General features: G+C 73.4%; 48 protein-coding genes and 3 tRNA genes (1 of these 51 cut by a window edge). 40 read left to right on the top strand and 11 right to left on the bottom strand.

All coding sequences use genetic code 11. The annotated features are described in order from the left end of the window. Positions 1–808 carry the 5' portion of a potassium/proton antiporter gene (locus tag AB0O91_RS23745; RefSeq protein ID WP_363436319.1) on the bottom strand. It extends 677 nt beyond the left edge of the window, so only the first 808 of its 1485 coding nucleotides appear in the window; it begins with the start codon at positions 806–808; its stop codon lies off the left edge, out of view. A 284-nt stretch (positions 809–1092) separates the two neighbouring features. On the opposite strand from AB0O91_RS23745, the gene AB0O91_RS23740 reads away from it, so the two are divergent. After that, on the top strand, positions 1093–3813 hold the full coding sequence (locus AB0O91_RS23740; RefSeq protein ID WP_363436316.1) for a penicillin acylase family protein: 2721 nt from the start codon (positions 1093–1095) through the stop codon (positions 3811–3813). A 136-nt stretch (positions 3814–3949) separates the two neighbouring features. Here AB0O91_RS23740 and AB0O91_RS23735 read toward each other — a convergent pair whose 3' ends face one another. After that, entirely contained in the window at positions 3950–4525 is a 576-nt protein-coding gene (locus tag AB0O91_RS23735; RefSeq protein WP_363436314.1) for a 5-formyltetrahydrofolate cyclo-ligase, read from the bottom strand. A 97-nt stretch (positions 4526–4622) separates the two neighbouring features. Here AB0O91_RS23735 and AB0O91_RS23730 point away from each other — a divergent pair, with 97 nt between their 5' ends. The 10 genes from AB0O91_RS23730 (at position 4623) to AB0O91_RS23685 (ending at position 14105) form a co-directional block, all read left to right on the top strand. After that, entirely contained in the window at positions 4623–5531 is a 909-nt protein-coding gene (locus tag AB0O91_RS23730) for a GGDEF domain-containing protein (RefSeq protein ID WP_363436311.1), read from the top strand. Between the two features lie 51 nt (positions 5532–5582). Beyond that, a complete protein-coding gene (gene galU / locus AB0O91_RS23725; RefSeq protein WP_363436308.1) occupies positions 5583–6503 on the top strand; it encodes a UTP--glucose-1-phosphate uridylyltransferase GalU in 921 nt (306 codons plus the stop codon). A 26-nt stretch (positions 6504–6529) separates the two neighbouring features. Then, positions 6530–7867: a gephyrin-like molybdotransferase Glp gene (gene glp / locus AB0O91_RS23720; protein WP_363436305.1), complete on the top strand. Its 1338-nt coding sequence runs from the start codon at positions 6530–6532 to the stop codon at positions 7865–7867. Between the two features lie 148 nt (positions 7868–8015). After that, positions 8016–8456, top strand: a complete 441-nt coding sequence (moaC, locus tag AB0O91_RS23715; RefSeq protein ID WP_363436470.1) for a cyclic pyranopterin monophosphate synthase MoaC — start codon at positions 8016–8018, stop codon at positions 8454–8456. A gap of 11 nt (positions 8457–8467) precedes the next feature. Next, the gene (locus AB0O91_RS23710) at positions 8468–8971 is read left to right on the top strand and encodes a MogA/MoaB family molybdenum cofactor biosynthesis protein (RefSeq protein WP_363436468.1); all 504 of its coding nucleotides are present in this window, start codon (positions 8468–8470) and stop codon (positions 8969–8971) included. Beyond that, entirely contained in the window at positions 8968–9594 is a 627-nt protein-coding gene (locus tag AB0O91_RS23705; RefSeq protein WP_363436465.1) for a GNAT family protein, read from the top strand. The genes AB0O91_RS23710 and AB0O91_RS23705 overlap by 4 nt, the downstream gene beginning before the upstream one ends. A 150-nt stretch (positions 9595–9744) precedes the next feature. Further along, positions 9745–10746, top strand: coding sequence for a hypothetical protein (locus tag AB0O91_RS23700; RefSeq protein ID WP_363436302.1), 1002 nt, complete (start codon positions 9745–9747; stop codon positions 10744–10746). A gap of 72 nt (positions 10747–10818) precedes the next feature. After that, positions 10819–10892 (top strand) — tRNA-Ala (locus tag AB0O91_RS23695). Between the two features lie 368 nt (positions 10893–11260). Continuing rightward, entirely contained in the window at positions 11261–12460 is a 1200-nt protein-coding gene (locus AB0O91_RS23690; protein ID WP_363436300.1) for a glycosyltransferase 87 family protein, read from the top strand. A gap of 25 nt (positions 12461–12485) precedes the next feature. Beyond that, a complete protein-coding gene (locus AB0O91_RS23685; protein ID WP_363436297.1) occupies positions 12486–14105 on the top strand; it encodes a DUF2079 domain-containing protein in 1620 nt (539 codons plus the stop codon). A 67-nt stretch (positions 14106–14172) separates the two neighbouring features. Here AB0O91_RS23685 and AB0O91_RS23680 read toward each other — a convergent pair whose 3' ends face one another. Continuing rightward, the gene (locus AB0O91_RS23680) at positions 14173–15039 is read right to left on the bottom strand and encodes a peptidase (RefSeq protein WP_363436294.1); all 867 of its coding nucleotides are present in this window, start codon (positions 15037–15039) and stop codon (positions 14173–14175) included. 2 nt (positions 15040–15041) lie between these two features. Next, positions 15042–16364, bottom strand: coding sequence for a VWA domain-containing protein (locus tag AB0O91_RS23675; protein WP_363436291.1), 1323 nt, complete (start codon positions 16362–16364; stop codon positions 15042–15044). A 175-nt stretch (positions 16365–16539) separates the two neighbouring features. Here AB0O91_RS23675 and AB0O91_RS23670 point away from each other — a divergent pair, with 175 nt between their 5' ends. The 6 genes from AB0O91_RS23670 (at position 16540) to AB0O91_RS23645 (ending at position 24383) form a co-directional block, all read left to right on the top strand. Continuing rightward, positions 16540–17388 carry an ATP-binding cassette domain-containing protein gene (locus AB0O91_RS23670; protein ID WP_363436290.1) on the top strand — a complete coding sequence of 283 codons (849 nt, stop codon included), beginning with the start codon at positions 16540–16542 and terminating at the stop codon, positions 17386–17388. Then, a complete protein-coding gene (locus AB0O91_RS23665) occupies positions 17385–18068 on the top strand; it encodes an ABC transporter (RefSeq protein ID WP_363436287.1) in 684 nt (227 codons plus the stop codon). The genes AB0O91_RS23670 and AB0O91_RS23665 overlap by 4 nt, the downstream gene beginning before the upstream one ends. A 177-nt stretch (positions 18069–18245) precedes the next feature. Next, positions 18246–19580, top strand: a complete 1335-nt coding sequence (locus AB0O91_RS23660) for an FtsW/RodA/SpoVE family cell cycle protein (RefSeq protein ID WP_363436285.1) — start codon at positions 18246–18248, stop codon at positions 19578–19580. Beyond that, positions 19580–21103 (top strand): penicillin-binding transpeptidase domain-containing protein, encoded by a 1524-nt coding sequence (locus AB0O91_RS23655; protein WP_363436282.1) that lies wholly within the window; start codon positions 19580–19582, stop codon positions 21101–21103. Before AB0O91_RS23660 ends, AB0O91_RS23655 begins: the two co-directional genes overlap by 1 nt. Positions 21104–21351: 248 nt before the next feature. Beyond that, positions 21352–22839 carry an amino acid permease gene (locus tag AB0O91_RS23650; RefSeq protein WP_363436279.1) on the top strand — a complete coding sequence of 496 codons (1488 nt, stop codon included), beginning with the start codon at positions 21352–21354 and terminating at the stop codon, positions 22837–22839. 128 nt (positions 22840–22967) lie between these two features. Then, positions 22968–24383 carry a glycosyltransferase 87 family protein gene (locus AB0O91_RS23645; protein WP_363436277.1) on the top strand — a complete coding sequence of 472 codons (1416 nt, stop codon included), beginning with the start codon at positions 22968–22970 and terminating at the stop codon, positions 24381–24383. Positions 24384–24462: 79 nt separating this feature from the next. On the opposite strand, the gene AB0O91_RS23640 is transcribed toward AB0O91_RS23645, so the two are convergent. After that, entirely contained in the window at positions 24463–26235 is a 1773-nt protein-coding gene (locus AB0O91_RS23640; protein ID WP_363436274.1) for a penicillin-binding transpeptidase domain-containing protein, read from the bottom strand. 199 nt (positions 26236–26434) lie between these two features. Beyond that, complete coding sequence (locus tag AB0O91_RS23635) at positions 26435–28231, bottom strand: phospholipid carrier-dependent glycosyltransferase (RefSeq protein WP_363436271.1); 1797 nt, start codon at positions 28229–28231, stop codon at positions 26435–26437. Positions 28232–28336: 105 nt separating this feature from the next. Here AB0O91_RS23635 and rsmI point away from each other — a divergent pair, with 105 nt between their 5' ends. The 7 genes from rsmI to AB0O91_RS23600 all read left to right on the top strand — a co-directional run bounded on the left by rsmI (position 28337) and on the right by AB0O91_RS23600 (position 36366). Continuing rightward, on the top strand, positions 28337–29206 hold the full coding sequence (gene rsmI, locus AB0O91_RS23630) for a 16S rRNA (cytidine(1402)-2'-O)-methyltransferase (protein ID WP_363436269.1): 870 nt from the start codon (positions 28337–28339) through the stop codon (positions 29204–29206). Between the two features lie 236 nt (positions 29207–29442). Beyond that, positions 29443–29910 (top strand): hypothetical protein, encoded by a 468-nt coding sequence (locus tag AB0O91_RS23625; protein ID WP_363436267.1) that lies wholly within the window; start codon positions 29443–29445, stop codon positions 29908–29910. 118 nt (positions 29911–30028) lie between these two features. Continuing rightward, complete coding sequence (gene metG, locus AB0O91_RS23620; protein WP_363436266.1) at positions 30029–31648, top strand: methionine--tRNA ligase; 1620 nt, start codon at positions 30029–30031, stop codon at positions 31646–31648. Beyond that, positions 31648–32526 carry a TatD family hydrolase gene (locus tag AB0O91_RS23615; RefSeq protein WP_363436264.1) on the top strand — a complete coding sequence of 293 codons (879 nt, stop codon included), beginning with the start codon at positions 31648–31650 and terminating at the stop codon, positions 32524–32526. The genes metG and AB0O91_RS23615 overlap by 1 nt, the downstream gene beginning before the upstream one ends. Positions 32527–32632: 106 nt before the next feature. Further along, a complete protein-coding gene (rsmA, locus tag AB0O91_RS23610; protein WP_363436262.1) occupies positions 32633–33514 on the top strand; it encodes a 16S rRNA (adenine(1518)-N(6)/adenine(1519)-N(6))-dimethyltransferase RsmA in 882 nt (293 codons plus the stop codon). Continuing rightward, a complete protein-coding gene (locus AB0O91_RS23605) occupies positions 33511–34425 on the top strand; it encodes a 4-(cytidine 5'-diphospho)-2-C-methyl-D-erythritol kinase (RefSeq protein ID WP_363436260.1) in 915 nt (304 codons plus the stop codon). Before rsmA ends, AB0O91_RS23605 begins: the two co-directional genes overlap by 4 nt. Before the next feature lie 111 nt (positions 34426–34536). Further along, positions 34537–36366, top strand: a complete 1830-nt coding sequence (locus AB0O91_RS23600) for an ABC-F family ATP-binding cassette domain-containing protein (protein WP_363436259.1) — start codon at positions 34537–34539, stop codon at positions 36364–36366. 99 nt (positions 36367–36465) lie between these two features. On the opposite strand, the gene AB0O91_RS23595 is transcribed toward AB0O91_RS23600, so the two are convergent. Further along, positions 36466–38379: an FUSC family protein gene (locus AB0O91_RS23595; RefSeq protein WP_363436258.1), complete on the bottom strand. Its 1914-nt coding sequence runs from the start codon at positions 38377–38379 to the stop codon at positions 36466–36468. Positions 38380–38554: 175 nt separating this feature from the next. Between AB0O91_RS23595 and AB0O91_RS23590 the strand changes: the two genes are divergently transcribed. The 4 genes from AB0O91_RS23590 (at position 38555) to AB0O91_RS23575 (ending at position 43857) form a co-directional block, all read left to right on the top strand. Then, positions 38555–39280 (top strand): hypothetical protein, encoded by a 726-nt coding sequence (locus tag AB0O91_RS23590; protein WP_363436256.1) that lies wholly within the window; start codon positions 38555–38557, stop codon positions 39278–39280. Then, complete coding sequence (locus AB0O91_RS23585) at positions 39240–40967, top strand: WXG100 family type VII secretion target (RefSeq protein WP_363436254.1); 1728 nt, start codon at positions 39240–39242, stop codon at positions 40965–40967. The genes AB0O91_RS23590 and AB0O91_RS23585 overlap by 41 nt, the downstream gene beginning before the upstream one ends. Positions 40968–41099: 132 nt before the next feature. After that, complete coding sequence (locus AB0O91_RS23580; protein ID WP_363436252.1) at positions 41100–42368, top strand: S8 family serine peptidase; 1269 nt, start codon at positions 41100–41102, stop codon at positions 42366–42368. Positions 42369–42522: 154 nt separating this feature from the next. Next, a complete protein-coding gene (locus AB0O91_RS23575) occupies positions 42523–43857 on the top strand; it encodes an MFS transporter (protein WP_363436250.1) in 1335 nt (444 codons plus the stop codon). A 17-nt stretch (positions 43858–43874) separates the two neighbouring features. Here the strand turns inward: AB0O91_RS23575 and AB0O91_RS23570 are convergent, their stop codons facing one another. Further along, entirely contained in the window at positions 43875–44480 is a 606-nt protein-coding gene (locus AB0O91_RS23570) for a flavodoxin family protein (RefSeq protein WP_363436249.1), read from the bottom strand. Positions 44481–44707: 227 nt separating this feature from the next. On the opposite strand from AB0O91_RS23570, the gene AB0O91_RS23565 reads away from it, so the two are divergent. From AB0O91_RS23565 to AB0O91_RS23545, 5 genes are all read left to right on the top strand, one after another. Next, positions 44708–45172, top strand: a complete 465-nt coding sequence (locus tag AB0O91_RS23565; RefSeq protein WP_363436247.1) for a helix-turn-helix domain-containing protein — start codon at positions 44708–44710, stop codon at positions 45170–45172. Positions 45173–45387: 215 nt separating this feature from the next. After that, positions 45388–45460, top strand: a tRNA-Thr gene (locus tag AB0O91_RS23560). A gap of 181 nt (positions 45461–45641) precedes the next feature. Then, the gene (locus AB0O91_RS23555) at positions 45642–46310 is read left to right on the top strand and encodes a LuxR C-terminal-related transcriptional regulator (RefSeq protein WP_363436245.1); all 669 of its coding nucleotides are present in this window, start codon (positions 45642–45644) and stop codon (positions 46308–46310) included. A gap of 157 nt (positions 46311–46467) precedes the next feature. Next, positions 46468–47430: a UDP-glucose 4-epimerase GalE gene (galE, locus tag AB0O91_RS23550; RefSeq protein WP_363436243.1), complete on the top strand. Its 963-nt coding sequence runs from the start codon at positions 46468–46470 to the stop codon at positions 47428–47430. Positions 47431–47728: 298 nt separating this feature from the next. Then, positions 47729–48661: a response regulator transcription factor gene (locus AB0O91_RS23545; protein WP_363436242.1), complete on the top strand. Its 933-nt coding sequence runs from the start codon at positions 47729–47731 to the stop codon at positions 48659–48661. Between the two features lie 79 nt (positions 48662–48740). Here the strand turns inward: AB0O91_RS23545 and AB0O91_RS23540 are convergent, their stop codons facing one another. Then, positions 48741–49238, bottom strand: a complete 498-nt coding sequence (locus AB0O91_RS23540) for a MarR family transcriptional regulator (protein WP_363436240.1) — start codon at positions 49236–49238, stop codon at positions 48741–48743. A 111-nt stretch (positions 49239–49349) separates the two neighbouring features. Between AB0O91_RS23540 and AB0O91_RS23535 the strand changes: the two genes are divergently transcribed. After that, on the top strand, positions 49350–50141 hold the full coding sequence (locus AB0O91_RS23535) for a methyltransferase domain-containing protein (RefSeq protein WP_363436238.1): 792 nt from the start codon (positions 49350–49352) through the stop codon (positions 50139–50141). Positions 50142–50247: 106 nt separating this feature from the next. On the opposite strand, the gene AB0O91_RS23530 is transcribed toward AB0O91_RS23535, so the two are convergent. Both AB0O91_RS23530 and AB0O91_RS23525 read right to left on the bottom strand, forming a co-directional pair. Beyond that, the gene (locus AB0O91_RS23530; protein WP_350739313.1) at positions 50248–50850 is read right to left on the bottom strand and encodes a TetR/AcrR family transcriptional regulator; all 603 of its coding nucleotides are present in this window, start codon (positions 50848–50850) and stop codon (positions 50248–50250) included. Positions 50851–51095: 245 nt separating this feature from the next. After that, positions 51096–52088, bottom strand: a complete 993-nt coding sequence (locus tag AB0O91_RS23525) for a fatty acid desaturase (protein WP_363436237.1) — start codon at positions 52086–52088, stop codon at positions 51096–51098. 415 nt (positions 52089–52503) lie between these two features. Here AB0O91_RS23525 and AB0O91_RS23520 point away from each other — a divergent pair. The 6 genes from AB0O91_RS23520 (at position 52504) to AB0O91_RS23495 (ending at position 57411) form a co-directional block, all read left to right on the top strand. Next, a tRNA-Gln gene (locus AB0O91_RS23520) sits at positions 52504–52574 on the top strand. Between the two features lie 137 nt (positions 52575–52711). Further along, positions 52712–54166 carry a bifunctional UDP-N-acetylglucosamine diphosphorylase/glucosamine-1-phosphate N-acetyltransferase GlmU gene (gene glmU, locus AB0O91_RS23515; RefSeq protein ID WP_363436235.1) on the top strand — a complete coding sequence of 485 codons (1455 nt, stop codon included), beginning with the start codon at positions 52712–52714 and terminating at the stop codon, positions 54164–54166. Between the two features lie 202 nt (positions 54167–54368). Beyond that, positions 54369–55346 carry a ribose-phosphate diphosphokinase gene (locus AB0O91_RS23510; protein WP_363436234.1) on the top strand — a complete coding sequence of 326 codons (978 nt, stop codon included), beginning with the start codon at positions 54369–54371 and terminating at the stop codon, positions 55344–55346. A 314-nt stretch (positions 55347–55660) separates the two neighbouring features. Beyond that, positions 55661–56245, top strand: coding sequence for a 50S ribosomal protein L25/general stress protein Ctc (locus AB0O91_RS23505; protein WP_363436233.1), 585 nt, complete (start codon positions 55661–55663; stop codon positions 56243–56245). Positions 56246–56351: 106 nt separating this feature from the next. Next, positions 56352–56930: an aminoacyl-tRNA hydrolase gene (pth, locus tag AB0O91_RS23500; protein ID WP_363436231.1), complete on the top strand. Its 579-nt coding sequence runs from the start codon at positions 56352–56354 to the stop codon at positions 56928–56930. A gap of 139 nt (positions 56931–57069) precedes the next feature. Then, a complete protein-coding gene (locus AB0O91_RS23495) occupies positions 57070–57411 on the top strand; it encodes a hypothetical protein (RefSeq protein WP_363436230.1) in 342 nt (113 codons plus the stop codon). Positions 57412–57484 lie beyond the last annotated feature (73 nt).

Raw genomic sequence — 57484 nt, 5'->3', positions numbered from 1 at the left:
CGTCGGCGAAGCCGCGCACCGCGGGCCCGTGCGGCAGCTTGGAGTTCCCGAGGATCACCGCGCTGATGTAGACGGCGAGGAAGCCGGAGCCGTGCAGCAGCGCGCCGCCGGCGTAGGCGAGCACGGTGAGCGCCACCACGGCGATCGGGTACAGGCCGGAGGAGGGCAGGGCGACGTGCTTGACCGCGTAGGCGCCGAGCTTGCCGACCGCCAGACCGACGGCCGCGCCGATGGCCAGTTCGGCGGCGATCGTGCCGAGCAGCACGTACCAGGAGTCCAGTTCGCCGGTCGAGGCGAAGGCGACCACCAGGATGACCACGGGCGCGTCGTTGAAGCCGGATTCGGCCTCCAGCAGGCCGGTCAGCCGGTGCGGCAGCGGGACCATCCGCAGGACCGAGAAGACGGCCGCGGCGTCGGTGGAGGAGACGATCGCGCCGAGCAGCAGCGAGGTCCGCCAGTCCAGGCCGACCAGCCAGTGCGCGCCGGCCGCGGTGACGAAGACGCTGATGGCGACGCCGACGGTGGCCAGTACGGTGGCCGCCGGCATGGCCGGTCTGACCTCCCGCCAGCTGGTCTTGAGGCCGCCCTCGGCCAGGATCACCACGAGTGCCGCGTAGCCGAGCACCTGGGTCAGTTCCGCGTTGTTGAAGGTGACGCCGATCCCGTTCTGGCCCAGGGCCACGCCGATCCCGAGGTAGATCAGCAGGCTGGGCAGCCCTGATCGGGTTGAGAACCGCACGGCGACCACCGCGAAGAGCAGGATCACGGAGGCTTCGAGCAGGAGCTGGTTCAGGTGGTCGACGTTCACGCAGTGGCACCTCGGGCAGGCATGGGCGGGCGGGGTGTCAGGTGGTGCTGGGGGTGTTCCGTTGGTACAGGGAGGACTCCGTCGGGCGTCGGCCCGCTAAGAAGTCGTCAATGCTCCTGTTGCGGATCGTTACTCAGTCTAACATTTTGCCATACCTTTAGCTTGGCCCCAGCTCGGTCCCCCGTTCACGGCGGTACGCCGACTCGGCCTAATGTGGTGCCCTGTCCCGGCCCCAGGCCCCGGACACGCCCGCCCGCCCCGAAGTCAGGACCGCAAGGACCCAGATGCCCCGCTCGAAGAAGTTCCGGCGCGCCCGTCTGTTCGTGATCGTGCTGGTCGTGCTGCTGGTGGCCGGCGTCGGCTACGGCGGCTACCGCGGGGTCACCGCGGTCCGTGCGTCCTTCCCGGAGGTCGACGGCACGGTCAAGGTGGCGGGCATGAGCGCGCCGGTCGACGTCAAGCGCGACGCCAACGGCATCCCGCAGCTGTACGCGGACACCAACGAGGACCTGTTCCGCGCCCAGGGCTACGTCCAGGCCCAGGACCGGTTCTGGGAGATGGACGTCCGCCGGCACATCACGGCGGGCCGGCTCTCCGAGATGTTCGGCGACAGCCAGGTCGACACCGACTCCTTCATCCGCACCATGGGCTGGCGCCAGGTGGCGCAGAAGGAGTACGACACCAAGCTCTCGCCGGAGACCAAGAAGAACCTCCAGGCCTACGCGGACGGCGTGAACGCCTGGCTCGCCGAGCACCCCGGCGGGGAGAAGGCCTCGCTGGAGTACGCCCTGCTCGGCGCCGTCAACAGCGGCTACCAGCCCGAGCAGTGGACCCCGGTCGACTCGGTGGCCTGGCTCAAGGCGATGGCCTGGAACCTCTCCGGGAACCTCCAGGAGGAGATCGACCGCTCGCTGCTCGCCCAGGACTTCGGCCCGGACAAGATCGCCGAGCTGTACCCGGACTACCCGTACGCCCGCAACGGCACGATCGTGAAGACCGGCACCGTCAGCGGCGACACCTACCGCCCGGCCGACGGCTCGCCGCAGTCCGGCCCGACCCCCGGCGCCGGCGGCACCACCCAGGGCGCGGCCACCACCAAGGCCCTGATGCAGGGCCTCACCGACCGGATCGACGCGATGCCGCAGCTGCTCGGCCGCCCCGGCCAGGGCATCGGTTCCAACTCCTGGGTGGTGGCGGGCTCGCACACCACCACCGGCAAGCCGCTGCTGGCCAACGACCCGCACCTCGGCCCCGGCCTGCCCTCCGTCTGGTACCAGATGGGCCTGCACTGCCGGACCACCTCCCCGGCCTGCCAGTACGACGTCTCCGGCTTCACCTTCGCGGGGATGCCCGGCGTGATAATCGGCCACAACAAGGACGTCGCCTGGGGCTTCACCAACCTGGGCGCCGACGTGACCGACCTCTACCTGGAGAAGGTCACCGGCCCGGACACCTACCAGGTGGACGGCAAGGACGTGAAGTTCGACCTCCGCAAGGAGACCATCAAGGTCGCCGGCGGCGAGGACCGCACCATCACCGTCCGCACCACCCAGACCGGTGCCCCGCTGATCTCCGACGTGAGCACCGAGCAGCAGAACGTCGGCAAGTACGCCCCCAACGGCAGCTCCGCCCCCGACCGCGGCACCGGCGGCTACGGCGTCGCCCTGCAGTGGACGGCGCTCAGCCCGGGCCGGACCATGGACGCCGTCTTCGAGCTCGACCGGGCCCGCAACTGGGACGACTTCCGGTCCGCCGCCAAGGACTTCGCCGTCCCCGCGCAGAACCTGATCTACGCCGACGCCAAGAACATCGGCTACCAGGCCCCGGGCGTCATCCCGGTGCGCGGCAAGGGCGACGGCTCGATGCCGGCGCCCGGCTGGGACTCCTCGTACCAGTGGAAGGCGGACCCGGTCCCCTTCACCGCGCTGCCGTACAGCCTCAACCCGACGGCCGGCTACATCGTCACCGCCAACCAGGCCGTGGTGGACCCGAGTTACAAGTACAGCCTGACCAAGGACTGGGAGTACGGCACCCGGGCCAAGGAGATCACCGACCAGATCGAGGGCCTGCTCAAGAACAACGGCAAGATCTCGCCGGACGACATGCAGACCCTCCAGCTGGACAACACCAGCATCATGGCGAAGACGCTGGTCCCGCTCCTGCTCAAGCAGCAGATCGACGACCCGTACGTGCGCCAGGCCCAGGACCTGCTGAAGGACTGGAACTTCCACCAGGACGCCGACTCGGCCGCCGCCGCCTACTACAACGGCGTCTGGCGCAACCTGCTCATCCTCGCCTTCGGCCAGAAGTTCCCGGCCGACATCCGGGCCAAGGACAACTGCCTGCTGGTGCGCCAGCAGGACGACCCGACCAAGCCGGACAGCTCCAGCCGGATCGTCACCCAGTGCGGCACCCGCGACCCGAGCAAGGCCCAGCCGGACGGCGGTGACCGCTGGACCGAGGTGGTGCGCCAGCAGCTGGACAAGCCCGACAGCTCGTGGTGGACGTACATCGACTCCCAGCACAAGGAGCAGAAGGGCCTGGACAACCTGCTCAAGGAGGCGATGAAGAACGCCCGGCAGGACCTGACCTCGCTGCTCGGCAAGGACATCTCCACCTGGAGCTGGGGCCGGCTGCACAAGCTGGAACTGCGCGAGCAGACCATGGGCACCGACGACTCGTCGATCGCCTCCGGCGTCGTCCACAAGCTACTCAACCGCGGCCCGTACCGGCTCTCCGGCGGCTCGGCGGCGGTCGACGCGGCGGGCTGGAACGCGGCGGCCGGCTACCAGGTGGACTGGATCCCGTCGATGCGGATGGTGGTCGACCTGAACGACCTGGACTCCTCGCGCTGGATCAACGTGGGCGGGGCCTCCGGGCACGCCTTCCACGCCAACTACAACGACCAGACCGACCTCTGGCTCAAGGGCAAGCTGTTGACCTGGGCGTTCACCCCGGACGCGGTGGAGAAGGCGACCAAGCACAAGCTGGTGCTCACCGGCTGACCACCGCAGGACGCGCACGCGGCGGCCCCGCTCCCCACCGGGAGCGGGGCCGCCGCCGTCCGGTCCCGCGGAGCCGTGGGCGCCCGCGGAGCCGTCGGCGCCCGAGGAGCCGTAGGGCCGGGCCCGGGCCCCGGGCTCAGCCCAGTGCGAGCACCCCGGCGGGCGTGACCACGACGTCCACCGGCCGGTCGTGCGACTCGGCCGGCACCCGGTCCAGCACCTCGTGCCCGTACAGCAGCACGGCCAGCACCGGCCGCGCCCCCGCCCGCGCCAGCCGCTCCAGCACCCGGTCGTAGCTGCCGCCGCCCCGGCCCAGCCGCAGCCCGGCCCGGTCCACCGCCAGACCCGGCAGCAGCACCACCGAGGCCCCGGTGACGGCCTCCGGCCCCAGCCGCGGCCCGACCGGTTCCAGCAGCCCGCGCCCGGCCGGCGCGAGCGCGTCGGGCCCGGTGTACTCGGCCCAGTCCAGGTCGTTGTCGGGCAGCAGCACCGGCAGCAGCACCCGCACCCCGTCCTCCCGCAGCGCGTCCAGCAGCGGCCTGGTCCCCGGCTCCGCCCCCACCGAGACGTAGGCGGCCACCGTGCTGCCGGCCGCGGCCAGTTCCCAGGCGTGGCCGGCCAGCGCGTCCGCCGCCGCCGCGCGCCCCTCGGCGGTGAGTGCGCGGCGCTCCGTCAACAGCCGTGTCCTCAGCTCGCTCTTCTCGTTGTGCACCGGATCCTCCGCGTCCGAAAACCGTTCGGACAGCCGCTCCGGGCGGCGTCCGAAAACCGTGACGCGCAGAGCCTGCCACGCGAAAGGGCGCCCCGAATTGTCCACCCCGTTGCTCGTCCAGGCCCTGGCCGCGCTGAGCCCCCCCGCGCTGGCCGGTGCCACCGTGCTCGGACTGCGGGCACGCCGGGAGCGGGCCGGGGCCGCCGTCGACCGGGAACGGCTGACCGGGCGGATCACCGAACTGGAGGGGCGCTGCGCCGAACTGGAGCGGACCGCCTCCTGCGACCCGCTCACCGGCGTCTGGAACTACCGGCACCTCCAGCTCACCCTGGACCGGGAGATCGAACGGGCCCGCCGCGCCGAGCACACCGACCACGCCGACGGCCCCCGCCCGCTGGCCGTGCTGCTGCTGGCGATCGCCGGGTTCGAGGCGGTCACCGTCGAACACGGCCGCGCCCGCGGCAACGCCGTCCTGCGCGACCTCGCCCAGCGGCTCGCGATGGAGATCCGCCGCGCCGACACCCTGGGCCGCTACGGCGGCGAGGACTTCCTGGTGGTACTGCCGGACACCGGCGCCGAGGGGGCCGCCCAGGTCGCCGAACGGTTGGTCTGGTCGGTCCGCCGGCACCTGCTGCTCGACTGGTCCTCCGGCACCCGGGCCCCCCGCCCGCCCCGGGGCAACGGCCTGACGGCCGCGGTCGGCATCGCGGTCCTGCCCGAGGACGGCACCCACGCGGCCGTCCTGCTGCGCTCCGCCGACGCCGCGCTGGCCGCGGCGCGGGCGGCCGGCGGCGACTGCTGGCGGATCGCCCCGCGCGCCGGGCAGCCCGGGACCGGGCCCCGTGAACGGCCCGGTTCCGCTCCGGAGCGGACGGCGACTGCCGAGGGTGATCGTTCGGAAAAGCCGGGTAGTCTGTCGGCCTGTACCGGAGGGGACCCCGTTGCCCAGCCGGTCGCTTCCCATACGCCCGCCATCGTGGCCGTGCCGCGCGACGTGCTGTCCTAGCCGTCCGACCGTGCGCGGCCGGGCGAAAACGTGCCTGAGTAAGGTAAACGCATGACGACGACCACCTCCCGTATTCCGGTGACCAAGGCCGTGGTGCCCGCGGCCGGACTGGGCACCCGCTTCCTCCCGGCGACCAAGGCAACCCCGAAGGAGATGCTGCCCGTCGTCGACAAGCCGGCCATCCAGTACGTCGTCGAGGAGGCCTCCGCCGCGGGCCTGTCCGACATACTGATGGTCACCGGCCGCAACAAGCGCGCGCTGGAGGACCACTTCGACCGCGCCTACGAGCTGGAGGAGCTGCTCGTCCGCAAGGGCGACGAGGACCGCCTGCGCCGCGTCCGCGAGTCCGTCGAGCTGGCCAACATGCACTACGTCCGCCAGGGCGACCCGAAGGGCCTCGGCCACGCCGTCTCCGTCGCGGAGCAGCACGTCGCCGGCCAGCCCTTCGCCGTCCTGCTCGGCGACGACCTGATCGACCCGCGCGACCCGCTGCTCGCCCGCATGATCGAGGTGCAGCAGGAGCTCGGCGGCTCGGTCGTCGCGCTGATGGAGGTCGACCCCGCGCAGATCCACCTCTACGGCTGCGCCGCCGTCAAGGCGAACGGCTTCGGCGAGGACGTCTTCCAGGTGACCGACCTGGTCGAGAAGCCCGAGCCGGGCGAGGCCCCCTCGAACTACGCCGTGATCGGCCGTTACGTCCTCGACCCGCTGGTCTTCGACGTGCTGCGGGAGACCCCGCCCGGCCGCGGCGGCGAGATCCAGCTCACCGACGCCCTGCGCGAGCTGACCACCCGCGACGCCGAGTCCGGCGGCCAGGTGCACGGCGTGCTCTTCAAGGGCCGCCGCTACGACACCGGCGACCGCGCCGACTACCTGCGCGCTATCGTCCGACTGGCCGCCGAGCGCGAGGACCTGGGCCCGGAGTTCCGCTCCTGGCTGCGGGAGTTCGTCGGCAGCGAGCTGCAGGACTGACACACGACACAGAGAGCGAGCCGCCGATGACCGGGTCCACGGAGCACAGCACCACCCCCGCAGCCTGCTGCGACGGGTCCGCGGACCGGGCACCGGCGGCTCCGCTGTTCTGGACGGTGGACGAGCACCGCGCCGACGTGCTGGCCGCGGTCGGCCCGCTGCCCGCGATCGAGCTCCAACTGCTCGACGCCCAGGGCTGCCGGCTGGAGGAGGACGTGGTCGCCGACGGCGACCTGCCGCCCTTCGACAACAGCTCGATGGACGGCTACGCCGTCCGCACCGCGGACACCGAGGGCGCCACCGACACCTACCCGTCGGTGCTCACCGTGGTCGGCGACATCGCCGCCGGGGCGGAGGAGCTGCCGAAGGTCGGTCCCGGCCGGGCCGCCCGGATCATGACCGGCGCTCCGCTGCCGCCCGGCGCCCAGGCCGTCGCCCCGGTCGAGTGGACCGACGGCGGCAGCGGCACCGGGACGGCCGCCGTCGCGATGACCGAGCCGGTGGCCGACGAGGAGGTCCGGGTGCTGCGCCCGGTCGCCGAGGGCGCGCACATCCGCCGCCGCGGCAGCGACGTCGCGGCCGGCACCACGGTGCTGGAGGCCGGCACCCGGCTCGGCCCCACCCAGCTCGGCCTGCTCGCCGCGATCGGCCGGGCCACCGTGAAGGTCCGTCCGCGTCCCCGGGTGGTGGTGCTCTCCACCGGCAGCGAGCTGGTCCAGCCGGGCGAGCCGGTCGGGCCCGGGCAGATCTCCGACTCCAACAGCTTCACCCTCACCGCGGCCGCCCAGGAGGCCGGCGCCATCGCCTACCGGGTGGGCGCCGTCCCGGACGACGCCGACCGGCTGCGCGGCGTCCTGGAGGAGCAGCTCGGCCGGGCCGACCTGATCGTCACCAGCGGCGGGGTCAGCGTCGGCGCGTACGACGTGGTCAAGGAGGTCTTCGAGTCCTACGGGGGCGTGGACTTCCGCCGGCTGCGGATGCAGCCCGGCAAGCCCCAGGGCTTCGGCCGGATCGGCGGCCCGGCCGGGGTGCCGCTGCTCGCCCTGCCGGGCAACCCGGTGAGCGCCTACATCTCCTTCGAGCTGTTCGTCCGCCCGGTGATCCGCACCATGCTGGGGGCGGCCGACGTGCACCGCCCGGTGGTGCGGGCGCTCTGCCCGGACGCGCTGCGCTCCCCGGCCGGGCGCCGGCAGTTCCTGCGCGGCCGCTACTCGGCCGCGGACGGCACGGTGCGCCCGGTCGGCGGCGCCGACTCGCACCTGGTCGGGGCGCTGGCACGGGCGAACTGCCTGATCACCGTGCCCGAGGAGGTCACCGCGCTGCCGGCCGGCAGCGCGGTCGACGTGGTGCTGCTGGAGGCCTGAGGGCCCGGCGCACCGCCCTTCGGCGCCCGGCGCACCGCGGAGCGGTACGGTAGCGCGGTATTCGACCTGCGCGCCCCTGGAGTTACCCGTGACGACACCGAACCCCGGCGACCGCCTCACCCACGTCGACGAGCACGGCGCGGCCCGGATGGTCGACGTCTCCGCGAAGGCCACCACCACGCGCACCGCCGTCGCGGCCGGCCGGGTCCGGGTCTCCGCGAAGGTGGTGGAACTGCTGCGCGGCGAGGGCGTGCCCAAGGGCGACGCCCTCGCGGTGGCCCGGATCGCCGGGATCATGGGCGCCAAGCGCACCCCGGACCTGATCCCGCTCTGCCACCCGATCGCGGTCTCCGGCGTGGAGGTCGACCTCGCCGTCGCGGACGACGCGGTCGAGATCACCGCCACCGTGCGGACCGCGGACCGCACCGGGGTCGAGATGGAGGCGCTGACCGCCGTGACGGTCGCCGCGCTGACCGTGATCGACATGGTCAAGGCGGTCGACAAGGGCGCCGCCGTCGAGTCCGTCCGGGTGCTGAGCAAGACCGGCGGCAAGAGCGGCGACTGGTTCGCCCCGGAGGTGTCCGCGTGACGGCGCGGAGCATGCGGGCGCTGGCCGTCACCGTCTCCAACCGGGCCTCGGCCGGGGTGTACGAGGACAAGGGCGGCCCGCTGCTGGTGGCCGGGCTGGCCGCGATGGGCTTCACCGTGGACGGCCCCCGGGTGGTCCCGGACGGCGAGCCGGTCGAGGCGGTGCTGCGCGAGGCGGTCGCGGCCGGCTACGACGTGGTGCTGACCACCGGGGGCACCGGCATCTCGCCGATGGACCTCACGCCCGAGATGACCGCCCGGGTGATCGACCGGCAGGTCCCCGGCATCGCCGAGGCTGTCCGCGCGTACGGCCGGGAGAAGGTGGCGACCGCGGCGCTCTCCCGCGGGCTCGCCGGGCTCGCCGGACGTACCCTGATCGTCAACCTGCCGGGCTCGACCGGCGGCGTCAAGGACGGCCTGGCCGTCCTGGAGCCGCTGCTCGCCCACGCCGTCGACCAGCTCGGCGGCGGGGACCACCCCCGGCCCGACGCCCCAGCTTCCGGGAGAGCGCACTGAACGCCGGCTGGCCGGTAGAACTCCACGAGGGGGAGGTCGTGCTGCGCCCGATCCGGGCCCGCGACCAGCGCGAGTGGCAGGAGGTGAGCCGCCGCAACCGGGACTGGCTGCGCCGCTGGGAGGCGACCGTGCCGCCCGGCCCGGCGGGTCAGGCGGCCGGTCCCCGTCCGACCTACCGGCAGATGGTCCGCTTCCTGCGCGGCGAGGCGTCGGCCGGCCGGATGCTGCCCTTCGTGGTGCTCCACAAGGGCCAGCTGGTCGGCCAGTTGACCGTCGGCGGGATCACCTGGGGTTCGATGTGCTCGGCCAACATCGGCTACTGGATCGACGAGGCGGTGGCCGGCCGGGGCATCATGCCGACGTCCGTGGCGCTCGCGGTGAACCACTGCTTCCACACCCTGGGGCTGCACCGGATCGAGGTCTGCATCCGCCCGGAGAACGGCCCGAGCCGCCGGGTGGTGGAGAAGCTCGGCTTCCGCTCGGAGGGGATCCGCCCGCGGTACCTCCACATCGACGGGGACTGGCGGGACCACCTGGTCTACGCCCTGACCGCCGAGGAGATCCCGGAGGGGATGCTGGAACGCTGGCGGGCCCTCAGTTCGGGCCGCGAACCGCTTAATTGAATATATGTTCGAAAGAAATATCGATATGGCATCGGCTCGGTGGCGGACCGTCACAAATACCGGCAAAATAGTCGGAGAATCAGCTTGATCACACGACACGCCGCGCCAAATTGCTGCCGGGCCTTCCCCGGCGCCCGTACGGTGTGAATCGTGAGCAGTAGCGGCCTTATCTACGCCGTCATCGTAGGGGCCTGGGCCGCCTATCTGGTGCCCATGTGGCTCCGCAGGCAGGACGAACTCAACGAGGCGCGCCCGACGGAACGCTTCAGCACCGCCATCCGCCTGCTGGCCGGGCGTTCGGGGCTGGAGCGGCGGGCGGCCCGGGCCCTGGGCGACGAACCGCGTGACGACGAGCAGAGCAGTGACGGTCCTCCCGAGCGGGACGGGGCCGCCTCCGGCGATCCCGCGGCCCCGGAGCCCGAACCCCCGGCGGAGCGCCCGGTCGAACGGCCGGCCGCCGCGCGGCAGGGCGGCGGCGAGCGCCGGGCCCGACTGCTGGCCCGCCGGCGCCGGATGGTCACCGCCCTCTTCCTGGCCTTCGCCCTCGGTGCGGTGGTCGCCGCGGTGGCCGGACTCGCCTTCCTCTGGGTCCCGGCCGTCCCGGCGCTCCTCCTCACCCTCTACATCGGCCACCTGCGCAAGCTGGAGCGCCAGCGGTACGAGGTGAAGCTCGACCGCACCCGGGCCGCCCAGGCCGCCGAGCGGCTGCGCCAGCGCGAGCGGCAGCGGGCCGAGGCCCCGGTGGACGACCGGCCGACCGTCGAGGCCCCCGTCCCGGTGGAGCCGGCCCCCGCGCCCGCCGAGCACCGGCCCGGCCGCCGGCCGCACCTGCGGCTGGCCGCCGACCCCGAGCAGGCCACCGTCGCGGCGCCCTCGGCCTCCGTGGTGGCCGAGGCGACCGAGCACGAGGAGTGGGTCGACGGCATGCGCGAGCGCGGTGCGGCCGGTCCGGACTCCTGGGAGCCGGTGCCCGTGCCGCTGCCGACCTACGTCACCGCGCCGGTCGCCCCCCGGGTGTCCCGCGGCCTCGACCTGTCGGCCCCCGGCACCTGGACCGCCGGGCGCCCCACCGAGTCCCGCAGCACCCCGCTGTTCGACCAGTACGCCGAGGCCCCGGCCCCGGAGCCCCGCCCCCGCGCCGCCAACGAATGACCACCGTGACCGCCCCCGACCAGGGGGGTGGTCACGGACCCCCTCCGGAAGGTGCTAGAGTTTCTTCTCGTTGGGGCTGTGGCGCAGTCCGGTAGCGCACCTCGTTCGCATCGAGGGGGTCAGGGGTTCGAATCCCCTCAGCTCCACCCAACGGACCGGTTCCGACCGGTCGAGCGAAATCCCGGCGGGAGTCAACTCCCGCCGGGATTTCGCGTTTTGCGGCCGCGGTGGATCGGTCGGCCGTTCCGTGACGGCGGTCACACCGGCCTCCACCAGGCGGAATCTGACGGATTTTGGGACTCGGGGGAGTCTCAGAGGGGTCGGTTATGGTGGTTGGGCCCAGACGGCGACGAGGGAACGATCTGGCCTATCTCAACGGGGTGCCATCGCGGTGCGCGAGTTCGGTCTGACACGGTGGACGCGACGAGCGGACCCGGAGGGGCCCGGTGGCGGCCCGGCAAGCGGAAGACCGAATTCCTGGACCGTCGCGGCGGCCTGCGTCGCGGTGCTCTCGGTGGCGGCGTTCGTCGTCCAGCGGCACCTGCACGGGGCGACCATGGTCGACATGCTCGTCTACCGGGCCGAGGGCCAGGCCGTCGTCAACGGCGACGACCTGTACGCGATGCGGCTGCCCGGCTGGGACCTGCCGGCCACCTACCCGCCGTTCGCCGCGATGCTGTTCGTGCCGAGCACCTGGTTCGACGTGAGCACCCTGCGCGTCCTGGTGATGCTCGGCAACTACGCGCTGCTCGGCCTGGCCGTGTTCCTGTCGCTCAAGCTGGCGGGCTGGCCCGCCCGGCGGCACCGGACGGCCGTCGCGATCCTCGGCACCGGTCTCGCGGTCTGGCTGGAGCCGGTCTACACCACCTTCCAGTACGGCCAGGTCAACCTCGCCATCCTCTGCCTGGTGCTGTGGGACCTCACCCGGCCGGACCGCAGCCGTACCAAGGGCGTGGGCATCGGGCTGGCCACCGCGATCAAGATCACCCCGGGGCTGTTCGCCGTCTACCTGTTCCTGACCGGCCGGGTCCGGGCCGCCCTGGTCTCGATGGCCACCTTCCTGGCGGCCGGACTGATCGGCTGGATCGTGCTGCCGGACGGCTCCTACGGGTTCTGGACCGACTACCTGTGGGACCCGAGCCGGGTCGGCGTCACCGTGCTGGTGGACAACCAGTCGCTGCGCGGGGCCGTCTGCCGGCTGCTCGACGTCAACGACCCCGGCACGGTGGGGCTGATCGCCTCCGCGCTGGTCGCCGGCCTCGGGCTCGGCGTGGCCGTGCTCGCCGGGCGCTCCACCCGGGTGCTGCGCCGGGCCGACGCCTGGGGCGGCGTCTGCGCCGCCCTCACCGCGCTGCTGGTCTCGCCGATCAGCTGGACCCACCACTGGGTCTGGTGCATCCCGCTGATCGCCCTGCTGGCCGCGGAGGCCAGGAACACCCGCCGCCGGGTGCTGCTCGGGGTGACGCTCGCGGTGTTCCTCTCGCACGTGATGTGGCTGGTGCCGCACCGCTGGGGCCGCGGCGTGGTCTGGTACTGGCAGCTGCCCGGGGCGATCTACCCGCCGATGGCCATCGCCGTCCTGGTGGTCGTCGGCGTGCGGCTGTACCGGGCCCGGAGGCAGGCGGTCGACGCCTCGGCCGGCGCCTGGGCCCTGCTCGGCGCCAGGCTGGACGACACCCCCGACCGCGACCCCGCCCTGACCAACCGGACCTGACGGACAGAGACGGACCAGAGCCGACGTGACCACCCAGACCGCAAGCCCGCCGACGCCCCGCGCCGCCGTACCCGCCGCCCGCCGGGCCGCGGCCGTCCTGCGCTCGCCCGCCCGGCGCACCGTGCTGCTCAGCGTGCTCTGCTTCGCGGTGATGTGCGCGATCGGCATGCAGGGCTGGGCGTCCGTCTCGCTCGGCGGCTTCGACCTCGGCATCTTCGACCAGGGCATCCGCGGCTACTCCCACTTCGGGCTGCCGGTCTCCACGCTGAAGTACTACCACCACGAGTTCCCGCCCGGGTTCTCGCTGCTCGGCGACCACTTCTCCCCGGTGCTGGCGCTGCTCGCGCCGCTGTACTGGATCTGGGACGACCCGCGCTCGCTGATCATCGGCCAGGCGCTGCTGTTCGCGCTCGGGGTGCCGCTGATCCGCCGGATCGCCGCGCACGCCTTCGCCGCCGCCGAGCCGCGCACCGCCCGCCGGGCCGCCGACCTGGCCGGACTGACCTACGCGCTCGGCTGGCCGCTGCTGGTCGCCTCCCGGGTCGGCTTCCACGAGGTGGCCTTCGCCGTCCCGCTGATCCTGCTGCTGCTGGAGCGCGGGCAGGCCCGCCGCTACGGCACCGTGGTGCTGGCCGCCGTGCTGCTGTGCTGCACCAAGGAGGACCTGGGCCTGCTGGTCGGCGCGTACGGCCTGGTGCTGCTGCTGCGCACCCGGGGCACCGGGGACCGGGCCGGACGGTTCACCGGGATCGGGCTGCTGCTGGGCGGGCCGATCGCCTCGGCGGTGGCGATCAAGTGGCTGATCCCGGCGATGGGCGGCGAGCCGGGCTACTACTGGAACTACGACGCGCTCGGCGCCGACGGCGGCCAGGCGGTCGACCACCTGCTGCACAACCCGTTCCTGCTGGTGCAGACCGCCTTCGACCAGCCGCTGAAGCCGCTGCTGCTGCTCTGGCTGTTCGGCACGGTGTTCCTGCTGCCGCTGCGCTCGGCCACCGTGCTGTGCCTGCTGCCGCTGCTGGCCGAGCGGATCCTGTCCAGCAACCCCAACCACTGGTCGATCGCCCGGCACTACGACTCGATGCTCTGGCCCGTCCTGCTCACCGCGAGCCTGGAGGTGCTGGGGCGGCTGAGCAGCACCGGGCGGCCCGAGCGGACCCGTCGGCGGGCCCGGCTGCTGGGCCTGGGCACGGTCGGGGTGGCGCTGGTGGCGGCGGTGCCGATCGGGCTGCTGCAGCTGGCGGTGCCGTCCTCCTGGGAGCCCCGGGCGAGCGAGGCCGCGCTGGTCCGGGCGGCCGCGCTGATCCCGGACGGCGCCTCGGTGGAGGCGGACAACCAGATCGCGCCGCGGCTGACCGCCCGGACCGACGTGGTGCTGGTGGACGGCACGCCGCGCGGGCGCGAGTACGTGCTGACCCGCTCCGACAAGCGGTCCTTCCCGTTCAAGACGGACAAGGAGCAGGCCGACCGGATCCAGCTGCTGCTGGCGCACGGCTACCGGCAGCTCTGGGCCGAGGACGGGGTGGTGCTGCTGCACCGGGAGGGCGACCAGCCGGTGCCCGGCGAGCACGTGCCCGGGCCGGGCAGCAAGCCGGTCCAGGACGAGGTGCCGACCGACGTGGGGCACAACCTGTTCAAGGGCTGACCCCGGGGCCCGGAGCTTTCGGGCCCGGGGCCGGCCGGCGGGTCTCCGGCCGGCCCCGGGGCGCGGGTTACGGGCGCTCGGCGTAGGAGTGGTGCTGCTGCGAGCCCTGGGGCGGGACGGCGCCGTAGCGGCCGGGGCGGTGGCCGCGCGGGTGCCGGGTCAGGTGGAAGCCGAGGACCCCTGCCAGGGCGGCCAGGAAGCCGCCGCCGACGGTCCAGTACCAGCGGCTGTTCCAGCCGGAGAACCAGCCGGTGTACCAGTGCTGCTTCTCCGCGACCGGGGCCGCCGCCTTGGCGGTGCTCGCGCCGCCGCCGACCGGCGGGACCAGCGGGGCCTTCAGCTCGCCGCCCTCGGGCTGGGCGTTGTCGGCGTTGCCCTTGGCGGCGACGTGCAGCTGGGCGGTGGCGGCCAGGCCGAGGTCGGGCTGCGGGGCGTCGGTGACCGACAGCCGGACGTAGTACGTGCCGGGCAGCGGGTCGCCGGACCACGGCTCGGCCCAGGTGCGGACCTCGCGCAGGGTGCAGTTCAGCGCCAGGCTGGTGACGCTCTGGTCGCCGGTGGCGTTCTGGGTGCCGGCGGTGCAGGCCTGGCGCCGGCGCAGGCCGTCGAAGACCTCGACCGTCCAGGTCTGCGGGCCGTGCCGGTCGGTGGCCGGGGCCAGGTTGACGGTCAGGTTGACCGTCGGGGTCTGGCCCTCGGAGGCGCCGAACGCCCAGTACAGGTAGTCGCCGGTGGAGACGGCGACGTTGGCGTCCTGGCCCGGGGAGAGGTTGACCGCGGTCAGGAAGGAGGTGCCGGCCTTGGTGGCCGGGGCCGGGCTGCCGCTCGCGGTCGCGCTCGGGGACGGCGAGGCGGCGGAGGCGGCCGGGGCGCCCAGCGCGAGGGCGGGCAGCAGGGCGAGGGCGGCGAGGGCGCCGCGGATCGTCGTACGCATGGTCAGTTCTCCCGCCAGACGGCGATCCGCCAGCGTGCGATCCAGCCGGAGACCAGGCCGAAGGCCAGGCCGGCCAGGGTGAGGGTGAGCAGCAGGATCCAGCCGCGGCCGAGGCCCATCGCGGCGCCCTCGGGGGCGGACGAGGCGGAGGCGAGGTCGACGGTCAGCTCCAGCGGCATGCCGGGGTCGGTGTGGACGCCGGCCTGCGGGGCCAGCGCGTTGCTGACGACCAGGCAGACGGTGGTGTCCGGCTTGTCCTTGGCCGAGGTGCTCGGGCTCGCGGTGACGTAGCCCTTGGAGTCGTCGGTGGACCAGCGCAGGCCGGTGGAGACGACGTCGGTGCGGGTGCTGCCCGCGTCGGTGCCGCGGACCAGCTCCTGTCCGGTGGCGCTGGTGGCCTGGAGCAGGACGCCGTAGTCCCGGGCCACCGCGCGGTCGAGTCCGACGCTGACCGAGGCGCGCAGCTCCTGGCCGGCCTTGACCGGGACCTTGTAGACGCGGTGCTCGGAGAACTTCTCCCGGTCGCTGTAGACGCCGGGGGCGAGCACCGGGGCGTTCTCGCACTTGTCGGTGCCGGCGGTCTTGACCGGGTTGACGGTGTAGGTGTCGTCGTTGCGGTCGATCAGCTGCTTCACCTTGTCGGTGAGCTGCTGGCCGGTGCGGACGTCGGTGTAGGTGCCGCCGGTGGCGTTGGCGATGCAGAGCAGCTGCTGGCGGGTCTTGTCGTCGTGGGCCAGGCCGAGGGTGTCGACCACCAGGTGGATGCCCTGGGCGGCGAGTTCGCGGGCCACGTCGCACGGGTCCGGCGGGGCGCAGTCGTCCTCGCCGTCGGTGATCAGGACGATCCGGCGGGTGGCGTCGCCCTTGCCGAGGTCCTGGGCGGCGCCGCGCAGGGCGAGGCCGATCGGGGTCCAGCCGGTGGGGCGCAGGGTGGCGACCGCGGTCTTGGCCTCGACCTTGTTGGTCTTGCCGACCGGGAAGAGCTGCTTGGTGTCCTGGCAGCCGACGGTCTTGTCGTTGCCGGGGTAGCTGGCGCCGAGGGTGCGGATGCCGAACTCGGCCTCCGGGGGCAGGGCGTCGATCACCTCGTTCAGCGAGTTCTGGGCCACCGAGATGCGGCTCTTGCCCTGGATGTCGGCGGTGTTCATGGAGCCGCTGACGTCCAGGATCAGGTCGACCCGGGGGGCCTCCCGGGGTGCTGGGGTGGCGCCGGCTGAGGGTTCGTCGGCGTGGGCGGGCAGGCCCAGGAGCAGTGAGGCGCCCGTTATCGCCAGGGCGGCCAGCAGGCTGCCGAGCCTGGTCTTCGGTCGTCGTCCGGTATTCACCCGGCGATCCTAGGGATCATCAGTTCGTCTAGGCCAAACGGCACCGGACGGTCGACCCGTGCGCGCCGGGGTGAACTCCGGCGCGGGGGGCGGTCATTGTCGCCCGCGGGGGCTCACGTGGGCCTTATCCGGAACGGATAGCCTTCGTGCGGGTCCGGTGGAGGCGGGGGAGCGGATGGAGCTGACCGCGGTCGGCAAGCGGTACGGGCGGGGCGGGCGGTGGATCCTGCGGGACGTCGGGCTGGCGGTCGGGCCGGGGGAGTTGGTGCGGATCGCGGGGGCGAACGGGAGCGGGAAGTCGACCCTGCTGCGGCTGGCGGCGGGGATCGAGCGGCCGAGCACGGGCCGGGTGGTGCGCTCCGGCGCGGCGGCGTACGTGCCGGAGCGGTTCCCGCCGGCGCTGCCCTTCGACGCGGCCTCGTACCTGCTGCGGGTGGGCCGGGTGCACGGGTTGTCGGCGGCGGGGGCGCGGCGGCGGGCGGGGGAGTGGCTGGACCGGTTCGGCATCGCGGACCGGGCGGGCACCCCGTTGAGCCGGTTGTCCAAGGGCACCTGTCAGAAGGTCGCGGTGGCGCAGGCGCTGATCGCCGAGACCCCGGTGCTGCTGCTGGACGAGGCGTGGACCGGGCTGGACCCGGGGGCCCGGGCGGTGCTGGACGAGGCGGCCGTCGAGCGGGCGGCGGCGGGCGGCGCGGTGCTGTTCGTGGACCACGACCCGGCCCGGTTGGCGGGGCGGACCGGTGCCGCCTACCGGGTGGGCGCGGACGGCGGGCTGCACCCGGAGGCGACGGAGCCGGAGCCGGTGGCCGAGGGCGGGCCGGTGGCGGAGGTCGAGGTGGAGCTGCCGGAGGGCGTCCCGCTGCCGGAGCGGCTGCCCGGGGCGCCGGAGCCGGTCGCGCTGGGCGGGACGGCGGTGCGGCTGACGGTGCCGGACGGGCACGCGGACGCGCTGCTGCGCAGTCTGCTGCTGGGCCGTCCGGGGGTCCGGGTGCTGGCGGTGCGTCGGCGGACGGGGGAGCGGTGAGGCAGGTCGGGGCGCTGACCCGGTACCACCTGGAGCTGCTGGTGCGTTCGCACGCCTGGCTGCCGCCGTTCCTGGCGTTCGCGCTGCTGCTGGTGGTCGGGGTGACGGCGGGTGACCCGCTGCTGGGCGGGCTCGGGTACGGCGCGGGGCTGCTGGTGCCGGTGAGCGCCTGGTTCGTGCGCGGTGTGCTGACCGCCGAGCCGCCGGCCGCGCGGGCCTGTCTGGTGGCGGCGGCCGGCCCGGCGCGGGTGCACCTGGCGGCGCTGCTGGCGGCGCTGACGGCGGGTCTGCTGCTGGCGGTGGGGGAGGTGGCGGCGCTGTGGTGGGTCAGCGGGGCGGTGGCGAATCCGGGGGCGGGGGTCGATCCGGGCGTCGGCCGGGCGCTGCTGGCCGGGCTGACGGCGGCGGTGGTCTGCGTGCTGCTGGGGGTGGTGGCCGGGGCGGTGGCGAACCGGCCGTTGCTGGTCCGCTCGCCGTACGACGTGCTGGCGGCGCTGGGTCTGGCGGCGGCGGCGCTGGTGCTGCCGGTGTCGCCGGCCAACGCGGCGGTGCGCGGGGTGGTGACGGCGGCCCGGACCGGGGGGCTCGGCGTGCCGTGGGGGCAACTGCTGCTCTCGGTGGTGCTGGTGGCCGCCGTCGGGGCCGGGGCGGCGGCGTCGGCCGGGCGGCGGCCGGGGTGAGGGCGGGCCGGTGCGGACGCGATAGCGGCGGACACACCGGGGCGCACTACCCATACATATGGATAGTGCTCGTTAGGGTGACGAACCGGGGCACGGGCGCCGCTGTACCGGCGTCCGGTCCGCCCCGACCGGCAACCCCCGCCTCCCCCTGGACGGTCCGTGGCGACACCCTCCGCCGTGACGAGATCCGCCGCCCGGCCCGCCCGGCCGGTGCCGACCCGGCGCACCACCGAGCTGGTGCTGGTGCTGGGCGCCGTCCTGGCCGCCGTGTTCGGCTATGTCGAGGTGGGCGTGAACCTCGACGGCGAGGTGCCGGCCGACGCCGCCCAGTACGGGGCCGCGCTCGGCGTGCTCGCCCTGGCGGCGCACCTGGTGGTCCGTCGACGGGCGGTGTACGCGGATCCGCTGCTGCTGCCGATCGCGGTGCTGCTGAACGGGATCGGGCTGGTGGTGATCTACCGCCTGGACCGGGCGACCCCGGGCCGTGCGGCCGCCTCCACCCAACTGCTCTGGTCGGCGCTGGGGGTGACGCTGTTCATCGTGGTGCTGCTGCTGGTGCGCGACCACCGGCGGCTGCAGCGCTACGCCCACGTCGGGGCGCTGGCGGCGCTGGTGCTGCTGGTGGTGCCGATCCTGTTCCCGCCGGTGTACGGCTCGCGGATCTGGATCGTGGTCGGGCCGCTCTCCTTCCAGCCGGGGGAGTTCGCCAAGATCCTGCTGGCCGTGTTCTTCGCGGCCTACCTGGCGGTGCACCGGGACGCGCTGGCGCTGACCGGCCGTCGGGTCTGGCGCTGGCAACTGCCGCGCGGGCGGGTGCTCGGGCCGGTGCTGATGATCTGGGCGGCCTTCGTCGGGGTGCTGGTGCTGGAGACCGACCTCGGGACGGCCCTGCTGTACTTCGGGCTGTTCGTGGTGATGCTCTACGTGGCCACCGCGCGCACCGGCTGGATCGCGATCGGGCTGGGCCTGGCGGCGGTCGGCGCGGTGACGGTGGGCTGGCTGTCGCCGCACGTGCACAGCCGGGTGGTGGACTGGCTGGACCCGCTGGGTTCGATCGCGGCGGGCCGGGGCGCCAACCAGATCGCCCAGTCGCTGTTCGCCTTCGCCTGGGGCGGGGAGCTGGGCACCGGGCTGGGGAACGGGCACTCGGTGCTGATCGGGTTCGCCGCCAAGTCGGACTTCATCCTCGCCACCATCGGGGAGGAGCTCGGCCTGACCGGGCTGATCGCGGTGTTCCTGCTGTACGCGGTGCTGGTCTCGCGGGGTTTCCGGACCGGGATCGCGCTGCGCGACCCGTTCGGGCGGCTGCTGGCGATCGGGCTGGCCGCGATCGTCGGCCTCCAGGTGTTCGTGGTGGCCGGCGGGGTGCTCGCGCTGATCCCGCTGACCGGGATGACCATGCCGTTCATCGCCCAGGGCGGGTCCTCGGTGGTCACCAACTGGATCATCGTCGCGCTGCTGGTGCGGATGAGCCACGACGCCCGGCGGCCCGTGCCGGAGGTGGTGGGCTGATGGCGGGCCACCCGTCCGGCGGCGGCCGGCCCCGGGGCAACGGTCCGCAGGGGCTGCCGGGGATCTCGGTCACCGGGCGCCGGGCGGCGACCTTCTGCCTGCTGCTGGTCGGGGCGCTGTGCGTGCAGGCCACCCGGGTGCAGGTGTTCGAGGCCCGGGACCTGAACCGCAACTCCGCCAACCAGCGGTTCACCGTCGAGCGGTACGCCCGGCCGCGCGGCGACATCATGGTCGGCGGCCGGTCGGTGACCGGCTCGCTGCCCACCGGCGGCCGGTACGCCTACAAGCGGACCTACACCGACGGCCCGACCTACGCCGCGGTCACCGGCTTCGCCTCCCAGGCGTACGGGGACAGCCAGTTGGAGGGCACCGAGGACGACCTGCTGACCGGCACCGACGGCCGGCTGTCCGGCTGGTCGCTCTGGGACGCGATCTCCCGCCGGCAGAACCCCGGCGGGGACGTCTACACGACGATCGACCCGGCGGCCCAGCAGGCCGCGATGAGCGGGCTCGGCGACCAGAAGGGCGCGGTGGCCGCGATCGAGCCGGCCACCGGGCGGATCCTGGCGCTGGCCAGCACCCCCTCGTACGACCCGGGCGGCTTCGCCGGCACCGCCGGGGCCGACCAGACCGCCTGGAACCGGTTGCAGGCCGATACCGACCAGCCGATGCTCAACCGGGCGCTGCGTCAGACCTATCCGCCGGGCTCGACCTTCAAGGTGGTCACCGCCGCCGCGGCGCTGACGGCCGGGGTGGTCACCGACCCGGGCGCGCCGACCGCGGCGCCCTTCCCGTACGTGCTGCCGGGGACGACCACGCCGCTGGTCAACGACAACGCGGCCTGCGACCGGCCGGGGCTGTCGCTGTCCACCGCGATGACGCTCAGCTGCAACAGCGTGCTGGGCTACCTGGGGGAGCGGACCGGGCTGTCGGGGCTGGTGGCGACGGCGGAGGGCTTCGGCTTCAACGATCCGCGGCTGGACATGCCGGTGCGCCCGGCCCGGTCGACCGTCGACACCTCGATGGACCCGTCCCAGCTGGCGCTCTCCTCGATCGGGCAGTTCGACACCGCGGCCACCCCGCTGGTGATGGCGATGGTCGCGGCCGGGGTCGCCAACAACGGGACGGTGATGCGTCCACAGCTTGTGGACAGGCTGACCAGGAGCGACGGCAGCACGGTGGAGCTGATGAAGCCGGCGGTGTACCGGCGGGCGACCAGCCCGGCGGTGGCCGGGCAGTTGCAGCAGCTGATGACGGACGTGGTGGCGAACGGCACCGGTGGCAACGCGCGGATCCCCGGGGCGGTGGTCGGGGGCAAGACCGGCACCGCCGAGCACGGGGTCGGCAACAGCGGGACGCCGTACGCCTGGTTCATCTCCTGGGCCAGGCCGGCCGGTTCGGACGCGGTGCCGCCGGTCGCGGTGGCGGTGGTGGTCGCGGACAGTGACGCCACGGATGTGACCGGTGGCGCCCTGGCGGCCCCGATCGCCCGTGCGGTGATGCGGGCGGTACTCGGCCGCTGAGGCCAATCAACGGCGCTGAGCTGGACGTTTAGCGGATTGACCGATGGTGCGACGGGTGCGAAGTGTCTGGTTTGTCATCATCGATGCGACGATTCGTACAATGCGCGGATCGGTATTGTTTGTTTGCGACAATGGTGCTTTCGCGGGGTCCTGTCCCATGTTTGTTCGGTTGGTCCCCGAAGGCACCCCCCAGTGCCGCGGGTGACCGGCGCCCAGGACACCCTCCCCCGCCCAGAAGGACTGCGGTTTTGGCCAGCAACACCCTCGGTGCGCGTCTGCTGCGACGCAAGCCCGTCTCGACCCTGATCGCGGAGAGTGAGGGGCGCGGCCTGCCGGCCGGTGCCCCCGAGGAGGGCGGACGCTCCGGCATCCACCTGCGCCGCTCCATCGGCCTCTGGCAGTTGTCCGCGATCGGCATCGGCGCCACCATCGGCACCGGCATCTTCTTCGTCCTCAAGACGGCGGTGCCCTCGGCCGGTCCGGCGGTCATCCTGTCCTTCGTGATCGCCGCGGTCACCGCCGGGCTGACCGCGCTCTGCTACGCCGAGATGGCCTCCGCGATCCCGGTCTCCGGCTCCTCGTACTCCTACGCCTACGCCACCCTCGGCGAGGGCGTGGCCTTCGGCGTCGGCATCTGCCTGCTGATGGAGTACGGCGTCTCGGCCTCGGCGATCGCGGTGACCTGGGCGGAGTACCTGAACAAGTTCTTCGACCTGGCCTTCGGGTTCAAGATCCCCGAGCAGCTGTCCGGGGCGCCGGACAGCACCCACTGGTTCAACCTGCCGGCGCTGCTGCTGGTCGCCATGGTGTGCTTCCTGCTGATCCGGGGCGTCAGCGAGTCGGTGAAGGTCAACGCGGTGATGGTCGCGATCAAGATCGCCATCCTGCTGCTGTTCATCGGCGTCGCGCTCACCGGCTTCAAGTCCGGCAACCTGACCCCGTTCATGCCGCTCGGCATCGGCGGCGTGCAGGTGGCCGCCTCCAGCATCTTCTTCTCCTTCATCGGCCTGGACGCCGTGTCCACCGCCGGCGAGGAGGTCAAGAACCCGCGCCGCACCCTGCCGATGGCGATCATCATCTCGCTGGTCGTGGTGACCCTGCTCTACATCCTGGTCGCGCTGGCCGGCATCGGCGCCCAGCCGTGGACCGAGTTCAACGGCCAGGAGGCCGGCCTGGCCCAGATCCTGCAGAACATCACCGGCCAGACCTGGCCCGCGATGATCTTCGCGATCGGCGCGATCGTCTCGATCTTCAGCATCACCCTGGTGGTGATCTACGGCCAGACCCGCATCCTCTACTCGATGGGCCGCGACGGCCTGCTGCCCAAGCGCTTCGCCCAGCTCTCCCCGCGCACCGGCACCCCGGTCTGGAACACCCTGGTGGTCGGCCTCGGCGTCGGCGCGCTGGCCGCGTTCATCCCGCTGAACGTGCTGGCCGACATCACCAGCCTGGGCACCCTGATCGCCTTCTCGGTGGTCTCGATCGGCGTGATCGTGCTCCGCCGCACCCAGCCCGACCTGCCCCGCGGCTTCAAGGTCCCCGGCTACCCGGTCGTCCCGCTGCTCAGCGTCGCCTTCTGCATCTACCTGGTCACCGGCCTGCACGCCGACACCTTCCGGGCCGGGGCGATCGCGCTCGCCGTCGCCCTGGTCGTCTACTTCGGCTACAGCGTCAAGCACTCCCGGCTGGAGCGGGCCGGGCGGCAGGACGCCCCGGCCGACACCACGGCCGGCTGACCCGTCCGTTATGGAATCGTGAAGGGCCGCCGTCCGGTACGACACCCGGCGGCCCTACGCGCGTAGCGTCCGGAACGGGGCCCGATGCAGTGGCGACAGGGCCCGCTCGGCCGCCATAACCTTCCACCATGGTGAGCACCCGCACGCCCGGCACCTCCCCGCGCGGCCGCTTCACCGGCCGAGCCAGAACGCCGGCCCAGCCCCTCGGCGCCGAACCGCCGTCCAGACCCGGACCGCCGTCGGGCGGCCCGCTGCCCCGGCCGTTCCCCCGACAGCGTGGTGAGAGCACCTTTCCGCCTACGCCCGATCGGTGGAATCCCGCCCGGCTCGCCTCGCTGCGCTGGGTCCAGCTGACCGGCTGTCTGATCGCGGCCGGCTGGGCCGCCGCCTTCCCGCTCGTCTCCGACCTCGCCAACCAGCGGCTCTGGGGCCTCGTCGCCGCCCCCGCCTACCTCCTCGCCGGGCTGCTCTGCCTCACCCTGCCGCGCCGCTTCGCCGCCGAGGCCGCCGCCGTGGTCGCCCTGCTCGGGGCCGTGCTGGCGCCGCTCGGACTGCTCGCCGTCAACGGGCGCCACCAGTCCGAGGTGATGGTGGTCGAACGCTCGGCGCACCTGCTGCTCACCAGCGGTGACGTCTACCTCCCGCACCCGGTGGTGGTCACGGACTACAACCCGTACCTGCCGGCGATGTCCCTGTTCGGGCTGCCGCGCCAACTGCTCGGCAGCTCCACCGCCTTCGCCCGGGTCGCGGGCGACGCCCGGATCTGGTTCGCCCTCACCTTCGTCGTCTGCCTGCTGGCCGCCTGGCGGCTGCTGCGCCCCACCAGGCACCGCGCGCCGCTGCTGCCGCTGGCCGTCCTCACCGCCTCCCCGCTGATCGCGCTCGCCCTGGCGGTCGGCGGGGTCGACCTGCCGCTGATCGGCGTCTGCTGCCTGGCCATGGCCCTCGCCGAACGGGACCGCACGGTCGCCGCCGGGCTCGTGCTCGCCCTCGCCTGCAGCCTCAAGTGGACCGCCTGGCCGGCCCTGCCGGTCGCCGTCCTGCTGCTCTGGCGGCTGTACGGCCGCCGGCCCGCCGTCCGCACCGCGCTGATCGGGGTCGGGGTGAGCGCCGCGGTGCTGCTGCCCTCGGTGCTCACCCAGCCGACGGCGCTGCGCGACCAGGTGGTGCGCTTCCCGCTCGGGATGACCGCGATCCGCACCCCGGCGGGCAGCCCGCTGCCCGGCAAGGTGCTGGCGGGCTTCGGGCCCACCGGGCACACCGTCTCGCTCGCGCTGATGACCCTGGCCCTGATCGGGGTGGCGATCTGGCTGGTCGCCAGGCCGCCGGTCTCCGCGATCGCCGCCGCCGACCTGCTGGCCGCCGGGCTCGCGATCGCCTTCACGCTCGCCCCGGCGGGCCGGTTCGGGTACCTGGCGCTGCCGGCCGTGCTGATGATCTGGCCCCGGCTGGCGGCGGGGCGCTGGAGCAGCAGCCGCCCGCTGCCGCCGCGACCGGCGCCGGAGACTCCGGAGACGCCGGAGGCCGTGCTGCCGCGGCGCTGAGCCGGCCCGGCTGCGGACGCGGCGGAGCCCGCCCCGCCGTCGTGGCGGGGCGGGCTCCGGCGTCAGGGGACGGCGCGCGCTACTGGCGGGGAGCGCCGACCGCCTTGATCAGCGAGGCGACCGCCGGACCGGCCGCGTCGACGCCGTGACCGCCGCCCTGGACCTCGGCGGCGATCGCCAGGTTGCCGCGGAAGGCGGTGAACCAGCTGTTGGTGGTGGTCGCGCCCTGGACCTCGGCGGAGCCGGTCTTGGCGCCCGCCTTGTCGGTGATCCCGGCCATCACCTGGCTGGCCGTGCCGCTGACCGCGGTGGCGTTCATCATCGCCCGCAGCTTGGTCGCGACGTCCGGCGAGATCTGCCGGGCGGCCTGCTGCTGCGGCAGCCCGGCGACCAGGATCGGCTGCTTGAACGCGCCGCTCTGGACGGTCGCCGTGACGGAGGCGATCGCCAGCGGGTTCATCTGGACCTTGCCCTGCCCGATGTAGTTCATCGCCTGCTCGTCCTTGCTGCCCGGGGCCACCGGGATCTTGCCGTCGGCGTTCGGCAGGCCGGTCTTCCACTCCAGGCCGATGCCGTACACGTCCTTGGCCGTGTTGGCCAGGGTGTCGGGCTTGAGGCTGGTCAGGCCCTGGTTGATGAAGGCCGTGTTGCAGGACACCATGAAGTCCTGCTGGAGGGTGTTGTTCGGGAAGGCGCCCGGGAAGTCGTTCGGGATCGCGACCGGGTTGCTGCTCTTCTCGGGGCAGGCGACCGTGGTGTCCGGGTTGATCCCGGCCTCCAGCAGGGCCGTCGAGGTGAGGATCTTCATCGTCGAGCCGGGGGCGAGCAGGCCGGCGAAGGCCCGGTTCTGGCCGTTGGCCGGGGCGTTGGCGAAGGCCAGCACCTGGCCGGTGCTCGGCTCGATCGCGACGATGGAGCCGGACTTGCCGCCCAGGTCGGTCATCGCCTTCTCGGCGGCCGCCTGGAGGGTGTTGTCGATGGTCACCTTGAACGGCTGGCCGGGCTTCGGCTCGACGATGGTGAACAGCTTGTCCGCGGCGGTCTTGCCGGACGGGTCGGTGATGACCACCGCGCTGCCCGCGTCCTTGTCCTTGTTCGGGTCCGGCGGCAGCAGCTTGCGGGCGTTGTCCTGGAGGCTGGACATCAGCGCCGGGGTGAGCGAGGCGCCCTGCAGCGGCTTGCCGTTGCGGTCCACCACGGTGGACGGCGGGGCGAAGACCTGCTGGGTGGCGATGGTCTCGTTGCCGGACAGGTGCGGGTGGATCACCGAGGGCGCCCAGTGCACGGCCGGGGTGTTGTCGCTCATCTTCACGACGCCCAGGAAGCCGTTGTAGTCCCAGGCCCGGTTGGTGCCCTCGAACTCGGCGCGGGCCTTGAAGCCCATCAGCACGCCGGTCGGCGCCGCGGAGGCGGACGGCGAGGCGGAGTCGCCGGCGCCGGGGGTGGCGCTCGCGGGCGGGGTCGCCGAGGCCGAACCGGTGGGCTTGGCCGGAGCGGGGCTGCCGGTGGCCGAGGCGAAGGCCTGCGGGGTGGCCGGACCGGCGGGGGTGAGGGTCAGCGCGCTCGGCTTCACCTGGTCCTTGAAGGCGGTCAGGGCGGTGGTCGCCGCGGCCGGGTCGTCGGTCAGCGAGGCCGCCTTGGCGATGTCGCCGGAGGCCCAGGCCGCCAGGAAGTCCTTCGTGCCGGCCGCCGCCTGATCGGCGGAGGGCGGTTCGGCGACCACGGTGCGGGGCTTCGCGGCGGACGACCCGGAGCCCGAGCCGCCCATCAGGCTGTAGGCCCCGTAGCCGCCGCCCGCGAGGACGGCGATGGACACGCCGGTGATGATGCCGATCTTCGCGCCACTGCGCATGGTGCCAATCCCCCAGGGGTATCGCGGCCGGGCGCAACCGGCGGGGCCGGAAACGCGGTACGTCTCCCACCCTAGGCAGGCGGATTCGGCGCCCCGGCCGGAGGCCGGGGTCTTGTGACGGATCTGGTACGTGTCGTGGACCGGGTGCGGATGCTTCGGGGGAACCCTGTGCGGGCGCCCCGCGGGCCCGCACAGGGCCTCAGATCCAGGTGTTGAACCACATCCGGCGGCGCCAGTCCGCCAGCGGGATGGTCTGCCCCGTGTACAGCGGGAAGAAGTACAGGAAGTTCCAGACGATCAGCAGGACGAGCAGCCCGGCCGTCGCCGAGCCGATGATCCGGCGGTCCCGGGAGGCGCCGGCCGGCCCGATCAGCGCACCGATCAGCATCGTCACGGCGAGCACCAGGAACGGGACGAAGACCACCGCGTAGAAGAGGAAGATCGTCCGCTCCTGGTAGAGGAACCACGGCAGGTAGCCGGCGGCCAGGCCGCACAGCAGCGCGCCGGCCCGCCAGTCCCGGCGGAACGCCCACCGCCACAGGCAGTAGACCAGCGCCAGCACGCCCGTCCACCACAGCAGCGGGGTGCCGATGCCCAGCACCTCGCGGGCGCAGTCGGCGACGGTGCAGCCGCTCTGGCCGAGCTTGGGGGACTCGTAGTAGAAGGACACCGGGCGGCCCAGCACCAGCCAGGACCACGGGTTGGACTGGTAGGTGTGCGGGTCGGTCAGGTGGGTGTGGAACTCGTAGACCGTCGAGTGGTAGTGCCACAGGGCGCGCAGGCCCTCCGGTATCCACGGGTAGTCGGTGGGGCGGCCGACCGCCCAGTCCCGGCCCCAGCCGCCCTGGCCGGGGGCGGTGCTGCTGGCGAACCAGCCCCACCAGGACGCCAGGTAGACCGCCACCGAGACCACGACGACCGACACGAAGGCGGGCACCACGTCCCGGGCCAGCACCGCCAGGTACGGGCGCGGGGCGCCGGCCAGCCGGCGGGCGCCGACGTCCCAGAGCACGGTCAGCACCCCGAAGGCCGCCGCCACGTACAGGCCGCTCCACTTGGTGGCGCAGGTCAGGCCGACGCAGACGCCGGCCGCGATCCGGTACGGGCGCCAGCCCAGGTGCATCCGCTGGGCGCGCCCCGGGTCCACGATCCCGCCCAGCCGCGCGGCCAGCCGGGCCCGGGTGTGGTCGCGGTCCAGCAGCAGGAAGCCGAAGGCGGCCACGATCCAGAACATCACCACCAGGTCGAGCAGCGCCGTCCGGCTGAGCACCAGGTGCAGGCCGTCCACTGAGAGCAGCAGGCCGGCCACGCAGCCCAGCAGGGTGGAGCGGAACATCCGGCGGGCGATCCGGGCCAGCATCAGCACCGACAGGGTGCCGAGCAGGGCCACCGCGAACCGCCAGCCGAAGGGGTTCATCCCGAACAGCTGCTCGCCCGCGCCGATGATCCACTTGCCGACCGGCGGGTGCACCACGTACGAGGGCGTCGAGCGGTACGGGACGGCCGCGCCCGGCGTCATGATCGTGGTGTTGGCGTCCTCCGGCCAGTTGATCTCGTAGCCGCCGTGCCAGAGCGCGTAGGCGTCCTTGGCGTAGTACGTCTCGTCGAAGATGATCGCGTGCGGCTGGCCGAGGTTGGTGAACCGCAGCACCCCGGCGAACACCGCCACCGCGATCGGGCCCAGCCAGCCGGACCAGCGGCACAGGAAGTACCAGAGGCCCTGCGGCAGGGACAGGCCCAGGCGCAGCAGCAGCGGGGACTGCGGGACGTCCGGGGGCGTCACCCCGGGGCCGTCCGGCATCGGCGGGACCAGGCGCTCGGTGAGGGTGTCGGCGCTGCGGGCGCGGTAGCCGTGGCCGGCCAGGCGGTCCCGCCAGCCCGCGGGTGAACCGGATGACCAGGATGACCAGGATGACCGGGGGGACGGCAGGCTGACACCGCCCTGCGCGGAGTGGTCCGTACCCGTGGGCGTCTGCGCCGCCGTGTCGCCGTTCATCCGCCACATCGTAGGGGCGCTCCTCGTACGTGTGAGCGGTCCCTCGGAAGCTGCCCGAATCGTCACCAAAAGCTCCGACCGGCCCCAGGTGGAAGGATGGGGCCCGTGACAGGAGTACTCGTTCTCGCAGGCACCCCCATCGGCGACGTCTCGGACGCCCCGCCCCGGCTGGTCACCGAACTGGCCACGGCGGACGTGATCGCCGCCGAGGACACCCGGCGGCTGCGCCGGCTCACCCAGGCGCTCGGGGTGACCCCGGCCGGGCGGGTCGTCTCCTACTTCGAGGGCAACGAGGTCGGCCGCACCCCCGAACTGGTCGAGGCGCTGCTCGGGGGCGCCCGGGTGCTGCTGGTCACCGACGCCGGGATGCCCTCGGTCTCCGACCCCGGGTACCGGCTGGTGGCGGCGGCCGTCGCGGCGGACGTGAAGGTCACCGCGGTGCCCGGGCCGTCCGCGGTGCTCACCGCGCTCGCGCTGTCCGGCCTGCCGGTCGACCGGTTCACCTTCGAGGGCTTCCTGCCGCGCAAGAACGGCGACCGGGCCCGGCAGCTGGCCTCGGTCGCCGCCGAGCCGCGCACCATGGTCTTCTTCGAGGCGCCGCACCGGATCGCCGAGGCGCTGACCGCGATGGCCGAGGCCTTCGGGCCGGAGCGGCCGGCCGCCGTGTGCCGCGAGCTCACCAAGACCTACGAGGAGGTCAAGCGCGGCCCGATCGGCGAGCTGGCGGCCTGGGCCGCCGACGGCGTCCGGGGTGAGATCACCGTCGTGGTCGCGGGTGCCCCGCCGGCCGCGCCCCAGGAGCTGACCCCGGCCGACCTGGCCCGGCTGGTGGCCGTCCGGGAGGAGGCCGGGGAGCGGCGGAAGGAGGCCATCGCGGCGGTCGCGGTCGAACTGTCCGTGCCCAAGCGGGAGGTCTTCGACGCGGTGGTGGCGGCCAAGAAGGACGGTGTGGACGGGGCTTTGAAAAAGGGGTGAATTCCGGGGGGTTGCGGGGCGGGCGAGGAGTCGTACCTTGGAGGGAAGGCCCCGGTAAACGCCCGCCGAGCTGAAGATTCGGCCCCGGTTTCCGGGGCGCGGGAGGCCCTTCGTATAGGACTTCCCAACCCGCATCCAAGTCTTCACAAGAAGGGCGTCACCCGGGGCGGTCCGGGCATTTCCTGGAAGGGAAAGACCCAGCCGGGCGAGCGCCCGACGGGCACTGGGAGACGGCTATGAGCGACACGATCGGTAGCCCCCGCAGTGGCAACGCGCTGAGCGTCCCCGGTCTGGCCGGGGCGGCGCACACTCCCGTCGAGACCGTACGGGAGGCCTACTCCTTCGCCTGCCTGCGCTGCGGGTACGGCTGGGAGCAGGCGTACGACATCGAGCACCACGTGGGCAAGGACGGCCACATCGTGTTCGAGTACCACGCCAACGGCGTCCGGGTGCCGTCCCCGCTGCTCAAGCCGACCTGCCCGGGGTGCGGTGGCCACACCGTACGGATCATGCGCGAGGGCCGGGTGGCCTCCGCCGACCAGCTGCGGCACCACGCCCCCGGCTACCCGGCGCACGCGGAGCCCGCGGGCGTCGAGCCGGCCGGGGCCGCGGGGCCCGCCGGAGTGACCGGGGCGACCCCGGTGGCCGGGGCCGACCGGCCGCGCGGGCGCTGGGCCCGGTTCTGGGCGCGGCTGCTGGGCTGACCGCCCCGGCACGGACCACCGGGGCCGCCCGCCGCGAGCAGTGCGGAGGGCGGCCCCGGTCCGTGCGGCGGTGAATGCGGTCGAATGGCGTGTTCGGGCCCGACTAAGCTTTCCGACCATGGCGGCCACTGCAGACCACAGCACCACCGGGGCGAGCGCCCCGGCGTACTACGTTTCCACCCCGATCTACTACGTCAACGACCGTCCCCACCTGGGCCACGCGTACACCACCGTGGCGGGCGACGTCCTCACCCGCTGGCACCGCCAGCGCGGCGAGAAGGTGTGGTACCTGACCGGCACCGACGAGCACGGTCAGAAGATCATGCGGACCGCCGAGGCCAACGGCGTCAGCCCGCAGGAGTGGTGCGACAAGCTGGTCGAGGAGGCCTGGAAGCCGCTCTGGCAGCACCTGGAGATCGCCAACGACGACTTCATCCGCACCACCGAGGAGCGGCACACCGCCCGGGTGCAGGAGTTCGTCCAGGACCTGTTCGACAAGGGCGAGATCTACAAGGGCGGCTACTCCGGCCCGTACTGCGTCGGCTGCGAGGAGTTCAAGCTCCCCGCCGAACTGCTCGACGGCGCCACCGAGGACGAGAAGCTCTGCGCCGTGCACAAGCGGCCGGTCGAGTGGCTGGAGGAGGAGAACTACTTCTTCCGCCTCTCCGCCTACGCCGAACGGCTGCTGGAGTTCTACGCCGCCAACCCGGACTTCATCCAGCCGGCCTCGGCCCGCAACGAGGTGCTGCGCTTCGTCGAGCAGGACCTCAAGGACCTCTCGATCTCCCGCTCCACCTTCGACTGGGGCGTGCCGCTGCCCTGGGACGAGAAGCACGTCCTCTACGTCTGGGTCGACGCGCTGCAGAACTACATCACCGCGGCCGGCTACGGCAGCGACCCGGAGCGCTTCGCCGAGCTGTGGCCGGCCTCCGTCCACCTCGTCGGCAAGGACATCCTGCGCTTCCACGCGGTGATCTGGCCGGCCATGCTGATGGCCGCCGGCCTGCCGCTGCCCAAGCGGGTCGTCGCCAACGGCTGGCTGATGGTCGGCGGCGAGAAGATGTCCAAGTCCAACCTGACCGGCATCGCGCCCACCGACCTCACCTCGCACTTCGGCGTGGACGCGTACCGCTACTACTTCCTGCGGGCGATCCCGTTCGGCACCGACGGCTCGTTCTCCTGGGAGGACTTCACCGCCCGGTACACCTCCGAGCTCGCCAACGACTTCGGCAACCTGGCCTCCCGGGTCGCCGCGATGGTCGGCAAGTACTTCGGCGGGGCGCTGCCGGCGGCCACCGCGGCCGGCGAGGCCGAGCAGGCCGTCGCGGACGGGCTCGCCGCGGCCGTCGCCGCCGCCGACGTGAAGATCGGCGAGGAGCTGGACTTCGCCGGCGGCCTCGCGGCGGTCTTCGAGTTCGTCAAGCAGGTCAACGGCTACCTCACCACCCAGGAGCCGTGGAAGGTCGCCAAGGACGAGTCGGAGCACGGGCAGGCCCGGCTGGCCACCATCCTGTACACCGCGGCCGAGGCACTGCGCGGCACCGCCGTGCTGCTCAACCCGGTGATGCCGTCCACCGCCGAGAAGCTGTGGGCCTCGCTGGGCGCCGCCGAGGGCCTCGGCGCGCTCGCCGACCAGCGCGTCGCCACCGCCGGCGACTGGGGCCGGCTGCCCGTCGGTGCCACCGTCACCAAGGGCGAGATCCTGTTCCCGCGCCTCGAAGAGAAGCCCGCCTCCTGATGGCGAAGAAGGACGACGACCGGTCGACCCCGCCGCCGCTGCCGGAACCGCTGGCGGTGGCGGTGGCCGACTCGCACACCCACCTCGACATGCAGGCCGGCACCCCGGCCGAGGGGCTCGCCCGGGCCGCCTCGGTCGGGGTCACCACGGTGGTCCAGGTGGGCTGCGACGTGCCCGGTTCGCGCTGGGCCGCCGAGCTGGCGGCCCAGTACGAGCAGGTGCACGCGGCCGTCGCCCTGCACCCCAACGAGGCGCCGCGGATCTTCCTCGGCGACGCGGACGGCTGGTCCGGGCAGCAGCGGCACGCGGGCGGACAGGCGGCGCTGGACGAGGCGCTCGCCGAGATCGACGCGCTGGCCGCCCTGCCGCAGGTCCGCGCCGTGGGCGAGACCGGCCTGGACTACTTCCGCACCGGGCCCGAGGGGGTGGAGATCCAGAAGGAGTCGTTCCGCCGCCACATCGAGATGGCCAAGCGGCACGGCAAGGCGCTGGTCATCCACGACCGCGACGCCCACGAGGACGTCATCGCCGTGCTGCTCGCCGAGGGCGCCCCGGAGCGGACCGTCTTCCACTGCTACTCGGGGGACGCCGGGATGGCGAAGGTCTGCGCCGAGCACGGCTGGTACCTCTCCTTCGCCGGCCCGGTCACCTTCAAGGCCAACCAGCCGCTGCGGGACGCCCTGCTCGCCACCCCGCTCGACCGGGTCCTGGTCGAGACCGACGCCCCCTTCCTCACCCCGCACCCGTACCGCGGGCGGCCGAACGCGCCGTACCTCATCCCGGTCACGGTCCGCTCGATGGCCGCCACCCTGGGGCTGCCCGAGGAGGAGCTGTCGGCGGCGATCGCGGCGAACACGGCGCGGGCGTTCGGGTACTAGACCGAGGGCCCCGGTCCCCGCGGTCCCCGCGTCGGCGGGGCCGGGGACGGGCCCGTTCCGGTCCGGGGCGTCCGGGCGGCGGCGCCCGCGCCCGTATCCTTGGCGCGTGAGCACCACCGACCCCACCCCTGACAGCCACCTGCTGGGCGCCGCCGACATCCGGGAGCTGGCCGCCGCGTTCGGCGTCAAGCCGACCAAGCAGCGCGGACAGAACTTCGTCATCGACGGCAACACCGTGCGGCGGATCGTCCGGGCCGCCGAGGTGACCGGGCAGGACGCCGTGGTGGAGGTCGGGCCGGGGCTCGGCTCGCTCACGCTGGCGCTGCTGGAGGTCGCCCGGCACGTCACCGCGGTCGAGATCGACCCGGTGCTCGCCCAGCACCTGCCGGACACCGTCGCGGGCCGGATGCCGGGCAAGGCGGACGCCTTCGACCTGGTGTTCAGCGACGCCATGGAGGTCACCGAGCTGCCCGGGCCGGCGCCCACCGCGCTGGTCGCCAACCTGCCGTACAACGTGGCCGTGCCCGTCCTGCTGCACATGCTGGCGACCTTCCCCAGCATCGAGCGGACCCTGGTGATGGTGCAGAGCGAGGTCGCCGACCGGCTCGCCGCCAAGCCGGGCAACAAGGTGTACGGCGTCCCCTCGGTCAAGGCCAACTGGTACGCCGAGGTGAAGCGGGCCGGCGCGATCGGGCGGAACGTGTTCTGGCCCGCCCCCAACGTGGACTCCGGGCTGGTCTCGCTGGTCCGCCGCGAGCCGCCGACGACCACCGCCACCCGCCAGGAGGTGTTCGCGGTGGTCGACGCCGCGTTCGCCCAGCGCCGCAAGACCCTGCGCGCCGCGCTGGCCGGCTGGGCCGGCTCCGCCGCCGGGGCCGAGCAGGCGCTCGCGGCCGCCGGCATCGACCACAAGCTGCGCGGCGAGATGCTGACGGTGGAGCAGTTCGCCGCGATCGCCGAGCACAAGCCTGCGAAGGACAGTGAGTGATCACCGTACGGGTACCGGCCAAGGTCAACGTCCAGCTCGGGGTCGGCGGACTGCGCGCCGACGGCTTCCACGACCTGGCCAACGTCTTCTTCGCGGTCGCGCTGGAGGACGAGGTGACCGCGAGCCCGGGTGAGGGCGTCACGCTCTCCTGCACCGGGCCGGACGCCGCCGCCGTCCCGCTGGACGACAGCAACCTGGCCGCCCGCGCGGCCCGGCTCCTGGCCGCCCACCACGGCATCGCCGACCCCGGTGTGCACCTGCACATCGCCAAGGCCGTCCCGGTGGCCGGCGGCATGGCGGGCGGCAGCGCCGACGGCGCCGCCGCGCTGGTCGCCTGCGACGCGCTGTGGCAGCTGGACACCCCGCTCCCGGTGCTGCTGGAGCTCGCCGCCGAACTCGGCTCCGACGTGCCGTTCGCGCTGCTCGGCGGCGTCGCGCTGGGCCGCGGCCGGGGCGAGATCCTGGAGCCGCTCCCGACCGAGGGCACCTTCCACTGGGTCTTCGCGGTGGCCGACGGCGGACTGTCCACCCCCGCCGTGTTCCGCGAGTGCGACCGGCTGCGCGAGCAGGCCGGCACCGGCTCCGGCGACACCGACGTGGCCACCCCCGACGCCGACCCGGCGCTGCTGGCCGCCCTCGCCGAGGGCGACGCCGTCGCCCTGGCCGCCGCACTCACCAACGACCTCCAGGCCGCGGCCCTGTCGCTGCGCCCCGCGCTGGCCGCCACCCTGCGGGCCGGCACCGAGGCGGGTGCGCTCGGCGCCCTGGTCTCCGGCTCCGGACCGACCTGCGCCTTCCTGGCCAAGGACGCCGAGGCGGCCGCCGCCGTCGCCCGGGCGCTGCTGGCCTCCGGCACCTGCCGGGCGGCGCACGCCACGTACGGGCCGGTGCCGGGGGCCTCGGCCCGCTGACGCGGTGAGGGGGCCGCGGCCCGCCCATTAGGCGGGGGTGATCGGGGCGTCCCCGAGAGAGGGGCGGGCCCGGCCCGCCCCGCGACCGCCGAACCCAGGAGCGCAGCACACGTGGCCGTCAACCTCGCCACCATCGAGTCCGTCACGAAGGTCTACGGCACCCGCACCCTGCTGGACGCGGTGAGCCTGGGCGTGAGCGAGGGCGACCGGATCGGCGTCGTCGGCCGCAACGGCGACGGCAAGACCACCCTGATCCGGATGCTCGCCAAGCTGGAGGAGCCCGACGGCGGCCGGATCACCTGGAACGGCGGCCTCGAACCGGCCGTCCTCACCCAGCACGACTCGCTCGACCCGAAGGCCACCATCCGGCACGAGGTCATCGCCGACCGCGCCGACCACGAGTGGCTCGGCGACGCCCGGATCCGCGACATCATCGAGGGCCTCTTCGGCGGCCTCGACCTGCCCGGCTTCGCCGACGGCCTGGACACCGTCATCGGCCCGCTCTCCGGCGGCGAGCGCCGCCGGATCGCCCTCGCCAAGCTGCTGCTCGGCTCGCCCGAGCTGGTCATCCTCGACGAGCCCACCAACCACCTCGACGTCGAGGGCATCAACTGGCTCGCCCAGCACCTGCAGAAGCGCCGCTCCGCGCTGGTCTGCGTCACCCACGACCGCTGGTTCCTCGACCAGGTCTGCACCCGGATGTGGGACGTCCAGCACGGTGAGGTGCACGAGTACGAGGGCGGCTACTCCGACTACGTCTTCGCCCGCGCCGAGCGCTCCCGGATCGAGGCCGTCGAGGAGCAGAAGCGCCAGAACATGGCCCGCAAGGAGCTCGCCTGGCTGCGCCGCGGCGCCCCCGCCCGCACCTCCAAGCCGCGCTACCGGATCGAGGCGGCCAACGCCCTGATCGCGGACGTGCCGGAGCCGCGGGACAAGAGCGAGCTGATGAACTTCGCCAACGCCCGCCTCGGCAAGACCGTCTTCGACCTGGAGAACGTCACCGTCAAGGCCGGCCCCAAGCTGCTGCTGGAGGACCTCACCTGGCAGCTCGGCCCCGGCGACCGGATCGGCCTGCTCGGCGTCAACGGCGCCGGCAAGACCTCGCTGCTGCGGGCCATGCGCGACGCGTACGCGAGCGAGGGCGACGTGCAGCCGGCCTCGGGCGTGGTCAAGGTCGGCAAGACCGTGCGCCTGGCCTACCTGTCGCAGGAGGTCGCCGAGCTGGAGCCGGAGACCCGGGTGCTGCAGGCCGTCGAGCAGGTCCGCTCCCGGGTCGACCTCGGCAAGGGCCGGGAGATGAGCGCCGGGCAGCTGTGCGAGCAGTTCGGCTTCGGCAAGGACAAGCAGTGGACGCCGGTCGGCGACCTCTCCGGCGGCGAGCGGCGGCGGCTCCAACTGCTGCGGCTGCTGATGGACGAGCCCAACGTGCTGTTCCTCGACGAGCCGACCAACGACCTGGACATCGAGACCCTCAACCAGCTGGAGGACCTGCTCGACGGCTGGCCCGGCTCGATGGTCGTCATCAGCCACGACCGGTTCTTCATCGAGCGCACCACGGACGTCGTCCACGCGCTGCTCGGCGACAAGAAGATGCGGATGCTGCCCGGCGGCGTGGACGAGTACCTGGAGCGGCGGGCGCGGATGGCCGCCGCGTCGGCGTCCGCCACGGCTGCTGCTGCCGCTGTCGCCGCTCCGGCCGCCGCGGACGCCGCTGCTCCGGGGCTGTCCGGCGGGGACCTGCGGGCGGCGAAGAAGGAGATGCAGAAGCTCGAGCGGCAGATCGCGAAGCTGGACGAGAAGGAGTCCAAGCTGCACGCCCAACTCGCCGAGCACGCCGCCGACTTCTCCAAGGTCGCGGAGCTGGACGGGCAGCTGCGCGCGGTCCGGGAGGAGAAGGAGGAGCTGGAGATGAGCTGGCTGGAGCTGGCCGAGCAGGTCTGAACCGGCCCCCGGGGACGGGCCGTTCTGTGACGGCCTTCGGGGACGGGCTGTTCTGCGACGGCCCCCGGGGACGGGCCGTTCAACGGCGGCCCTGCTGGACTAGCCCTTCCTGAGCAGGAGTTCCAGCTCGTCCGCCGCACGGCCCAGCGCGCTCAGCGCCGGGTCGTGCGGTGTGCTCGGCCGGGCCTCGGCCCCGGTCGGCGGGCGGTGCTCCCGGGCGGCCGCCGTCAGCTCGTCCAGCGCCCGGCGGACCCGGTCCGCCTCCACCGGATCGGGCACCCGGCCGCCGTAGCGGATCTGTGCGGCGAACGCCGCGACCGCCCCGCCGAGGCGCTCCAGCGCCGCCGTGGCCGGCAGCCACTGCTCGGCCAGCCGGCCGGTGGGCGGCGGCTCGGACAGCCCCAGCTGCACCTCGTGCCGGGCGTCCGCCAGCGACCGGTAGGCCGTGCGACGGAGCCACACCTCGCCGGTCCGGTGGTCGGTCACCGCGTCGAGGTAGGCGCGCAGTGCGGTCGCCGCGGTCACCAGCCGGGGCTCGATCCGGTGGCGCGGGCGCTCCGGCCACAGCAGGTAGCCGAAGAGCAGCACGATCGCGCTCGCCAGCACCGTGTCCAGCACCCGGGGCCAGAACTCCGCCGCACTGCTCTGCCCGCCCAGCTGCAGCAGCACCAGCGCCATCGGCGTCATCGCCACCGTGTTCAGCCCGTAGTGCGCCGCCGTGACGTACGGGAGCAGCGCCACGCAGCCGGCCGCGACCGCCGTCAGCGGCCACTCCTCGGTGGTCAGCGACAGCAGCGCCGCCGTCACCACCACGCCGAGCACCGTGCCGACCGCGCGGCTCACCGCGCGCAGGAACACCGAACCGAGGTCGGGCTTCAGCACGAAGGCAATCGTCATCGGCACCCAGTAGCTCTTGCTGAGCGGGTAGTTGGCCGTGACCGCCGAGCCCACCGCGATGCACAGCGCGACCCGCAGGCCGTACCGGAGCGACGGGCCGGACAGCAGCCGGCCCCTGAGCCGCCACGGGTCGGGCGGTGGTGCGGGCGCGGTGCCGACCGGCGTCGGGCGGCCCGCGACCGTGTCGGCGGCGGCCCGCAGGGCCACGTCCAGGGCCTGCCGGGCCGGGGTGTCCGGCTGCCAGTCCGGCACCGTCACCTCGCCGCCGCCCCGCCGTACGGCCCGCGCCAGCAGGCCCGGCACCTCGGCCACCTCCGGCGGCACCGGCCGCCGGGCCCACAGCAGGCCGGTCGCCGCCTCGGTGGCCGCCAACGTGGCCTCGTACATCGGTCGCAGGCGTCCCCGGCGGTCGGTCGGGCGGTCGGTCGGGCGGTCCGTCCGGCCGTGCTGCGGGAGGAGGTCCTGCAGCTGGTTCAGCCGGGCCGTCAGCACCCGGCGGGACGCCGCGCCCCGCGCGGTGCCCAGCTCGGCCAGGGTCCGGCCGAGCGCCTCGAACACGGCGGCCAGCGCCCGGTTGCGCGGATCCGCCTCCGGACGGCCGCGCCCGCCGCCCGGCAGCCCGAGCAGCACCACGAACCCGGCACCCGCCAGCATCATCGGCGCCGCCGCCCACCACGGCGCCGGCAACGGCATCCCACTGCCCAGCGCCGCCGACACCAGCAACAGCATCCCGGCCGCCGAGCCGCGCGGACCCGTCGCACTCAGCGCGCCCGACACGAAGGCCGTGAGCGTCAGACCGACACCGAGCACCGCCGGACCCGCGTGCACGTGCTGCAGCATCGTGCCGACCAGCATCCCCAGTGCCGAAGCCGCCACCGCCGAGCCGATCCTCGCCGTCCGCAGCCCCACGGGCTCGACGCGGTCGTTCATCGTCGCGTGCATCGCCCCCAGCCCGGCGAACACCCCCAGGTCCAGCCGGTGGAACAGCAACCCCACCGTCAACGGCACCGCCATGCCCACCGCCGCCCGCACCATCAGCCGCACGGGCACCGGTGGCCGGGCCGGCCGTACGGCACGGGCCCACCAGGGGGTCGGCTTCGGCTTGCGCTCGGGCATGTCGTCACGTCCGTTCTGCGGCCACGGAACGCTGCTGGGCGACATTGCACGGCAGATGGGGCGTACCGGGTCAGTCTACCCAGGGCCCCGGAGGCCGGTCGTACATGTCGAGTTCGTACCGATCGGGTCCGGGCCGCCCAAGGGTCCTGCCCGGCCGACAGGGGCGGTGGCTACCATGACGGAGGCGGAATCCGCCCACGGAACGGGCGGTCGAACCGACCAGGACGGCAAGACCGAGAAGTTGACGGTGTGTAGCGGCACGGCGGACGGCACGGGGGGCTCCCGGCGCCGCGCCGGCCGTACGGGGGAGAGGTGGATTGCTGTGACGGATCCGAGTACGCCGGCCGCGGGGGCGGCCCCGGCGGGGGCACCGGATGCGCCGCTGTTCATGCTGGACGGGCCGACGATCCCGCTGCCCTGGGGGCACGGGGTCAAACTCGCCCCCGTCTTCAGTACGGCGCAGACGAACGTCAGCGCGGGCGACCTGGTGGCGGCCTTCGGGAAGCACGACGTCAAGATCGAACTCGATACGCTCACCGCGTTCGCGAAGAAGATCGAGGCGCTGCTCGCCGCGATGGAGGGTTCCGAGGCTGCTCCGTACAAGCTCGCCGCGCAGAACGTGTCCCAGCAGAATCTCGTCAGCGGCGACCAGGCCCACCAGTTCGTGGAAGCGGTAGCGCTCTCCTCCACGTACGAGAAGGTCCACACCCAGCTCGTCAAGCTGCACAAGGACTTCACGGCGCAGATCAAGGCGATGCAGAAAGCGGTCACGTCGACGGCGCAGAACTACTCGACCAACGAGGACAACGCGACGGACGATCAGAACGCGGTCGCGAAGAACGCGGGTCTGACGGGGACGAGTGGGCCCGGGTCGAAGCGGACCGGCGCCGACGGCTTCTGATCGCGGTCGGCGGAGACAGTTCACGGGGAACGGGGAGAAAATAGTGGCAGTCCAGTCGAAGTTCGAAGGCATGGACCATGAAGTGCTTCTGGCCATGGTCAACGGAACCGACCCCACGACGGTTCTGAGCCGTGCCGCGAAGCTGCAGCAGGCCGGCGGCGTGCTCAAGGAGCTGAGCGAGGCGCTCAAGTCGCACCTCTCCAAGGTCACCTGGGAAGGCCACGCCGCGGAGAACTTCAAGACGTGGGCCGGGAACCTGCAGCAGTCCGCCGAGAAGCTGGGAACCTACTCGGTGGGTGCGGGTGACGCCATGAACCAGGCCGGTGAGGCGCTCAGCACGGCCAAGGCCGCGATGCCACCGGTGCCCCCGGATGCTCTGAAGTGGGTGAACGGACGAAAGACGCAGAGCGCTCCCGACCCTGAGGTGGTCAGGCAGCTGAAGACCTTCGGCTGGTACCCGAACGGCCCTTCCACGGCGGACATCGACGCGGCCATGAAGCGCAAGAACCCGGCCTGGGTCTCCGAGACGCAGGCCATGGCCGGGACGAAGGAGCTCTACGACGCGCACCAGGAAGCCATCCGTCAGATGGAGAAGCTGGGCGAGGCCTATACCGCGGCGACGACGACGCTGACCGGGCTCGGCGACAACGTGGTGCTGCCGGGGACGCCCGAGACGAACCGGGACGGATCGTCCGACTACTCGAGCAGTGGCAGTAGCAGCGGGAGCTACGGTGGCGGCGCCCTGCCCAGGACCCGTTCCACCAGCGGAAGTGTCAAGGGAAGTTACGGTCCGCCCAGCGGTAACGACGGTGGCCCCGTGATGACGCGTCGGGACCCGGTGTGGAACCGGGAGGAGCCTATCCACCCCGGTCACAGTGACCCGGTTCCGCCGTATGACCGTGGCCAGTTGCCCCCGCCGCCGCAGGACCCGGGCACTCCGGTCCCGCCGTCCACCCCGTCGGATCCGGTTCACCGCCCGGGCACCGGCCTCGACAGCCTCCCGACCCTGCCGGACCAGACCGTCCCGGTCGGTGCCGGAAGCGGCCCGGGTGGAACTCCGTCCTATCCGGGCGGCCCCGACGGCCTGCCCGGGCTGCCGGGCGGCGGACCGGTCGCCGGCTACCCGGGCGGCACCGGTGGCGGCTCCGTTCCGACCCGGGGTATCGGCAGCATCCCGGGCACCGGCGGCGGTTCGATCCCCGCGCGCACGGGCCCCTTCGGCGGCGGCTCGATTCCCGGCAAGTCCGGTACCCCGGGCCTGCCCAGCGGCACGGTCTTCGGCCGTGAGGGCGCGCCGGGCGGTGGCCGGATCGGCGGATCGTCCACGGGCGGCACGGGCGGCATGCACCCGGGCATGGGCGGCGGCCACGGTGTCGTCGGCGGCGCCGGGGGCTCGCGCGGTCGGGGTCTGACCTCGACCCCGGGCGGCACGGTCGGTGGCCGCAAGGGCCCGGCCGCCGCCGGTGAGTTCACCCCCGGCGGTACGGGGCTGCGCAACCGGGCGGCCGCGGCGGAGGCTGCCGAGGGCGGTGCCCGCTCCGGACAGAACGGCATGATGGCCCCGGGGGCGGGCGGCCACGGCAACCGGAAGGAACGGGATCGCCGTAATCGGGCGGACTACCTGCACGAGGACGAGGAGACCTGGACCAGCGGTACGCCGCACAGCAACCCCGACGTGGTTGAGTAGGACGACATCGTCTGCCCGGCCACTGGGCTCGCTCCGTGGCCGGGCAGACCTGTTCGGGCATGCTTTCCCGGTCTGCGGAGAGGGCGACGAGGAGTGGTGATGGGGCGGACGAATAGGCGAGCACGTCTGCGAGTGTTCGCGGCGTCGCTGGTGGCGGTCGGAGTCGTGGTCGGCCCGGTCGCAGGACCTGCGATCGCCGATGGTCCGATTCGTCCTGACCAGTGGCATCTGGACGCGATGCACGCCCCGGAGATGTGGAAGGTCTCGAAGGGGGACGGGATCACCGTCGCGGTGATCGACGGTGGTTTCAAGCTGGATCATCCGGACCTGGCGGGGCAGTTCCTGTCCGGTAAGGACTTCAGCGGGGGGGCTGGTGGCGTCGGTTCCTACGGTGACGGGCACGGCACGCAGATGGCCAGCCTGATTGCCGGGACGGGAAAGTCCAATGGTGGTACAGGTGCTTACGGACTTGCGCCCGGAGCCAAGATTCTCCCGCTGAAGATCAACAATGGGACCGTCGGGCCGGTCGTTTCGACCGACTTCCTCGGCCAGGTCGGGCAGGCCGTCACCTACGCGGTTGACCAGGGTTCGAAGGTCATCAATATCTCGCAGGGGATTTCCGCCGTCTCCACTTCGCCCGGCGATGTCGAGAAGCTGAACAAGACCTTGAGGTGGGCCAGGAGCAAGGGCGTACTGGTGGTTTCCAGCGTCGGGAATTCGGCGGAGTCCGGAAACCTCGCGGAGTACCCGAGTGCGTTGCCCGATGTCGTCGGAGTGGGCGCGGTCGGCCGTGATGTCGTTGCGACTTCGGAATCCCAGCAGGGACCGCAGGTAGTTCTTGCAGCTCCCGGCGTGGACATGATCGAGGCATGCACCGGCAACACCGGTTACTGCAAGAGCCATGGCACATCCGATGCGGCTGCCCTGGTTTCCGCGTCGGCGGCCCTGGTCTGGTCGGTGCACAAGGACTGGACTGCGAACCAGGTTCTTCGGGTCCTCATCAACACGGCGAGCAAGCCCACCGACGGCTCTGCTCGCAACAACGACGTCGGGTACGGCGTGGTACGCCCCCGGGTCGCCCTGACGGATCCCGGGGACCCCGGCCCGGCGGATGTGTCGCCGGTTCCGGTGGTGGATCCCGTGCCCAGCGCGAGTCCGTCGGCGGGCTCGCCGTCGTCGGCGCCGGCGACCGCGGTGCCGAGTCCCGGTGGGAGCCCGAGCGACGTGGCGGTGGGTGGCCCGACCGCGCGGGCGGAGGCGGACGCGGCGTCCGGGTCGGGCGGCGTGCTGCCGGTGGTGGCCGGGGTGGTGGTCGGCCTGGCGGTGGTGGCCGGGGTGGTGTTCGTCGTGCTGCGGCGGCGGGCCGCAGCACGGTCCGGGGGGAACCCGTACCCGGGCTAACCGGTGGGTGGTTGACGGACGGGCCCGGGTGTCGCAGGTGCGGCGCCCGGGCTTCTGCGTGGGGTGGGAGGGGGCGTGGGGGCGGTGGAGGCGCGCCGTGGTCACCCGGGTGGAGGCTGGTGGGGGCGGCCCGGTGGTGGCGAGGGTGGGTGGTATGGATGCGGAGGGTACTGCGCGGGTCGGGCAGTTGCGGCGGGCCGCGGCTGCGGCGTTGATCGGGACGGCGATCGAGTTCTACGACTTCTTCCTCTACGGGACGGCTGCCGCCCTGGTGTTCGGGCCGGTGTTCTTTCCCGGGCTGGGGACGGTGGGGGCGTTGCTGGCGGCGTTCTCGGTGTACGCGGTGGCGTTCCTGGCCCGGCCGTTGGGGGCGGTGGTGTTCGGGCACTTCGGGGACCGGGTGGGGCGGAAGGCGACGCTGGTGGTGTCGCTGCTGCTGATGGGCCTGGCGACGGCGGCGGTGGGGTTGTTGCCGGGGTTCGCGGTGTGGGGCTGGTGGTCGCCGGCGCTGCTGGTGGTGCTGCGGGTGTGCCAGGGCGTGGGGTTGGGCGGGGAGTGGGGCGGCGCGGCGCTGCTGATCGCGGAGAACGCCCCGGCGGAGCGCCGCGGGCGGTACGGGGGGTTCCTGCAGTTGGGGCCGTCGGGCGGGTTCGTGTTGGCGAACGGGGCGTTCCTGGCGCTGCAACTGGGCCTGGACGAGCGGTCGTTCCGGGAGTGGGGCTGGCGGGTGCCGTTCGTGGCCTCGCTCGCGCTGGTGGCGGTGGGGCTGTTCGTGCGGCTGCGGCTGGCGGAGACGCCGCTGTTCCGGGTGGACGAGGAGCGGGACCGTCCGCCGGTGGTGGAGGTGGTGCGCGAGCACTGGCGGCCGGTGCTGGCCGGGGGCGGGGCGATCACCTTCGGGTACGCGCTGTTCTACCTGACCACCACGTACGCGCTGGCGTACGCGACGTCCGGGCTGGGGGTGGCGAGCACGCTGGTGCTGGCGATGCTGCTGGTCGGCTCGGTGGTCGGGGCGGGGACGGTGTGGCTGAGTGCCGTGCGCAGTGACCGGTGGGGCCGGCGCCGGACGATGCGGTGGGCGACGGGCCTGGCGGCGGCGTGGTCGCTGGTGCTGTTCCCGCTGCTGGAGACGGTGCGTCCACCGCTGATGTTCCTGGCGCTGGCCGGGGCGTTGGTGGTGCTGGGGTGCCTGATGGGGCCGGTGGCGGCGTTCCTGCCGGAGCTGTTCCCGACCCGGGTGCGCTACACGGGTGCCGCGTTGACGTACAACCTGGGCGGCGTGGTGGGCGGGGCGACGACGCCGTTGGTGGCGACCAGGCTGACGGAGGTGTACGGGACGGCGCAGCCGGTCGGCTGGTACCTGGCGGTGCTGGGCGCGTTGGCGCTGGGGTGTCTGTGGCTGCTGCCGGAGACCGTGGGCGCGGAGTTGGCGGCGGTGGACGGCGGACGCCGCCGGGCGCCCGTGCTGGGGGCGGATCCGGCGGCGTAGCCGTGGCGGGGGCGGGGTCAGCCGGCGAGGGTCGCCAGGGCGGCGCGGCCGGCCAGCACGATCGCGGTGTGCCGGGCAACGCGCTCGCCGAGGTGCTCGGCGGTCGCGATGTCGGCCTTGTGGACGGCCTCCGGGCCGGCGTCGCTGGGGGAGGAGGCGGCGGCGCCGTTGAAGAAGCCGAGGCGGTTGAGGTCGTTCTCGGTGGCGGTGGTGGCGTTCCAGCCGGGCTTGAGGCCGAGGTTGACCCAGCTCATGCCGTGCTGGGCGGCGAGGGTCTGGAAGAAGCCGAGGGTGCCGGCCTTGTCGCCGCTCTTGGAGGCGGAGTTGGTGAAGCCGGCCGCGACCTTGTCCTTCCAGGCGTCGGTGAACCAGCGCTTGCTGGTGGCCTCGGCGAAGACGTGGAAGGCGCCGGAGGCGGTGCCCATGTAGGTGGGGGAGCCGAAGACGATCGCGTCGGCGGCGTCCAGCTGGGCCCACTGCTCCTCGGTGATGGTGTCGACGGCGATCGTGAGGACCTCGGCGCCGGCGGCGGCTGCGCCGCGGGCGACGGCCTCGGCGATCACGGCGGTGTGGCCGTAGCCGGAGTGGTAGGCGAGGGCGACGGTCGGGCGGACGGCGGTCATGTGGGCGCTCCTGTGCGGGCTGGACGGCAGGTGGGTACGGCGGCTGGGAACAGCGGGTGGGAACGGCGGGTGGAGACGGCAGGTGGAGGGCGACGGGGCGGGACGCGGACACGGCGGTGCCCCGGGCCGGGGCCGGCCTGCCGGGCCTGCCCTTCGGTCTCCAATGTAGACCAGGTCTCCATTGGTTACCAAGAGCGGATCGGAGACCACGGGTCTACCCTGGCGGTATGACGACGGAGGAAGCGGCCCAGACCGGGGCCGGACGGCACCAGGAACAGGACCGCGCGCAGGGCTGCGGGCCGGGCTGCGGGCAGGAGCAGGAGCTCGACGTCTTCGCCCAGCTCTGCCCCAGTCGCGAGATGTTCGCCGAGCTCGCCGACAAGTGGTCGATGCTGATCCTGATGAGCCTCTCCGCCTGCGGGCCGCAGCGGTTCTCCGAGCTCCAGCGCGCGGTCGGCGGGGTCAGCCGCAAGATGCTCACCCAGTCGCTGCGCCATCTGGAGCGCAGCGGCCTGGTGCTCCGCACGGTCTTCCCGGAGACGCCGCCTCGGGTGGTCTACGACCTGCTGCCGCTCGGCCGGGAGCTGGCCGAACTGGTCGCCCCGCTCGGGCGCTGGACGGAGCGGCGCGCCCTGCAGATGCTCGCGGCCCGCGAGGAGTTCGACGCGGCGCACGCCGGACCGGCGCAGTAACGGTTGCAGCCGCAGCCGCAGCCGCAGCCGTGGTCGCAGCCGTGGTCGCAGTAGCGGTCGCGGTCGTGCCGGAGGCCGTGGTCGCGTCGGCGGGCGGGGCCGGATTCCCGGGTGCGGGCCGGGCGCGGGCCGGGGGCGGAGCCGATTTCCCTTCCGGGCCGACGGCCGTGTAATGTCTTCCTTGTTCGACCGGCCCGGGAAAACAAACCCGGCAAGCCCCTATAGCTCAGTCGGTAGAGCGTCTCCATGGTAAGGAGAAGGTCTGCGGTTCGATTCCGCATGGGGGCTCAACTGGAAGACCCCCGCCTCACGGCGGGGGTCTTTCGCGTTCTCCGTGCCTGACCGGGGCGGGTCGTGCCCGACGCGGGGCGGCCTAGCGGGTCGGGTACGGAATGCGTTGTGATGGTGCGTCATCGGCCGCCCGCCCGAGGGGTGCGGGCGCGAGCCGGACCCCGAGCTGGAGGGCGTCATGGGCGTTCGACTCGTGGTGGTCGACGACCACCGGCTGCTGGCCGAGGCACTGGCCACCGCGCTCCAACTGCGCGGCCACCGGGTGCTCGCGGTCGGCTCGCCGGCCGGCACCGCCGCCGACCTGGTGGCCGGACGACGGCCCGAGGTGTGCCTGCTCGGGGTCGCCGCGCCGGGGGAGCCGGGGGCCTTCGACGGGTTGCGGCGGATCCGCCGGGAGCGCCCCGAGGTGGCCGTGATCGTCCTCGGCCCGGTGGGTGAACTCCGGGGTGTGGCCTGCGCGTTCGCGGCCGGGGCGGCGGGGTACGTGCCCAGTGACGAGCGGATCGAGGTGGTCGAGCGGGCGATCGGCCGGGCCCGGGCGGGCGAGGCGGCGGTGACGGTGGACGTCCTGCGCGGCGCCTTCGACCAACTGCTGCGCCCGGTGGTCGAACCCGACGACGAGGCGGTCCGGCTGCTGCGGCTGCTGACCCGTCGTGAGGTGCAGGTGCTGGCCCGGATCGCGGACGGCGAGGACACCGCGGCGATCGCCGCCGGGATGCGGATCGCCGCGAGCACCGCCCGCACCCACGTCCAGCGGGTGCTGATGAAGCTCGGCGCCCGCACCCGGCTGGAGGCGGCCGCGGTGGCCGCCCGCACCGGCCTGTTGGAGCGGATGTCCGAGGGCTGAGGCGAGACGGTCCGAGGTCTGAGGCGAGATGGGGCGCACGCCGGCCGTCCCGGTGGTCCGGAGCACCCGTCCGGGCAGGGACAATTGACCGCAGTCGTACGCATTCCGTCGATGGCGCCGCCGACCGCGCGGGCCATCGCCCGCTGGAGGTCTCATCATGAGTAAGTACCTGGTCACGGGTGGCGCCGGCTACGTCGGCAGCGTGGTGGCCGCCCACCTGCTGGAGGCGGGCCACGAGGTGACCGTCCTGGACGACCTCTCGACCGGTTTCCGCGAAGGCGTCCCGGCCGGTGCCGAGTTCGTCGAGGGCCGGATCCAGGAGGCCGGCCGGGTGCTGGACGGCTCCTTCGACGGCGTGCTGCACTTCGCCGCCTCCTCGCAGGTCGGCGAGTCCGTCGTGGACCCGGAGAAGTACTGGCGCAACAACGTGGCCGGCTCGCTGGAGCTGATCACCGCGATGCGCACGGCCGGGGTCCGCAAGCTGGTGTTCTCCTCCACCGCCGCCGTGTACGGCGAGCCCGAGGTGGTGCCGATCGCCGAGACCGCCCGGACCTCGCCGACCAACACCTACGGCGCCAGCAAGCTCGCCATGGACCACATGATCACCAGCGAGGCCGTCGCCCACGGCCTGGCCGCCGTCTCGCTGCGCTACTTCAACGTGGCGGGCGCGTACGGCTCCTACGGCGAGCGGCACGACCCCGAGTCGCACCTGATCCCGCTGGTCTTCCAGGCCGCGCTCGGCCGCCGCCCGCACATCTCGGTGTTCGGCGACGACTACCCGACCCCGGACGGCACCTGCATCCGCGACTACATCCACGTCGCCGACCTGGCCGACGCGCACCTGCTGGCGCTGGACGCGGCCAAGCCGGGCGAGCACCTGATCTGCAACCTGGGCAACGGCAGCGGCTTCTCGGTGCGCGAGGTGATCGAGTCGGTCAAGCGGGTCACCGGCCGGGAGATCCCGGTGCAGGTCGCCGAGCGCCGGGCCGGCGACCCGGCCGTGCTGGTGGCCTCCGCCGAGCGCGCCCACCAGGCGCTGGGCTGGACGCCGCGCCGCCCGAACCTGGACGACATCGTCGCCGACGCCTGGAAGTTCACGCTGGAGCAGCACGCCGGCTGAGGCCGGCCGACGGTACGGGCGAAGCCGGTCGGTCGGTACGGTTCCGGGGCGCTGCGAGCGGCGCTCCCCGGGCCGTCCGACCGGTCAAGTCCGGCCACTCGGACACCTCCTGACGAAACTTCACCGAACCGCCACGGGAGTGTTTCCCGGCCCGTACGCTGAGTGCGGTACCGGTGGGGCCGGCGTCCTTTCGGCTTCACCGGCCACCGGTGGGCGGGCGGAACGGCGGGTCCGGAACGCGACCGCCGGACCGGTCCCCGTCCCCGGGCTCGGGCGCTCTGAGCAGGGGGTAGTGACGATGGGGCGGATCCGGGTCCTGGTGGTCGACGACCACCGGATCTTCGCCGAGGCGTTGGCCGCGGCCCTCGCCGCCGAGCCCGACGTGGAGGTGGGCGCGGCCGGCAGTGCGGCCGCCGCCGAGCGGGCGCTGGAGCGCGCCGCCACCGAGGGGCGGGCCTACGACGTGGCGCTGATCGACGCCGACCTGGGGGCCGGGGCCGCCGCGCCGGGGGCCCGGGCCAGGCCCGGCGCCGAAACGGCCGAGGAGGCCCGGCGCCGCCCGGCTCCGGGCGTCCCGCCGCCGCGCCGGGCGGGTGGCGCACCGGCCGCTCCGGGGGCCGCCGCCCGCCCGCCGGAGCAACTGCGCACCGAACGGCCGCGGGTCGACCAACTGCGCACCGACCACCTGCGGGCCGAACAGCTGAGGCCCGCCGCCCCGCCGCCGGACGGGATCACCCTGCTGGGCCGGCTCCGCCGGGCCCACCCGGGGCTGCGGGCCGTGGTGCTGGCCACCGCGGACGACCCGCACCGCGCCGCCCGGGCCCTGCACGTGGGCGCTACCGGCTGGGTGGCGAAGGAGAGTTCGCTGGCCCGGCTGCTCGCGGTGGTCCGCGGGGTGCTGCGGGACGAGACCCACCTGCCGCCGCTGCTGCTCACCGGGGTGATCCGCGAGCTGACCACCGCCCGGCGGGACCGCACCGAGAGCGAGCGGCTGGTGGACACCCTGACGCCCCGGGAGAAGCAGATCCTGCGCTGCATGGTGGCGGGGCTGGGCCGGCAGGCCGTCGCGGAACGGCTGTACCTGTCGCCGCACACCGTCCGCACCCACATGCAGAACGTGTTGGGGAAGTTGGGGGTGCACTCCACGCTGGCCGCCGTCGCGGTGGCGCGCCGGGCGGGGGTCAGCCCCGCGGAGCCGGCCGTGCCGCCGTCCATCGCCTCCGCGCCGTAGCGGGGCGGACGCGGTGCTCCCCGGGCCTCGCCGTCCCGCTGTCCGGTCCCGGCGGCGCGGCGCCCCGGCGGGCCGGGTGTCAGCCCGGGATGTTGTCGAAGGGGGCGACCAACAGCCGCAGCAGGGCGGCGAGTTCGCCCTGCTGGCCGGGGCTGAGCTGGGCGAGCAGTTCCCGCTCGTGGGACAGCAGGCCCGCCAGCGCCTGGTCGGCGCGGTCACGGCCGTCGTCGGTGAGCCGGACGAGCACGCCGCGCCGGTCGTCGGGGTCGGGCAGGCGCTTGACCAGGCCCTTGCCGGTGAGCCGGTCGATCCGGTTGGTCATGGTGCCGGAGGTGACCAGGGTCTGGGTGAGCAACTGGCCGGGGGAGAGCTGGTACGGCGAGCCGGCCCGCCGCAGGGCGGTCAGCACGTCGAACTCCCACGGCTCCAGGCCGTGCTCGGCGAAGGCGGTGCGACGGGCGCGGTCGAGGTGACGGGCGAGCCGGCTGACCCGACTGAGCACCTCCAGCGGCTCCACGTCGAGGTCGGGGCGCTCCCGGCGCCACGCTGCGACCAGCCTGTCGACCTCGTCCTCCATGACGATCAGTGTATCGGTGGATGTGTCGATGTGAAGTCTCTTGACATCGAGAAATGTGCCAGCAAGGCTAAACCGAGATATCTTGATGTCGAGATACCTGCGAGGTGAACGATGACCAGCCCCGTCTGGGACCCGGCGCAGTACCTGCGCTTCGCGGACGAACGCACCCGCCCGCTGCGCGACCTGCTCGCCCGCGTCCCCGCCCTGCCGAACGAACCCGCCGCGACGATCCTCGACATCGGCTGCGGCCCCGGCAACTCCACCGCCGTCCTGCGCGAACGCTGGCCGCAGGCCCGGATCACCGGCGTCGACAGCTCCGCCCCGATGCTGGAGACCGCCCGCACAGGGGGCGAGCCCACCGCCGAGTACCTGCTCGCCGACGCCCGCGACTACGACCCGGCCCCGGCCGGGCCCGACCTGATCGCCTCCAACGCCACCCTCCAGTGGCTGGACGGGCACCTGGCGCTGCTGCCGCGCTGGGCGGACGCGCTGAAGCCGGGCGGGGTGCTGGCCTTCCAGGTGCCCGGCAACTTCGAGGCCCCCAGCCACGTCCTGCTCGCCGAACTGCGCCGCAGCCCGCGCTGGCGCGGGACGCTCGGCGACGACGCCGTCCGCACCGGCGTCCACGAGCCCGGACGGTACCTGGAGGCCATCGCCGGGGCCGGCTGCGCCGCCGACGTCTGGGAGACCACCTACAGCACGCTGCTGCCGGGGCCGGACCCGGTGCTGGAGTGGGTCAAGGGGACGGCGCTGCGTCCCGTCCTCGGCCGGCTCACCGACCCGGCCGACCGGGCCGCCTTCCTCGACGAGTACGGGCGGTTGCTGCGCGGGGCCTACCCGGCCGGGCCGCACGGGACGGTCTTCCCGTTCCGGCGGATCTTCGCGGTGGGGGTCAAGCGGTAGCCGGTGGGGGTCGAGCGGTAGCCGGTGGCACGCGGCGGCCGGGCTCGGGAGGCGGGGCCGGGAGGTGGGGGCCGGAACCGGGGCCCGGGCCCCGGCCCGGGGGCGGTCAGGCCGTGCGGTCGCCGACCAGCCGGGGGTGCCGCTCCAGCCCCTCCAGCCCGTGCCAGGCCAGGTTCACCAGGTGCGCCGCCACCGTCGCCTTGTCCGGCTTGCGGACCTCCAGCCACCACTGGCCGGTCAGCGCGACCATCCCGACCAGCATCTGCGAGTACATCGGGGCCAGCCGGGCGTCGAAGCCCCGGGACTTGAACTCCAGGCCCAGGATGTCCTCGACCTGGGTCGCGATGTCGCTGATCAGCGAGGCGAAGGTACCGGTCGACTGGGCCACCGGGGAGTCCCGGACCAGGATCCGGAAGCCGTCCGTCGAGGTGTCGATGTAGTCCATCAGCGCGAACGCGGCCTGCTCCAGCAGCTCGCGCGAGTGCCCGCCGGTGAGCGCCCCGGTCACCATGTCCAGCAGCAGCTGCATCTCGCGGTCGACCACCACCGCGTACAGCCCCTCCTTGCCCCCGAAGTGCTCGTACACCACGGGCTTGGAGACCCCGGCGCGCTCGGCGATCTCCTCCACCGAGGTGCCGTCGTAGCCGCGCTCCGCGAAGACCGTCCGGCCGATCTCCAGCAGCTGCTCCCGGCGCTGCTTGCCGGTCATCCGGACCCGGCCGCCCCGGCGGCGCGGGGCGGGGGCGGTGGCGGGCCGGTCCCCGCCCTGCCCGGTCCCGTCGCCGGGGGCCGGGCCGCCGGTGGTCGTGCCGTCGGAGGCCGCGCCCGCCGCTGCGGCGGCCCGCGGACGGGCCGGCGCCGTTCCGGGCGCCGCGTCCGTCCGCGTGCTGTGGTGACCGCCTGTGCTGTCTGCGCTGCTCCCGTTCACCCCTACATCATGCTGGAAGCGCCGCCTCATGCGGCGCGGCGGGCGGCGATCCGCTGCGCGTCCGGCCAGCGGACGTCCCGGACCCAGCCGGCCAGCTCGAACCAGCGGATCAGCCGGGCCGAGGAGTCGATCTGCCCGCGCAGCACCCCGTGCCTGGCCGAGGTCGGGTCGGCGTGGTGCAGGTTGTGCCAGGACTCGCCGCAGGAGAGCACCGCGAGCCACCAGACGTTCCCGGAGCGGTCCCGGGAGCGGAACGGGCGGCGGCCGACCGCGTGGCAGATCGAGTTGATCGACCAGGTGACGTGGTGCAGCAGGGCGACCCGGACCAGCGATCCCCAGAAGAAGGCGGACAGCGCGCCCTGCCAGGAGAGGCTGACCAGGCCGCCGACCAGGGCGGGCAGCAGCAGCGAGATGGTGGTCCAGAGCCAGAACAGCCGGGAGATCCGCCGCAGCGCCGGGTCGCGGACCAGGTCCGGCGCGTACTTGAGCTGCGGGGTCTGCTCCTCGTCGAACATCCAGCCCATGTGCGCCCACCACAGGCCCCTGATCAGTGCGGGGACGCTCTCGCCGTAGCGCCAGGGCGAGTGCGGGTCGCCGTCCTTGTCGCTGAACCGGTGGTGCTTGCGGTGGTCGGCGACCCAGCGCACCAGCGGGCCCTCGACCGCGAGGCTGCCGACGATCGCCAGGGCCAGCCGCATCGGGCGGGGGGCCTTGAAGGCGCCGTGGGTGAAGTAGCGGTGGTAGCCGACCGTGATGCCGTGACAGGTGAGGAAGTACATGGCGACGGTGACCGCCACGTCCGTCCAGCCGAGCCCCCGGCCCCAGGCCACCGGCACGGCGGCGACCAGGGCGGCGAACGGCACCAGGATGAACAGCGCGAGCGCGATCCGCTCGGCGGGGCCCTGCTGCTCGCCGCCGCGGGTCGCGGACAGCCGGGTCGCCGCGTCGGCGGAGGGATCGGGGGAGGGGTCGGGGAGTTCGGCGGCCCCCGTGCGCGCCTCGCCGGCCTGGATGGTCATGGGCGTCCCTTCGCGGCGTCCCGAACGGGACAGAGCGGAGCCTACGTTGGCGTAACTTACGGCATCGTAGGTTGCGCTCCGTGTCCAGCGGAACACACCGCCGCGCGGCGCTTGAGTGAATTCACCCGACTGGATGGATGAACCCGGGGCCCGACCCGTATCGAACGGGTCGCACACGCACGCATCGGGAGCGACCGGGGCCCGGCGGGCTGCGCGGCGGGGTCCGGGTCGGGGCGGCGCACCGGTGCGGGGTGTCGGCGGGGTTCGTCCGAACGACCCTCAGGCGCCCCGCGGCGGAGGGCGGCCGGTCGGCGGCGAGGCCGGCCGGGCCCGGCGGTTCCGGTGGAGCGGGGCCCTCGGATCGCCACAGCCGATACCCAGACCGGGGTTGGCTCAGGTAGGGTCTGAGCTACCATCCGCCGTGGTGTAATGGCAGCACAGGGCCCTTTGGAGGCCTTTGTCTGGGTTCGAATCCTAGCGGCGGAGCCTCTACGCGTTCAGGTGTTCTCCGGAAGCGCCGGTATTGTCGGTGCCGCTCGACGGACTGTGCGAATGGCGACCGGCCTGAGTCCGGACCGGGCCTGCTCTGCCCTCTCTGTGAACCTACTGAGGAGCCTTCCCGCATGGGTGCCAATTCGCTTGCCGCCGTTGTCGTGCTCGCCGCCGGTGGCGGGACCCGGATGAAGTCGAACAAGCTGCCCAAGGTGCTGCACGAGGTGTGCGGGCGCTCGTTGGTGGGTCATGCGGTCTCGGCGGCCGGGGAACTGACGCCGGGCCAGCTCGTCGTGGTGGTCGGGCACCAGCGCGAGCAGGTCGAGGAGCACCTCGCGGCGCACTACCCGGCCGCCCGCCCGGTGGTCCAGGAGGAGCAGAACGGCACCGGCCACGCGGTGCGGACCGCGCTGGAGGCGCTGGCCGCCGACGGTGTGACGCTGGACGGCACGGTGATCGTCACCGCCGGGGACTCGCCGCTGCTGACCGGGGACACCCTGCGCCGGCTGGCGAAGTCGCACGAGGCGCAGCAGAACGGCGTCACCGTGCTGACCGCCGTCGTCCCCGAGCCCTTCGGCTACGGCCGGATCCTGCGTGACGAGGACGGCACGGTCGCCGCGATCGTCGAGGAGCGGGACGCCACCGCGACCCAGCGCGCGATCACCGAGATCAACTCGGGCGTCTTCGCCTTCGACGCCAAGCTGCTGGCCGAGGCGCTGGCCGAGCTGACCACCGACAACTCGCAGGGCGAGGAGTACCTCACCGACACCCTGGAGATCCTCCGCAAGGCCGGGCACCGGGTCGGTGCGGTGGTCGCCGAGGACCACCGGGACATCCTGGGCATCAACGACCGGGTCCAGCTGGCGCAGGCCCGCCGGCTGCTGAACGACCGCCTGCTGGAGCGGGCGATGCGCGCGGGCGTGACCGTGGTGGACCCGGCGACCACCTGGATCGACGTCCAGGTGACGTACGAGCCGGACGCCGTCGTGCTGCCGAACACCCAGCTGCAGGGCGCCACCCACCTGGGCGAGGACTGCGAGGTGGGCCCGAACTCCACCCTGAAGGACACCCGGGTCGGTGCCGGTGCCCGTGTGAGCAACACCACGGCCGACCGCGCCGACATCGGCGAGCTGGCCGCCACCGGCCCGTACGCCTACCTGCGGCCGGGGGCGAAGCTGGCCCGCAAGGCGAAGGTCGGCACCTACGTCGAGGTGAAGAACTCCGAGCTGGGCGAGGGCGCCAAGGTGCCGCACCTCTCCTACATCGGCGACGCCACCATCGGCGAGGGCACCAACGTCGGCGCGGCCTCGGTCACCGTGAACTACGACGGGGTCAACAAGCACCGCACCGTCATCGGCGCGCACTGCCGCACCGGCTCGGACAACATGTTCATCGCCCCGGTCACCATCGGTGACGGCGCTTACACCGGCGCGGGCTCGGTGATCACCACCGATGTTCCGCCCGGCGCACTCGGCGTGAACCGCGCGCAGCAGCGCAACATCGAGGGCTGGGTCGAGCGCAAGCGCTCCGGAACGGTGTCCGCCCAGGCCGCGAAGGCTGCGACGGACGGGGCGGCGGAGGCCTGACGGGGCGGCCCGGGCCGCTGCGCCGGTCCCGGGGCGGACGGTTTCTGCGCGGGCGCGTAACCTTGAGGTCATACGTGCGCCACTGGGCCAACCGCCCGTGTCCAGGCGTACCGACATTCCCCCGAACCCCTCTTGCGTGCGGGCTGCGCCTGCTCGCGTCGGATGGTGGGGACCAGCGTCCGCAACGCGAGGAGACGGTGCAGTGAGCGGGATCACGACGTCGGGTGAGAAGAAGCTGAAGCTCTTCTCCGGCCGTGCCCACCCGGAGCTGGCGAAGGAGGTGGCCGCGGCGCTGGGGACCGAGCTGGTCCCGACCAAGGCCCTGGACTTCGCCAACGGCGAGATCTACGTCCGCTTCCTGGAGTCCGCCCGTGGCGCGGACTGCTTCGTGATGCAGAGCCACACGGCTCCCATCAACCAGTGGATCATGGAGCAGCTGATCATGATCGATGCTCTGAAGCGGGCCTCCGCCAAGAGCATCACCGCGATCCTGCCGTTCTACGGCTACGCCCGCCAGGACAAGAAGCACCTCGGCCGCGAGCCCATCTCGGCCCGTCTGGTCGCCGACCTGCTCCGCCAGGCCGGCGCCGACCGCCTGATGGCGGTGGACCTGCACACCGCGCAGATCCAGGGCTTCTTCGACGGCCCGGTGGACCACCTGTTCGCGCTGCCGCTGCTGGCCGACTACATCGGCGGGCGGGTCGACCGCTCCAAGCTCACCATCGTGTCGCCGGACGCCGGCCGGGTGAAGGTGGCCGACCAGTGGTGCGACCGGCTGGACGCCCCGCTGGCGATCATCCACAAGCGCCGCGACATCACCCAGGCCAACACCATCCTGTCGGCGGACGTCGTCGGTGACGTCAAGGACCGGGTCTGCGTCCTGGTCGACGACATGATCGACACCGCCGGCACGATCTGCGCCGCCGCCGACGCGCTGTACGAGAACGGTGCCGCGGACGTCGTGGTGGCCGCCACCCACGGCGTGCTCTCCGGCCCGGCCGCGGACCGGCTGAAGAACTCGCGGGTGAGCGAGTTCGTGTTCACCAACACGCTGCCCACCCCGGCGGAGCTCCAGCTCGACAAGATCACCACCCTCTCCATCGCCCCGTCGATCGCCGCCGCGATCCGCGAGGTGTTCGAGGAGGGCTCGGTCACCAGCCTCTTCGAGGGCGTGCACTGACGAACCCGCGCAGGCGGCCCCGGACCCGTGCGGTCCGGGGCCGCCGCCGGTTCCGGGCCGCCGGCGGCCCGGGGGAGGGGCCGATTTCGTTCCGGAGGGCCCGTGCGGTTAGACTCGTGAGACTGCTCGGCGAGGGATGCCGTGTGCCTGCTCGACGGGCACCGACACCGTGATCGACGCGCTGCCGGTAGCGGATTCCGTCCGCCGGCAGAGGCCGTTGCCGCCGAGTGACCCCCGAACGTACTGAGGGTGTGGTCCCGGCGGTTTTTCGCGTTGCCTGCACCCCCGCGCCATCTTCCACGAGGAGTGCAGTCGTGTCCGAGATCCGCCTTGCCGCTGAGACCCGTACCGAGTTCGGCAAGGGTGCCGCCCGTCGCGCCCGCCGCGCCGGCCTGGTCCCCGGTGTCGTCTACGGCCACGGCCACGCCCCGGTTCACCTGAACCTGCCCGGCCACGACCTGATGATGGCCCTCAAGACCCCGAACGCCCTGCTGGTCGTGCCGATCGAGGGCAAGGACGAGTACGTCCTGCCGAAGGCCGTCCAGCGCGAGGCCATCAAGCGCACCATCGAGCACGTCGACCTGCTGCTGGTCAAGCGTGGCGAGAAGGTCACCGTCGAGGTTCCGGTCCAGGCCGAGGGCGAGCTGGCCGCCGGCGGCAACCTGCTGGAGCACGTCCTCCAGGCCCTGCCGATCGAGGCCGAGGCCACCCACCTGCCCGAGGCGCTCACCGTCTCCGTCGAGGGCCTGGAGGCCGGCGCCTCCGTCCTCGCCAAGGACATCGTCCTGCCGGCCGGCGTCTCGCTGGCCGTCGAGGCCGACGCCGTCGTGCTGCAGGTCATCGCCGCCCAGGCCGCCCCGGTCGAGGCCGACGCCGAGGCCGAGGGCGCCGAGGCCTGAGCCTCCGGCATCCGAGAGCTGTTGACCGCTGCCCCGGTCGCTCCCCTGGAGCGGCCGGGGCAGCGGTGCGTCCGGGATGATGGCGTCGAGCGCGAAGGAGAAGAGCATGGCGGACGAGTACGACGGTCCCTGGCTGGTGGTCGGGCTGGGCAACCCGGGCGAGCAGTACGCCCGGAACCGGCACAACATCGGCTTCATGGTGGTGGACCTGCTGGCGCAGCGGATGGGCGCCAAGTTCAAGGCGCACAAGAGCCGGGCCCAGGTGGCCGAGGGGCGGCTCGTGGGCAAGCGGGTGGTGCTGGCCAAGCCGATGTCCTTCATGAACCTCTCCGGCGGGCCGGTGACGGCGCTGCGGGACTTCTACAAGGCACCGGCCTCGGCGCTGATCGCCGTCCACGACGAGCTGGACATCGACTACGCGGCGCTGCGGCTGAAGCTGGGCGGCGGCGACAACGGCCACAACGGGCTGAAGTCGATCACCAAGTCGCTCGGCCCGGACTACCACCGGGTGCGCTGCGGGATCGGCCGCCCGCCCGGCCGGATGGAGGTCGCGGACTTCGTCCTGAAGGACTTCTCCTCGACCGAGCGCAAGGAGCTGGAGTGGTTCGTGGACCGCTCGGCGGACGCGGTGGAGGCGCTGCTGTCCGAGGGGCTGGAGCGGGCGCAGGGCAGCTACAACTCCTGACGCGACGTCATCCGCACGCCGTGCCGGGTACACAACAGTCGTGCAACGCTTGGGCCCCCACCCCTGAATCCGTGTGAGAACCCCGCGCGGGATCGGATAGCGTCGGCCGGGTACGCGAACGGGTCCTGGGGAGTTCTCGATGCGGAGATTGCGTCCGGTCCGCCGACTTCGGCGGCTCCGGGTGGTCCGACTGAAGCAGTTCGGGCGAAGGGTCGGCACCGCCGGTGCGCTCGGCACGGCCGGTGCCCTCGGGGCGGCCGGGGTGCTGCTGTCCGGCGGCGCGGTGGCGCACGCCGAACCGGTGGCCGAGCCGGACACGGTGGTCTCGCCGGAGCCGGCGGCCGCGCAGTTCGGCCCGGTGCTCGGCGACTCGGTCGGCCCGGACGCGGGGCTGCTGGCGGTCGGCGGCGGCCTGCTGGTCGCCTCCGGCGGAGCGGCGCTCTGGCTGAAGCGCCGACGCGCGGGCGAGCCCGCGGAATAGGAACGTGCGACGGAGGGCCGGGGGGGGGCGGCGGGGGCCCGCGCGGCCGGCGCGGGCCCGGGAGTTGATAGAA

It is taken from the genome of Kitasatospora sp. NPDC089797 (assembly GCF_040684795.1).
GTDB lineage: Bacteria > Actinomycetota > Actinomycetes > Streptomycetales > Streptomycetaceae > Kitasatospora.
Note: the sequence above shows the minus strand (reverse complement) of the source record. Positions and strands in the feature narration are given on the sequence as shown.

Bases quoted from the DNA above. Each gene is read 5' to 3' on its own strand.
- AB0O91_RS23525 (WP_363436237.1), bottom strand. From the start codon at position 52,088: ATGACCATCCAGGCCGGCGAGGCGCGCACGGGGGCCGCCGAACTCCCC.
- AB0O91_RS23645 (WP_363436277.1), top strand. From the start codon at position 22,968: ATGGTGAGCACCCGCACGCCCGGCACCTCCCCGCGCGGCCGCTTCACC.
- AB0O91_RS23540 (WP_363436240.1), bottom strand. From the start codon at position 49,238: ATGGAGGACGAGGTCGACAGGCTGGTCGCAGCGTGGCGCCGGGAGCGC.
- galE (WP_363436243.1), top strand. From the start codon at position 46,468: ATGAGTAAGTACCTGGTCACGGGTGGCGCCGGCTACGTCGGCAGCGTG.
- AB0O91_RS23570 (WP_363436249.1), bottom strand. From the start codon at position 44,480: ATGACCGCCGTCCGCCCGACCGTCGCCCTCGCCTACCACTCCGGCTAC.
- AB0O91_RS23545 (WP_363436242.1), top strand. From the start codon at position 47,729: ATGGGGCGGATCCGGGTCCTGGTGGTCGACGACCACCGGATCTTCGCC.
- AB0O91_RS23495 (WP_363436230.1), top strand. From the start codon at position 57,070: ATGCGGAGATTGCGTCCGGTCCGCCGACTTCGGCGGCTCCGGGTGGTC.
- AB0O91_RS23640 (WP_363436274.1), bottom strand. From the start codon at position 26,235: ATGCGCAGTGGCGCGAAGATCGGCATCATCACCGGCGTGTCCATCGCC.
- glp (WP_363436305.1), top strand. From the start codon at position 6,530: ATGACCGGGTCCACGGAGCACAGCACCACCCCCGCAGCCTGCTGCGAC.
- metG (WP_363436266.1), top strand. From the start codon at position 30,029: ATGGCGGCCACTGCAGACCACAGCACCACCGGGGCGAGCGCCCCGGCG.
- glmU (WP_363436235.1), top strand. From the start codon at position 52,712: ATGGGTGCCAATTCGCTTGCCGCCGTTGTCGTGCTCGCCGCCGGTGGC.
- AB0O91_RS23575 (WP_363436250.1), top strand. From the start codon at position 42,523: ATGGATGCGGAGGGTACTGCGCGGGTCGGGCAGTTGCGGCGGGCCGCG.
- AB0O91_RS23530 (WP_350739313.1), bottom strand. From the start codon at position 50,850: ATGACCGGCAAGCAGCGCCGGGAGCAGCTGCTGGAGATCGGCCGGACG.
- pth (WP_363436231.1), top strand. From the start codon at position 56,352: ATGGCGGACGAGTACGACGGTCCCTGGCTGGTGGTCGGGCTGGGCAAC.
- AB0O91_RS23655 (WP_363436282.1), top strand. From the start codon at position 19,580: ATGGCGGGCCACCCGTCCGGCGGCGGCCGGCCCCGGGGCAACGGTCCG.
- AB0O91_RS23710 (WP_363436468.1), top strand. From the start codon at position 8,468: ATGCGGGCGCTGGCCGTCACCGTCTCCAACCGGGCCTCGGCCGGGGTG.
- AB0O91_RS23590 (WP_363436256.1), top strand. From the start codon at position 38,555: ATGACGGAGGCGGAATCCGCCCACGGAACGGGCGGTCGAACCGACCAG.
- AB0O91_RS23535 (WP_363436238.1), top strand. From the start codon at position 49,350: ATGACCAGCCCCGTCTGGGACCCGGCGCAGTACCTGCGCTTCGCGGAC.
- AB0O91_RS23615 (WP_363436264.1), top strand. From the start codon at position 31,648: ATGGCGAAGAAGGACGACGACCGGTCGACCCCGCCGCCGCTGCCGGAA.
- AB0O91_RS23565 (WP_363436247.1), top strand. From the start codon at position 44,708: ATGACGACGGAGGAAGCGGCCCAGACCGGGGCCGGACGGCACCAGGAA.
- AB0O91_RS23555 (WP_363436245.1), top strand. From the start codon at position 45,642: ATGGGCGTTCGACTCGTGGTGGTCGACGACCACCGGCTGCTGGCCGAG.
- AB0O91_RS23670 (WP_363436290.1), top strand. From the start codon at position 16,540: ATGGAGCTGACCGCGGTCGGCAAGCGGTACGGGCGGGGCGGGCGGTGG.
- AB0O91_RS23680 (WP_363436294.1), bottom strand. From the start codon at position 15,039: ATGCGTACGACGATCCGCGGCGCCCTCGCCGCCCTCGCCCTGCTGCCC.
- AB0O91_RS23740 (WP_363436316.1), top strand. From the start codon at position 1,093: ATGCCCCGCTCGAAGAAGTTCCGGCGCGCCCGTCTGTTCGTGATCGTG.
- galU (WP_363436308.1), top strand. From the start codon at position 5,583: ATGACGACGACCACCTCCCGTATTCCGGTGACCAAGGCCGTGGTGCCC.
- AB0O91_RS23595 (WP_363436258.1), bottom strand. From the start codon at position 38,379: ATGCCCGAGCGCAAGCCGAAGCCGACCCCCTGGTGGGCCCGTGCCGTA.
- AB0O91_RS23635 (WP_363436271.1), bottom strand. From the start codon at position 28,231: ATGAACGGCGACACGGCGGCGCAGACGCCCACGGGTACGGACCACTCC.
- moaC (WP_363436470.1), top strand. From the start codon at position 8,016: ATGGTCGACGTCTCCGCGAAGGCCACCACCACGCGCACCGCCGTCGCG.
- AB0O91_RS23625 (WP_363436267.1), top strand. From the start codon at position 29,443: ATGAGCGACACGATCGGTAGCCCCCGCAGTGGCAACGCGCTGAGCGTC.